Below are 43,632 nucleotides of genomic sequence, written 5' to 3' on the forward strand. Positions count from 1 at the left end.
AGGATCGTGTCACCGCCAACCGCAGGATCGTGTCACCGCCAACCGCGGCGGCGACCGCAGCATTCAGCTGCGCCTGATTGCTCACATTGAAGACTGTCATTGTAATCCCCCGCAACACTAAGAACCGATCACCCCACTCCCCATTGGCTGAACAGCGAGGTAAAAATTTTACAGGACAGCCCATTGGACAAGTTTGGTATGGATTTGTCAGTGATAAACTCAGTGCTATCCTTTCGGGTAGTGCTTTCCAAAAACTTACTTTCGATCCCGGTGCTATTAGCAAAACAGTCAGTGGTACTCTAGAACCTGGTGGTGGAAAAGTTTTTATTGCCGAACTTGCCAAAGAACAATCTTTAGAATTAAAACTACAAGCAAATTCTCAAGTTTTGTTATCAGTTTATTCACCTACTGGCAAAATTAAATTTTTAGAAGATTCTACCCGACGTACTTTATCAACTCAGTTACCAGAAAACGGTTTTTATGAGTTTGTCGTTGTTTCCACAGCATCGAAATCATTAGATTATCAACTCAGCATCACAGCGCAAACTCCTACTACACCTCCATCTCCCACACCAACACCCACGGAAACACCCACGCCAACTCCCACGCCGACGCTAAGTCCAACACCAACTCCGACACCAACTCCCACAGAAACTTCTACACCCGAACCTATACCTACACCTAGTCCTGAGGTGACACCGGAAAGTAATTAATACAAATTCTGTATTTAGATTTTTCTACTTTTTTAACAGACTTGAAAATAGATTGAGTTTTTAAAACTGAAGCTGCATATTCCGCGATAACTTTATGACCGGCAGTTGTAGGATGGATGCTGTCCCAGAACAAAAAATTATTTGGGTCAGTCTTACAGTTCAATGATGGATAAGAAGCAGGTATAGTGATTAAAACTGAATTTCCTAAGCAAGAGTCGATAGTATTTGTAAAACCGTATTGTTGGGGATTAGCTAAAAGCTGGTTAAATAAAGAATTAACATCTAAAAAAATAATATTTATCTGATTTAGTTCTTGGCTTAAAGAATCGAGACTGTTGATTAACTCAACATTATATTCAGCAACCCAATCGTTAAGGAATTTAGACTTGGGACTATTTCTTGTACCCGGTAAATTTCCTAAATTAAATAAATTAGCTACCAGGATATTTTTAGCGCCAACACTGGCAAGACTACGCACAGCCATTAATATATTGGTAACAGATTCATTGGGATTTCCAAGATTGTGAGAGTCAAGGAAATCATTAGTACCGCCCCACACGATATAAAGTGCATTTGGATCGACTGATTTATTAACTGCTGTAAACTTATTAATTTGAGACAAAACTCCTGTTAAATATAAACCATGCACAGGAGGTATATTAATGTTATATAAGCCAGACTTAGCACCACCAACAGCAAAATTATCAGTGGAAGAGGGGTTTAAGCCCATATCTTCTGCCAGATATTCTACCCAGACTCGTCCATTAGAAAAGCGCCCATCTTTATATGGGTGAGGAGGAATACCTACAACCAATTCATTTCTTGTAATATTGTAAAAATTACCATTATCAGAATAACTGTCACCAAACACATAAATACGATCAAAATCAGCAGCAGTAGCCTTGAGTGTAAACATGGATGAAAATAAAACAAATACTGCTGTCAAAATTGGATTTTGCATAATATTTATTATTTAAAAAAATCAATTAATGTTATTTATGTTATGACAAAACACATTCTTATTTTTTAATATCATTATGGAAATTTTTAAGTCAATAAAAATGCAACAAACATAGTAAATTGTCAGGGCAGTGAACTATGTAAGTGTAAGTCCTGGTTTAAAAAAAATACTAAATTGCAGTCAAAGATAGTAACTTGGGCTGCAAGCATTGGTGACAAAATTAAGATAAAATTAATTTTGTCAATAGAAATTACACTATAAATTAACTGCTTAATAAAGTAATAAATTAAGTTGTGTACTGAATTTTGACTAAAAAATCAATGATGTTTTTAAATTTAAGGCCTAAGTGTAGCCCGCAGTAGGTATCACTAGCTTAAAAATTGTGTTTTCTACCCCAATTTCTTGCACAATTATAAGTACTATTGCTTATTGACTGAAGCCCAGTTGCGGTGGGTTCGGGAGTCGGGAAAGAGATAGCCCAAACCTTGGAGTAGGTTTTAAGCCAATACAGTTCATATAAGTAGAACGGTGTAAATAATTAAAGGTTTGTAGTGTACCCCTCCGGGGAAGCAAGCTACGCGTAGCGTCTCGTAGTAAGTACTTTAGTTTTCTAATCAGGACTAAAGTCCTTACTACGAACTAAATACAAAATTTTTTGCATTACTTAACATAGTTTAGTTTTTTCAAGTCGTTCTACTTAAGCTTGTTTTTCTTTCCCCTAACCCTATTAAGAGTTCCCAGTCCTCACAAAGAGACTTTTTCAGCAAGCCCTACATAAAATCAATTGTTTATATTACTTTATATAACAGGTTTCAAATTTCTTCCCTAAAATTTGTTTTTCGTGCAATCATGGGAGATGAGAGTTAGTTCGGTTAACTGCATTTGTTTTTAGTATTGACAGAGTTTTTGTTTTTGGTATTTACAAACTTTTCTCCGAAATCTAAATCTCTACATATTTATAATTTCGGAGACAATCCATGTCAGTTTATGTAGGCAATCTTTCTTACGAAGTTACAGAAGAAAGTCTCAATGCTGTGTTTGCAGAATATGGTTCTGTTAAGCGAATTCAGCTACCTACTGACCGTGAAACAGGTCGTTTACGCGGTTTTGGTTTTGTAGAAATGGGTACAGATGCTGAAGAAACAGCTGCCATTGATGCGCTTAATGGTGCAGAGTGGATGGGACGTGACCTAAAAGTCAATAAAGCCAAGCCCAGGGAAGAAAGAAGTTCCTTTGGCGGTAATCGGGGAGGATATGGTGGTTCTCGTAACCGCTACTAACCTTACCTTGATAAATTTAGCTCTATTGAGCTGACCTCATTAATCTAGCAAATTAATTTTATTTTGTAGTGGCTCAGGCAAAAAAGCTTGAGCCTTTTTGATATTTTTACTCATAAGTTTTAGGGACTTCCAAGTAAAAAAATATTCCACGGAAAAGTGTTAACTGTTGACAGTTGACGGTTGACACTCAGCAGTCAACGACCCCAACCGGAATAATTTATTTTTTGGAGTTCCCTTAGCCATCAACCGAATCATTGTCGGCTAAATCACCTACGATCAAGAATTTGTAGTCATGACTTTATTCATCAAGCTAGGACTTTTTTCTTCAGTTTGATTAGCCCGAAATTAGATCGCAATTACTGATTGTGCTGAAGGCTACTTGTTAATCAAAATCTGTTGGTAAATCTGGTTGGCGATAATGTTGGAAAAGTCTGGCGATTTGTGTCGGCGTCACCCGTCCAATAGAAAGTTCTGGTAACGCATCTTCAGGAAAAAAATCTACTGCTTCGGTTTCGATACTTGATGAGGGAGAACCACCAATAAGTTCGCATTTAAAAAACAACTTATAGACATAAAAAGGAAACGGTGGATGTCCCTGTTTATCTCTGTCATAAACTGCTAATAATTTAGTAGCACGTGTCTGATATCCAGATTCTTCATATACTTCTTTGACAACCACCTCACTGGGAGACTCGCCTACATCAGCCCATCCACCAGGTAAAGTCCATAAACCATCGGCTCTTTCTTTAACTAACAAAATAGTATCATCTCTAAAAATTGCTCCCCGGACATCAACTTTGGGAGTTGCATATCCTACTTCGCCGCTAAATAAATCAAGCAGATAGCTGTGTTCGACATTTGAGTAAGTCGCCATAATTTCTGTGGCGACCGCTCGTAATTGTTTATAGCGTTCGATATCATAAACACCTTCAGAATAGGTAAGACCATTTTGGGCGATCGCTTGTAACTTTTGCGACCATTCCAGCCATTTTGGTTCCATATTTTAGGGATTGGGAATTGGGGATTGGGCATGGGGCATGGGGGATGGTGAGTGAGGAGTGAGGAGTTAAGAGTTAGGAGTGAGGAGTTATTATTCTTCCTCATCTTCCTTGTCTCCCACCCTGTGGGTTCGCGCTAGCGTCTCCCAAAGAGAAGCTAAAGCTACATCTCCTAGTCCCCAGTCCCCAGTCCCTAATTACGCATCATCTAAAGCGGTGATACCGGGTAATTCCTTACCTTCAAGTAACTCCAAGCTAGCGCCGCCGCCGGTGGAGATGTGGCTCATTTGCTCGGCTAAACCAACTTTTTCCACAGCTGCCACGGAGTCGCCGCCGCCGATAATGGTGGTTGTGCCAGTTTTGCCAATTTCAGCAAGAGTGCGGGCGATGGCTTCTGTACCTACCGCAAACTTATCAAACTCAAACACGCCCATCGGCCCGTTCCAAATCACTGTTTTGGTATCTGCAAGTGCTTCTTGGAAAACTTTTACTGAATCTGGGCCAATGTCCAAACCCATACCATCAGCAGGGATATTCTCAATGCTGACAGTTGTCGCATTGGCATCGGGAGCAAATTTATCTGCCGATACGATATCTGTGGGTAACAGGAAGGTAACACCACGTTCCTTTGCTTTGGCTTCCAAAGACTTCGCTAGTTCTAGTTTGTCTTCTTCCACCAAGGACTTACCAACATTCAAACCACGGGCTTTGTAGAAGGTAAAAATCATCCCACCACCGATGATTAGCTTGTCGCACTTCTCCAGCAACGTTTCAATCACACCAATTTTGCTGGAAACTTTGGAACCACCGATAATTGCAGCCAAAGGACGCTGGGGATTTTCAATGGCATTTTGGAGATATTCCAATTCCTTCTCAACCAAATATCCAGCCACAGAAGGACTGAGAAATTTAGTCACGCCTTCAGTAGAAGCATGGGCGCGGTGTGCGGTACCAAAAGCATCATTTACATAAAAATCAGCGTTTGCAGCCAATTTTTTTGCAAATTCTGGGTCATTTTTCTCTTCTTCTTTGTAGAAACGGACATTTTCCAGTAACAGCACTTGCCCATTTTCCAGCGCTGCCACTTTAGCTGCAACTTCATCGCCAATGGAGTCATCAGTCTTCACAACTTCTTGCCCCAACAACTCAGAGAGACGCGCAGCCACTGGTGTCAGGCGCAATTTATCATCCACACCTTTGGGACGCCCAAAGTGGCTGACGAGAATCACCTTAGCTCCTTTCTCGATCAAATCTTGGATGGTTGGCAGAGCAGCCCGAATGCGAGTATCGTCTGCGATCTTACCTTCATCGTTCACAGGTACGTTAAAATCAACCCGTACCAAAGCGCGTTTTCCAGATATATCAGCCGCAGATAAACTTGCTAAACTTTTTTTGGACACAGCAAACTCTCCTGATTGCCTTTTTGTTATTGTTTTGAAAGTAGAACCATCCAGATTTTACCGGAGTCAGGGGTGCCAGGTGATAGAGATGTTTAAGACAGTACTATTTCCAATCGATCAAAGCCGGGAAACACGGGAAGCTGCTGACGTAGTTACCAACATTGTCCAAAAGTACGGTAGTCGCTTAGTGCTGCTGTCTGTGGTAGAAGAACCACCCGCAGATGCAGCTAGTGGAGATCCAATGATGTCGCCAGAGGTAGTTGCTAAATTGCTCCAAACTGCCCAATCTTTATTTTCTGAGCAAGGAATTCAATCCGAAGTTCTGGAAAGGCAAGGTAAACCGGCTTTTACCATCTGTGATGTCGCTGATGAAATCGGCGCAGATTTAATCATCATGGGTTGTCGGGGGCTAGGCTTGACTGAAGAGGGAGCGACTGATAGTGTCACCACTCGCGTCATAAATCTTTCCCCTTGCCCAGTGTTGATTGTGCCGTAAAAGCCGGTAGCGTGCGTTAACACAGGGTAACGCACCGCCGAAAATTTCTGGAAAAATTCTTGTTCATGGGTAATGTGGTATGTATTGCCAAAACCAAAGAACCCATAGCAGAAGTTGAGAATTCTGAATTCTTCTTCCATCAAAACAACTCGCCTTTAGGAGATTGACTTTCATGACACATATCTCCTCCAAAACCCTCACTTTTGAAGATTTCCTTTCCCAATACCGAGACAATCCCCGCTATGAATTAGCGGACGGAGAACTAATTGACATGGAACCCACAGGCCCCCATGAAACCGTGAGTGGCAAACTAGCAACTCAAATAGGGATTTACCTGGTTGCACAAAAATTGCCCTGGTTTATTCTTCGCACTTGTTTAATTTACCCCTTTGCAGATACAGCTACAGCGCGTCGTCCTGATGTTGTAGTTCTTGATGAAACCGTTCTCCACCGCGAACCCCTATGGGAACGAGAACCCGTAATTACTGTTGGACGCTCAATTAAACTGGTGGTGGAAGTTGTTAGTAGCAATTGGGAAACTGACTATGCCAGGAAAGTTGAGGAATATGCGCTGTTAGGCATTCCTGAATATTGGATTGCAGATTATCGAGGATTGGGTGGTGTGGCATTTATTGGAAAACCCAAACAACCTACTTTCACTGTTTGTCAATTAGTTGAAGACAGTTATATTCAACAACAATATCGGCTAAACCAATCAATTAATTCGCCGCTTTTTCCTGGATTTCATATTAGTTTAAATGACATTTTGCCTCATTAAAAGCATATCAGAAGACCCAATTACTTGCTTGGCGATCGCCTAAAATGTTGCCTCTGCCAATAGCCGAAATTGCGTCTCACTTTCTAAAAGTGCTACTTCTACTTTTCTATATTTTTATTGCGTTTACTTTATTTACAGCAATTTTCAGGTAAACAGACCACGCTTTAGGGGCGCAAAGCCTTGCGCCCCTACAACAGATGTGGTTCAAATAGAAAACAAACTGCTGTAATGTTAACAAGGAGGGAACTAAAAAACTAGATTGTTAAAAGTTAGTTCAATAATCATGAATAAAACTCCCCGCATTCCTATTCCGCCGGAAGTCAAAAAATATGTTTGGCAACGTGACAAATATCAATGCCGGAGTTGCGGTAAAACTGCAACAGAAACTAACCTGACCATTGACCATATCATTCCCCTGGCTCGTGGCGGTCAAAATGATATTAGCAATCTACAAACCCTGTGCTTTACCTGCAATCAGCAAAAAACCGATAGGATTGATCCCCGGTTTAGACGCCATTTTGATTTATAGCAATATGCGGTAAGGGCGAACAGATGTCCGCCCCTACATATTATGGGAACTGATTCAAAATCATACTGACATCAACCGCTAGCTTTTTGCCCAACTTCAGCAACTGTCGGCACTGATGAATATCTTCTTCATTGCTCAGGGTGGTAAGACACAAAGGTATTATCTGACTGTGCAGACAACTGAAATATAGTTCTTGGGATCGATGTAGAGAAATATCAATATTTAATTGATCCCCGATATCAATTAACCGATCTAACTGTTGGATATCTGCATTAAAACTACCGTTGGCATCGTGTAACAATTGCCAAAGCGATCGCACAATTAACTGTTCTAGTATCTGCTTGCCGTCGGGAATATTCAGCCGACAATGCAGATGTTTTGCTTCTGTGGCGATGGCCTCTAATTCTACTATGTGAGTCCAACGCATTTGCGGTTCGGTAATATCTTGTTCGAGCGATCGCAATGTCATCATACAGCGATGTCCCAAAGCGATCTCCGCCGCTACTTGCAATTCCTGTGGTACTGGTATTTCATCTCGATGGAACGCCATCAACACACCATAATTATCACGGTACACTTGGGTATAAAGTTGCCCTAAGCGTGTCAGTGTTTCCTGACTCAATAACCGCATAATTCTATGGCGTTCTTCTGCAAATAGATTTTCCAAGCTGAAAGTCTCTTCGCCGAACAACTGTGTCATTGCCAAGATGGTATGAGCTGCACTTGCTTGTTGCAGTGCGCTAAAGAGCTTTTCTTTTAATTGGGTGTAGTCACGCCGTCCAGTAAATTGTTGAATACAGCAGTGGAAATCCCAACCTCCCAAATGCAGAACCGCAAATACTAAATGTTCGCTTTCCCAGGTAATTTCTGATACTAGCTTCAAATTTCCCACAGCCAGAGTTAGCGATCCCATGCGTTGGAGTTGATAATCTAACTCATTGACGGCGTAGCAATAAACTCGCTTGGTGTGAGTACCCAGGGTTGAGTGGCCAGTACCTAGTGTGGATCCCTGATTTATAAACAACGAACTAATGGCATAATGGGCTGCTACTTGTTTAAAACCAAGTTGGGCTGTGAGTACCAGTTGGCGATAAATTTCCCCACCATGTTTGAATTGATCGACATTACTGGGGGCTAAACCAAGATGTTTGACGAAGTCTTTTTCCAACTGCACCCCTGCTACTTCTCCCGCTAATTCCAAAGCACGGGCGGCGTAGCGGAGAATCTGCGTACCTTCTGGACGGGAAATTTCTTCAAAAAACCAGCCACAACTGGTGAACATCAACAAAGCATGACGTTGCATTTCCAACAAACGCAGGGCGTCTACTTGTTCGGCGGCCGTTAGTTTGTGGGTTTGATGGCGAGAGAGAAAACGGTTGACATTGGCAGAAGAGCGATCGCGTATCACTTGAATATATTCATCCCGTGCTAACCAGGGATCGCGAAATAACTGTCTGCCATATTCCTCATACACTTCAATTAGTTGATCCCGCAGCCAATTCAGGGCATCCCGCAATGGACGACGCCATTTTTGATGCCAAACACCACCTTCTCCACCGCAACCACAGTTATCTTGCCATCTGTCTACACCGTGGGCACAACTCCAGGCTGTGACTGGCTTTAATTCAACTTCCCAAGTCGGAGGATTTAAACTCAGGTAGTGGGCAAAGTTAGTCACTGTCCAACCTTGTTGTGGGAATTCCGTTGTAAAGGCGTAGGCTAAGGTTTTTTCAGTTCCTTTCTTGTGATGTCCGAAGGTTTCGCCATCTGTGGCCACAGATATCAACTGTGCAGGACGATGATCCCCACGCACCGCCGAACCGATACGTCCAGCAAAGCGATTGGAACTATAAACCACATCACTAAAACCCATGTCCCGCGATATCGGGCCATCGTAAAAGAAGATATCAATGTAGGGAGAATCGGCAGTGGAAACTGGGGAGTGGGAAGTACTACCATTCCCTACTCCCGACTCCCTAGTTCCCTCTTTGATCGCACTCAAAGGTGAAGATGAAGTGTCTAATGTAGGCTTCAAATAACAACGATAAGGACGGGTGGGATCGATTTGACTACCACCGACTTCGTACCATTCTGGATTGGGACGATCCTTAGTTGGGAAAGAACGACAGCGCTGTGCCTGAGACGGTGCAAGGATAACGAAGCGAATACCTTCAGCAACTAAAGCTTCTAGAGTGGGGTAGTCCACACCGGTTTCTGCTAACCACATACCTTCGGGATCGCGTCCAAACCGGGAACGAAAGTCTTCTTTACCCCAGCGAATTTGGGTATATTTGTCGCGTTCGTTCGCCAGAGGCATGATGATGTGATTGTATACTTGCGCGATCGCATTTCCGTGACCATGCAAACGTTGACTACTTTTGACATCAGCCTCCAAAATCCGCTGATAAACCTCCACATCGTGGCGTTCTAGCCACGACATCAGCGTTGGGCCAATATTAAAACTAAAATACTCATAATTATTGACGATCCCCATCACTTCGCCTCGGTCATTTAAGACTCTGGCAAAAGCATTTGGACGATAGCATTCCCAATGAATCCGCTCATTCCAGTCATGGAAAGGTGCAGCGCTCGGTTGGCGTTCAATCGCGTCCAGATAAGGATTTTCCCTCGGTGGCTGATAAAAATGACCATGCACCGTCACATAAACACCATGAGCCGTTCTCAGGGGATCGCTCTCGTGAATGTTCTTAGAATCTGAATGTGTTAACGTTGAGCCAGAGTTAGCTGGCATTTGTGCAGCAGAAGTCATGTATATATATCCAAAACAAAAAACTCGCAGTTGCACCGATAAATTTTGTGCATAAACCTTTCTTCAATGCTTTGAACACAAAATCCGGTATAAACAACAACTATGAAATACAACCAAATTTTTGAGAAAACGGTCTTATTGTAGTGGGAAATCTGCGTTATCGCACAGCCCTTTTCCCGAAGGCTTCCAGTAATTAGCCATTTAACAACGCCTCAGTTAGGGGTTTTCTCTTTGGCAGTGCCAATAAAAAACTTAATTGTCTTTTAATATATTAAACCCAATTTTTGGTGTAATGGTCTGAATCCATTTCATACTTTTGCAACGAAGGGTTACGAAAACTTCTTAAATGGCAACATTATTTTACATAACATGCACAGAAGTGAACTGAAAACAGTAAAATCTCTGAATTGGTCTATAGATGCTTGAGAGTATCCTATGGGAGTGATGAGTGGTAGATGGGAATTCCCCACTTATTGATTCTGAATTCTGAATTCTGAATTCTGAATTCTTGTTCAATCCAACACTCAAAATTTAAAATTTAGGACTACCCGCTGTGCATGATACCCTCGACTCAAAGCAACAAATGTCAACTAAAAACATTATTTTTCTCGTTTTATTACTGTTTATCCCGGTTTCTCTGGCGGCCCACTTTCTGGAGTGGGGAGAATTGATAGTTTTCATTACAGCTGGATTAGCCATTTTGCCTTTAGCGGCTTGGATGGGAACAGCCACAGAAGAAATTGCTGTGGTGGTGGGGCCATCATTAGGGGGGTTATTAAACGCCACCTTTGGTAATGCTACAGAACTCATCATCGCTTTGGTGGCGTTGAAGGCTGGTTTGATAGATGTAGTCAAAGCCAGTATTACGGGATCGATAATCGGTAACCTACTGCTGGTGATGGGTCTTTCTATGCTGTTGGGAGGACTGCGTTACAAAGAACAAACATTTCAGCCTATTGTAGCGCGAGTGAATGCTGCTTCGATGAATTTGGCTGTGATTGCCATTTTGTTGCCCACAGCCATGAACTACACCGCTACAGGAGTTCAGGAACAAACGCTGCAATATCTTTCTGTTGCTGTTGCGGTAGTATTAATCCTAGTTTACGCCTTAACGCTGCTGTTTTCTATGAAAACTCACACATATTTGTATGACGTAGGTGTAGCAGACGCAGAAGAAGAGGAAATTTCCCATAGTAAACCTAATGTTGCGTTGTGGGTCGGTGTGCTGCTAGTATGCACCTTGTTAGTAGCATTTGAATCAGAAATGCTGGTGGATTCTCTAGAAGTGGCTACATCCCAGCTGGGTTTGACATCATTGTTTACAGGGGTAATTTTAGTTCCCATCATTGGTAACGCTGCTGAACATGCCACAGCAGTCACCGTTGCAATGAAAGATAAAATGGATCTTTCCCTTTCTGTGGCTGTGGGATCGAGTATGCAGATTGCCCTATTTGTCGCGCCTGTGTTGGTGATTGCAGGATTGCTCTTTGGTCAGCCGATGGATTTGGATTTCAAACCTTTTGAATTAGTGGCTGTGGTTGTGTCAGTGTTGATTGCCAATACCATTAGTTCTGATGGTAGGTCTAATTGGCTGGAAGGCACTTTATTATTAGCTGCTTATACTGTGTTGGGGTTTGCCTTTTACTTCCACCCAGTTATCGATGGAATAGGGTAGTTAGAACTTACTTACAAGCGATCGCTCTTAATAATAGGTAATTAGTTAGTCTAATTACCTATTTTTATAGTTTTTTTGAGGAATTTGTATAGCCAATTACATTTTTGCTGGAAATTAATGCACTGTGGGATTCAAGGCTTAGTATAATCAACCACAGAGAAAACAAGAGTGAAAATTTGTTCCTAAATTTATAGAAGAGATGATTCAAATTCTGGATTCTACTTTGAGAGAAGGGGAACAAACTCCAGGAGTTTATTTTCCTCCTGAGATCAAGTTAGCGATCGCTCAGTTTTTAGACTGCATAGGAGTTGATATTATTGAAGCTGGCAATCCTGCGGTAGATCGGGAAATTGCCTTAGCCATCGGCCTGATTGCCAATGCTGGTTTAAAAGCCAAAATAGGCGCTCATTGTCTTTGTCGAAAAGATGATGTGAAAAAAGCCCTAGAGTGTGGCGTCAATTTTTTAGGTATCTTTTTTAGCGTTTCCGAACAACGATTGCAACAGGATTATGATATTGGTCTAGAAAAAGCTATAGAAAAAATTGTTGAAGTTATAGCTTTTGCCAGAGAGCAGCAAGAAAACTTAGTAATTCGTTATACTCCAGAAGATACAGTGCGATCGCCGATGGAAAACGTCATTGCCGCAGCGATGGCAGCAGTCCGAGCCGGAGCTAATATCATTAGCATAGCTGATACAACTGGATACACAACACCATTTGCTAGAAATCGCAGTATTTCTTATTATGTGAAAACTCTTAAAGAAGAATTCGCCAGAGAAAATTTATATCCCAAAATCGAAATTCATTGTCATAACGATCGCGGTTTAGCCTTAGCAAATGCTCTAGATGCTTACAAGGCAGGAGCAGATATTATTGATGTCACTGTTATGGGGCTAGGGGAACGTTCTGGCATTGTGGATTTAGCAGAATTACTGATAAATTTAACAGATATAATTGAAGAAAAACCTTCTTGGAATTTGAGCTATTTAAAGGAATTATATGATTTTGTCAGCGAACATTCCCACATATCTATTTCTCCTCATCATCCCTTAGTGGGAAAAAATGCTTTTACTCACTATGCGGGTGTTCATGTCAATGCCGTCGCCAAAGATGAAAGGCTTTATCAAAGTTTAAATCCAGAAATTTTCGGAATTAAAAGTAGTTTAGCATTGGGGATGCAATCAGGATATATTGCTGTTAAACTAGCTCTCAAACAAATTGGTAGAGAAGAACTGATTGAAAACCAAGACTTAGTGATTAAGATTTTCCAAAAAATAAAAGAAATTGCTAAAAGAGGAACTCCAATTGATATTGAAAAGGAATTACCAGCAATTGTGGAGTATTGCACTGCTAGCCAAATAACTGGTGAAATTTGTTCAGTTTCTGGTTAAGCTGATATAATTTTGAATTTTGGATTTGGGATTGATATTGTTTCATAAAACAACAATATTGGCATCATAACATTTCACCAAAATACTGAATCATCAATTCTGTTAGCCTAGCTGATTCTGAATTCTGAGTTCTGAATTCTGTATTCTGCTTCAATTAACTCTCTGTTTCATGGGAATTTCGATCCAGAATTCACAGCCCTTACCAGCCTCAGAAATACATTTGATATTACCACCATGTTTTTCCACAATAATTTGATAGCTAATGGATAGCCCCAAACCAGTACCCTGACCGGGTTGCTTAGTAGTGAAGAAAGGCTCAAAAATGCGCGATCGCACTATTTCTGGAATACCACAACCATTGTCTGCAATGCAAATGATAATAGTATTCGATTCTTGAACTTTTGTGCGAATCCATATTTTGGGCTTGTCAATTATTTGACCAAGATTTACTGCATGTTCTAGAGCATCGATGGCATTATTGAGAATATTCATAAATACTTGATTCATCTGCGCTGCATAGCAGACTACTGGAGGTAAACCACCATATTCTCTAATTATTTCAATGGCAAAAGAATTAGTTTTTTGTTGCAATCGGTGTTGTAAAATCAACAAAGTACTATCAATACCTTCATGCAAATCAACGGGTTTCATTTCGGCTTCATCAAGTCGAGAAAAACTCCGTAAAGATAATACCAACTGAGAAATTCGTTCTGCCCCCATTGTCATGGAAGTGAGAATTTTTGGTAAGTCATCGGCAATAAAATCTAAATCGATTTCTGCTGCTTGCTTTTGAATTTCTGCTGTTATTTGTGGATATTCTTTGTCATAAAGGTGGAGTAATTTTAATAAACTTCCTGCATGTTCGCTAACATAAGTGATATTGCCGTAAATAAAACTAATGGGATTGTTAATTTCATGGGCAATTCCAGCAACTAATTGCCCTAAACCTGCCATTTTTTCACTTTGAATCAACTGGCTTTGGGTTTGCTGCAATTCTTTCAAAGTCTGGGCGAGTTCTTCTTTTTGACGTTGAGTTTGTTCGAGTAATTCCGCTTGTTGAAGTCCGACTCCTAACTGAGTGCCAATTTGCATCAGTAAATCTACTTCATCTTCTTGCCAATCACGGGGCTTGGTATTTTGATATGCTGCTAGTAATCCCCAGAGTTTCTCACCCTGAAAAATCGGCACAATCATATATGCCCTAGCTTTAATTAGTTCGATTAAGGCAATATCAGACACAGAATAATTAGTCTTGTAAATATCCTTAATTACAAGTATTTGACCATTGGCAAAGTCTCCACCTTGGGTATTTTGCAAGTAATCGTCTGCGTAGACCGTTGTAGACATTACATTTACAAGTTCCTTCACTGATATCCAATCTTGGGCTAAAGACTCAGCAACAAATTCGCCACTCCAATCAGTCCGGAATCGATAGATTGTGACTCTATCGACTTCTAATAGTCGTCGGACTTCTGCTGTGCTGGTAGCAAAGATAGTGTCAATATCAAGAGATTGGCGAATTTTCTCCACCGTTGCAGCTAAGGCTTTCTCTCTTTCAGCAGCTTTAGCCAACTTTTGGGCTTGTACTTGCACTTGTTTTAAGGATTCAGCTTGCTGTAATGCTACCCCCAATTGCACCCCGACTTGCGCCAGTAAGTTAATTTCCTCGTCTTGCCAATAACGGGGTTGGGAGTTTTGATAAGCTACCAACAATCCCCAAAGCTTCTCCCCTTGAGAAATAGGAACAAAAACTTCATTACGTGCATACTTACCTGCTTGGGTTCCTTGCAGTAGAACGCCTTCCGTCACAGGCTGGGGCTTAACCATTGGCGTCCAGCCATCAACAATGGAATCAGCAACAAATTCACCACTCCAATCAGGATAAAAACGATAAATTGCCACTCGTTCTACTTCTAATAACCTTCGTACTTCTTGGGTAGTGGTTTTAAAAATAGCTTCTATTTCAAGTGACTGGCGAATTTTTTCTACTGTGTTTGCTAAAGCTCTTTGTCTTTCAGCAGCTTTACTGATTTGTGCTGCTTGGAGTTGCATTTGTTGTAAAAATTCGGCTTGCTGTAAAGCTACACCTAATTGGGTACTAACTTGGGTGAGCAAGTAAACTTCATCTTCTTGCCAATGGCGAGTTACCGAGTTTTGGTATACTGCTAGCAAGCCCCAAAGCTTTTGACCGTGGTAAATAGCAATAATCGCATAAGCTCTTGCTTGATAAGTTTCTAAAATTTTAATGTAGCATTTGCTAAAGCCTGCATTGTAAATATCATTACAAAGACGGTATACTTCACTTCTAGTAAATCGACCGCCTGCTGTTTCTTGTAAGTAAGTATCGGCAACTGGGGGTTTAGCTAAATCTTTAGCACTACATTCGCTGACATTTGCGCTCAATTCTGGCCGATGCAATTGCTCATCTATCAGCGAGATCCAACCTTCTGCCACTGATTCAAAGACAAATTTACCACTCCAATCTGGATTAAAGCGATAAATGGCGACGCGATCGGCATTTAGCAACTGTCTGAGTTCTGCGGTGCTGGTGCGGAAAATGCTTTCCAAGTCCAGGGACTGGCGAATTTTCTCAATAGTTATGGCTATAGTTCTCTGCCATTCTGCTGCTTTTTCTTTAGCTTTGGCTTGTGCTAGTTCTGCCGATTGTAGTTTGACTTGCTCTAGGTAATCTGCTTGTTGCAAAGCTACTCCCAGATGTTCGGCAATCAGTTGCACAAACTCAATTTCAGATGCTTCCCATTGTCGAGAACTATGACACTGATGAATACACAACAATCCCCATAAATCTTTTCCTTTCAACAAAGGAGCAACAATATTGGCGCGTACCTGAAATTTCTCCAAAATCTCGATATAGCAATGACTGGCGTCTACTTGATAAATATCATCTGTTGCTTTAATTCGACCTTGCTGATACAGCGGTGCAAAATCTTCAGCAAAGCAGTGATCCCGGACTTTGGCTGCTAGTGCTGAACTAAATTCACTTCCGACATCTTCGTAGATAAATTCTCCTTCCCATGCCAAATCAGGATAAAAACGAAATACACCGACTCGATCGCTTTTTAGAAGCTGGCGCACTTCAGTAACAGTAATTTTAAAAATGGCGTTTATATCTAAAGATTCACGAATTCGGGCAATAACTCCAGACAAAGCTTGTTGTTGCTCATTCTGGCGCAAGGAAAATCCCACATCACAATGAGATTGTTGCTGTTGTGAATTTGGTTGTATGGGTTGAATAATAGAGGAGTTTTCCATTCCCTGGGGAATTTTAAATATTCAAAGTTCTCAATATCATAGTTCCCTCAACCATCGCAAACGTAACAATTAAGTAAAACAGTGTAAATAAACTAAAGTATGTAACAAAAAGTAAAATTGACTCAAACTGCCTTTGCTTATGCCTTCTGTTCTCTGACTTCTGTCTTGTTGTAACGATAAATATTTCTGCTTACCTAGCTTCAAAATAGGGAGTAGGGCAAAGAACTATTTTCATGTTTAGTGGTAAGATTTTCTCGTGATTAGCTAGCTAGAAAATACTACTTCGACCAATATCAATGTAGATATCCCAATGCCCATTTTCATCTGTATTAATGTACACAATTGATGATGTCTACTTATTTGAGTAAAAGAGACTGGAAATTTCGGAAAAAAGAGAAAAATTATGAGATTTATTCTCAGTTTCTAGCAATTTTTATTACTCAGTAAGCGAGTAACTAAAAAAATCATCGCGGGAGATTCACGAAACGCAGCGAAAAAACTCCGAAAAAGAAGCAACTAGTCAACAGTAGCAATGGAATATTTTTTTACTTGCAAGTCCCTAAATAAAATAATGTAGGGACGCGATATTGTCATGTCCCTACAAAAAAGATTTTTTAACTACCAGGGGATCATCGCCGCTTGGGAGTAGTGCTGCGAGTGATACGTTTTTCTTCTTCTCGACGACGGCGATCGCGCCAATCTGTTACGGTCAAATAACCAATACCACCTGTTACTGCTACCAGCAGCACTACGGCAATTAAAGCCAAAATACTCAGGAATGGAGTTTCTACCATACCTCTACAGTCCGTTACGTCCCCAGACTACCATTGCAATTGACCAAGTGAACACGACTAGCAGTGATACCCAGCCCAGTGTCAAAATTTCCATAGTCCCGCTTTTCAAATCATTACAAAAGGTTTCTAATGTTTATCATACAGGGATTGGGCGGGCTGAGATTTTTTTATCGATGATGTTGTCAGTTTTGTGGGCGATGGCTTTCTCTCATAGCATCTCCAATGAGATACTGAGTAATTTTAAGTAATCATGAACACAACTGTAAAAAACTAGCGATCGCGCTGTTATATTCTTTGTCTTGGGAATATTAGGGTTACGTCCATATATTTGAAGTTTTGCAAACCCTAGTATCAATGCTGACTTTTCTTAGCTACGCTTTCAACTCCGACGGTTTTATTCCCCACGGACATTGCTATCTGTGGAAAACGGGATTAGTTTGGCTGCATATTATTTCTGATGCTACCATCGCTTTTGCTTATTATTCAATTCCATTTTTATTAATTTATTTTATTTTAAAACGCCAAGACGTGCCTTTTAATGGAGTCTTTGTATTATTCGGTGCTTTTATCATTGCCTGCGGTACCGGACATTTAATGGATATTTGGACGCTTTGGCATCCAGATTATTGGATTTCAGGCTCTCTAAAAGCTGTAACTGCGATTATTTCTATATACACGGCGTTTGCCTTAATTTCTCTGATGCCTCAAGCCCTGATGTTACCAAGTCCAGCCCAGTTAGAAGCTATCAATCGAGCGCTTTCCACTGAAATTGTAGAGCGTAAACGCATTGAGCAAGAACTACGCAAAGCTGAAGAAGTCGCTCAAAATTCCAGTCAGGCAAAAAGTGAATTTCTGGCGAATATGAGTCATGAACTACGTACACCCTTAAATGGCATCTTGGGTTATACACAAATCCTCCAACGCACAGAATCTTTGACTGAAAAAGGACGCAAAGGATTAGGTGTTATTTATCAATGTGGTTCTCATCTTTTAACGCTGATTAATGATGTCCTCGATCTTTCCAAAATCGAAGCTCGCAAACTCGAATTGCATCCTATTGATTTTTATTTGCCTGCCTTTATTGATAGCGTCACTGAAATTTGCCGCATCCGTGCAGAACAAAAGGTCATTGCCTTTGAAGTGCAACTCGATCCCGATTTGCCAACGGGTATTCATGGTGATGAAAAACGCTTACGCCAAGTACTAATTAATTTACTTAGTAATGCAATTAAATTTACCGAACAAGGCAGCGTCACTTTTAAAGTTCAGGTCACTGGTAGAGAATCGGATAATGGCAAAACTAACTACAAAATTTGCTTTCAGGTAATAGATACTGGCACTGGTATAAAACCGGAACAAGCCGAGAAAATCTTCCAGCCCTTTGAGCAAGTGGGAAATCAAAAACGACAATCTGAAGGCACGGGTTTGGGATTAGCAATTAGTCAAAAAATTGTTTTGTTGATGGGCGGTCAAATTCAGGTGCAAAGTACCTTAGGCAAAGGTAGCACTTTCTGGTTTGAAGCAAAATTCCCAGAATCTAAAGACTGGGCCAAAGTTTCCAGAATGATTGACCAAGGAACAATTATTGGTTATTTAGGACAAAGACGCACGATTTTGATTGCAGATGATAAATGGGAAAATCGCTCGGTAATTTTAAATTTACTAGAGCCAGTTGGGTTTACGGTTATTGAAGCTAGTCAAGGTGAGGAAGCATGGGAAAAGGTTCTAGCCCACAAACCAGACTTGATTATCACTGACTTAGTGATGCCGATATTAGATGGATTTGGCTTCATTAATCGTTTGCGTCAGTGGGAGCAATTTCAAAAAATTCCGATTATTGCTTCTTCTGCCAGTGTGTTTGCCATCGACCAGCACAAGAGTATTGACGTTGGTGCAGATGCATTTCTACCAAAGCCTGTGGAAGCTGAGGTTTTATTAGAAATGCTGCGAAAAATTTTTCAATTACAATGGATTTTTGACGAGAAAGTAAACGCAAGTAAAAACAATAATTCCACTGATTTTGAAAAATCTGGTGATACGATTATTCCAAACAAAGAGATTTTATTAGAATTGTTTGAATTAGTTCAGGATGGTGATATTCAAAATATTTTAGAGTTGTCAAATCAACTATCATTATCTGATGATAGACTTAAAGTTTTTACTCAACATATTGTCCAGCTTGCTAGTAATTTCCAACTCAAACGCTTGGCAAATTTTATCGAGCAATATATAAACTAATTGTATTTAAATTGTGATTTAAAATCTGCCATGAACAAAAAATCAAATACTGGATTTATTTTAATTGTGGATGATAATCCGACAAATTTATCTGTTTTATGTGAAGCCCTCAATAGTGAGGGATTTCGTTTCCGTGTTGCAGTGGATGGAGAAAGTGCGATCGCTCAAGTTGAACGCAATCAACCAGAGTTAATTTTACTGGATGTACAAATGCCTGGGATTGACGGATTTGAAACTTGTCGCCGCTTGAAAACTAATCCTGTTACTCAAAACATTCCGATTATTTTCACCACTGCCTTAGCAGATACCGACAGCAAAACTAAGGGATTTTCCCTTGGTGCGGTAGACTATATCCCGAAACCCTTTGCACAAGAGGAAGTTATTGCTAGAGTGCGCGTGCATTTACAACTCAAACAATTGAATGAATCTTTGGAACAACAAGTTAGCGATCGCACCAAGGCTTTACAACAAGCACAAGTACAACTAGTGCAACAAGAAAAATTATCAACACTGGGAGAGTTAGTTGCTGGTATCGGTCATGAAATCAATAACCCCGTTAACTTTATTTCCAGCAATATTCCACCTTTGCAAGAATACATTGAAGCAATCACCGAGTTACTCTTAGTGTATCAACAAGAGTATCCAAAACCAACAACTAAGATTACTAGTGTTATTGAAAACTTAGATTTAGATTTTATTCTCGAAGATATCAAAAAAATCTTGAATTCATTGGAAATCGGAAGCGAACGAATTCGTAACCTTTCTAATTCACTCCGCAACTTCTCTCGTTCGGATAGCGATGCCAAAATATCTGCTGATTTGCACCAAGGACTAGATAGCACACTCATGATTTTGCAACACCGTCTCAAGGCTAATAGCCAACGCCAACAGATTGCAGTTATTAAAAATTATGGAGTACTACCACAAGTAAACTGTTATTTAGGGCAGATGAATCAAGTATTTATGAATATTCTGGCAAACGCGGTTGATGCCCTAGATGAAGCTATAATTCAAGGCAAAATCAGCGATGTAACTCCTCAGATTAAAATTGCAACCAGCATAGAATCTGAACAATTCGCCGTAATTCGGATTGCTGACAATGGTATTGGTATTCCCGAACGGTTGAAAAAACGCTTATTTGAACCGTTATTTACTACAAAAAGTGTTGGTAAAGGTACTGGACTTGGTTTATCCATTGCCCATGAAATAGTTGTCCAAAAACACAAAGGTGTATTGGATGTCAACTCTCAATCAGGTATGGGAACTGAATTTATTATCAAAATTCCCATATAAAAATCTGATTCAGGGAACAGGGAAAAGGGAGTAGAAGTTTACTGATTTTTTCTTCAAACCAAATATGAGTTTTATATATAGTGATTCCCAGTTAAGTGAGGTACAGATAATATTTTGAAACGCATACCGCCAAAGGCGGAACCCACAGGGTAGAGACGCAGAGATTTGATTTGTACCTCAGCACACTAAGAAATGCTATGAGAGCGGCATTTAATTAGAAAATGGCGATTAGACGCAATCCCTAATTTCTATGAACGCAATTTCAAATCCTCAATTAATGGCAGAACGCCTAGAATCTCTCAAAGCTGCGGTAATTGGAGGTTTTTTCGTATTTTCTGGCTTGGCGATCGCTAGTTTATTAAATACTTTAGTACTGGCAAAGTATTTTCCAATACTTGTAACTTTACAAAGTCATGTTAATTGGCATTTGTGGCTGAGTGCCGGTGTTGCAACTTTTACTGGTTTCCTGTTTGGGGTCACTTATCGCTATATCATCCGTTCAGATAACAATCCTCAACTCAAATCCGGTGGCGTACTAGCTTTTGGCTTAGTGCGTGGATTAGCCCAAATAGAACTCGGATGGAATTCCAATAGCACAATTTGGCCTTTTTTAGTATTGGCAGCAGAAAGTGTATTGTCCTTTGCAATCGCAGCGATCGCCCTTGATATCGCTATGCAACTGAACTGGGTTAAACCTTTTTCATCAATCGAAGACAGAACTCAGAATTCAGAAGACAGAACTCAGAATTCAGAAGACAGAATTCAGAATTCAGAAGACAGAACTCAGAATTCAGAAGACAGAACTCAGAATTCAGAACTAAAATAAGCCTCTGTCCTTAAAAAATAGGATAGGACGGCCCACAGCTAACTTTGCTATTTTACACGAAATTCAGCTTCAAATAAATCAAAAAGCTATAACCAGCATTATTATGTAATATAATTATTACAATAAAATACATGAATATTATTCAACATTAAATTTATTCAAAATTCTGACTCCTGAATTCTGACTCCTGAATTCTGAATTCTGACTCCTGACTCCTGAATTCTGACTCCTGAATTCTGAATTCCCTATTCTGATTCAAGGTTCCCTGATTATGAAAATTCAAAATTCCCACTATTATTTAATAATTGATTTGGAAGCTACATGCTGTGACAAAGGGACTGTTCCTCGCCACGAAATGGAAATCATCGAAATTGGTGCGGTGATGCTTAATCGTGAAACCTGGGAAATTGATGCGGAGTTTCAGCAATTTATTCAGCCTGTGAGACATCCACAACTAACGCCTTTTTGTACAGAATTGACTACTATTCACCAGCAAGATGTTGATGAAGCACCAAAATTTATAGAAGCAATTTCTCGCCTCAAAGAATGGATTAATTTATATCCCAATCATATTTTTTGTTCTTGGGGCAATTATGACAAAAAGCAATTTATTCAAGATTGCTCGTTTCATAATTTTCCTTATCCTTTTAGTCCAGAACACATAAATATCAAAGAAGAATTTTCCAAATACCTTGGCGTTTCTCAAAAATTTGGTATGGCACAAGCTCTCAATAAATTAGGTTTGGAATTGCAAGGCACACACCATCGGGGCATTGATGATGCCCGTAACATTGCATCTATCTATAAATACATGAAAACCAAAAAATCAAGCTGAGGAATTGGGCATTGGGCATTGGGCAAGCAGGAAGTGTGGGAGGGGTGGGAGGTGTGGGAGGATGAGGAAGAAATCTTTCCCCCCACACTCCCCACACTCCCCACACTTCCCTATCCCCTCATCTCCCCACCTCCCCACCTCCTCTACTCCCCAGCCTCCCCAAATCCCCAGTCCGTCTTACAGACTGCTAATCGCTTCTACAACTAGCTTGGAAACAAAGGGCAAAATTTCCCGGTTCTTAGCTTGGGCTTTGCCTTCAGTAAATACTACTAAAAGGTAGGGGCGTTGGTTTGTTAACTCAATGTAGGCGGCATCATGGCGGACTTGACTTGTCCAACCCGCCTTTGACCAAATTTGAGCATCTTTAGGAAGTCCACCGCCTAAAAAACCTGTTATTTGGTCTTCTTCGACATCAGTGGGTAAGTTTTGGACATCGCGTTTGAGCAAAGCCATCATTCCTTGCGATCGCACACTTGAAACTGCTACTCCGCCGATAATACTATGCATTAATCTGGCGATGGCATTTGTGGTCAACATATTACGATTTTCCAGTAACTCTCCCACAAATGCCCGCTCTCGTCCATAGGGGCCATCACCCCAAGTTTTTTGACAGACGTTTATCGTCTCCATTTCTTCCCATCCCAAGGATTGGTAATAGCGGTTAACGATATTACGCTGATATTTCCAGGTTTCAAATGGTGCTACTGGTAGTTCGGGGCCTGAGGTGGTGCCAGTGAGAATATCTACAACCAAGCTGGTAGCATCATTGCTAGAGTCTACAATCATATCCCGCAAGGCTCGCTCTAATTCCTTAGAAGTTTGGCTCATGCCTTTTTCTAGCCATTCATTTATTGCCACCAGATAAAATAGTTTGACTACACTTGCAGGGTAAATCCGTTCCACACCGCGATAAGTAAAACCCCGCACTGGGTGGTTCCAAAAAGCGTCGGGAGTCAGGGCACCACCAGTATTTACCGGCACTGGTGGGTCGTAAACAACCAAAGTCAAGGCAATTTGGTTGCGGGCTAAGGTAGGAAATGCTGCCCAAGTTGCATCTAAAATGCCATTACCCAGATTTTCCAGTTGTTCGTCTTTATTAAAAAAAATCATTCTAGAATAATGTCCTTTAATCTAAAATCCCAAATCCAAAATCTCAAATCAGCGGAGTATCAGTGTTTAGCTGACCTGAACTTATACGATTCTCCTGAGTGTACGCGTCTAGCAACTCAAGCCGCATCTGGGCGACATTTATGGGTAACGTCGAATCATGATGATTCGGCGGTGGAGGTGTATTTGCGTGAAGATGACTATCCCGGATGGGTATCCTTTTCAGATTTGGGTTTATTACAACCTGCTACTGTACTTTATCAGGCTGCAAGATTTTCTGAATTTGAAATTAAAAAACTACTGGTAGAGGTGATAGATTTTACCCAAAAAGCGATGCAACAACCGAATTATTATCTTTGGGGTGGTACGGTAGGGCCAAATTATGATTGTTCTGGGTTAATGCAAGCGGCTTTTGCTTCTGTGGGTATTTGGTTACCGAGAGATGCTTATCAACAGGAAGGATTTACTCAACCAATTACCATTGCAGAATTAGCACCTGGGGATCTGGTATTTTTTGGAACTACTCAAAAAGCAACTCATGTAGGGCTTTATTTGGCGGATGGTTATTACATCCATAGTTCTGGGAAGGAACAGGGGCGTAATGGTATTGGGATTGATGTTCTTTCGGAACAGGGGGATGCTGTTAGTCAGTCCTATTATCAGCAGCTGCGGGGTGCTGGTAGAGTTGTTAAGAGTTACGAACCACAGAGATGCTGAGGACGCACAGGAAGATGGGGAGTGAGTTGGTTTGTGAAGGAGTAAATGGGGCGATTTCGACAATTGTCCCTGATGTTTCGGTGGTGGTGCCGATACACAATGAAGTGGAAAGTTTGCCACTTTTATTAGAAGCGATCGCATCTACATTATCTTCGAGTCAGATAAATTATGAAATTATTTGTGTTGATGATGGTTCTACGGATGGTTCCGGGGAATATCTCAAGCAAGAAGCACAAACACGTCCTGATTTAAAAGCGGTGATTTTGCGTCGTAATTACGGCCAAACTGCGGCTATGGCGGCTGGATTTCATTATGCACTAGGTAAAGCGATCGTTTCTTTAGATGCTGATTTGCAAAATGACCCGGCTGATATTCCGATGCTATTGGCAAAGCTTGATGAAGGTTACGATTTGGTAAGTGGCTGGCGACAAAAACGCCAAGATGGTGCCATAAATCGCTTACTTCCTTCTAAAATTGCCAATTGGTTAATTCGCCGCACCACTAGCGTGAATATTCATGACTATGGTTGTTCCCTCAAAGCCTATCGTGCAGAACTTCTGGCAGATATGAATCTTTATGGCGAATTACATCGATTTTTACCTGCTTTAGCATACATCGAAGGAGCAAGAATTACTGAAATGCCGGTGCGCCATCACGCCCGCCGTTTTGGTCGCAGTAAGTATGGGATTTGGCGGACGTTCCGGGTGTTGATGGATTTATTAACCATTTTGTTTATGAAAAAGTTCCTCACCCGCCCGATGCATGTTTTCGGCTTGTTGGGCTTGATTTCAATGGTTTCGGGGACGCTTATCGGCATTTATTTAACTTTTATCAAATTAGCTTTGGGTCAGATGATTGGCAATCGTCCTTTGCTGATTTTGGCAGTTTTGTTGCTTGTAACTGGAGTACAGTTGTTTTGCTTCGGTCTTTTAGCGGAATTACTCATGCGTACATATCATGAATCCCAAGGACGGCCTATTTATCGCGTGCGAGAGGTGGTAGCAAAAAACGTTAACTAGGGACTTCCAAGTACAAAATATTCCATTGGTATTGGTGAGTGTTCACTGTTGACCGTTGACTGTTGACTGTCAACAGCAGTCTCACAAAATATTGCCAGTTTTAAAGCAACTCAAACCGTGCTTGGAAGAAACGTAGATATTTTGGCTCGTAAATCATCTTCAGTCCCCGCAGGCGATCGCGATTATAATAAACTTCTTCCACTGCTTCAGCAGTTAAATCCATGTGAGCTTGGGTATACACTCGGCGGGGAATAGTTAAACGTACTAGTTCTAACTCTGGATGATAATTATCTCCTGTTTCTTTACTGCGTCCAGCAGAAACGATACCCCGTTCCATTGCCCGAATACCTGCTTCTACGTACAGTTCGGCTGCTAGGCGTTGTGCGGGAAATTCCTCTTGGGGAATTTGTGGTAAAAAGCGTTTGGCATCCAAATAAATCGCATGTCCACCAATGGGTACAACAATTGGAATGCCCCAATCTAACAGTTTTTGTCCTAGATATTCAACTTGTCCGACACGCGCCCGAATATGATCGTCTTTAACTGATTCTTCGATACCGCGTGCCATAGCTTCCATATCCCGGCCAGCCATACCGCCATAAGTATGTAAGCCTTCATAGATTACTATTAAATTACGTGCTTCTTCGTAGAGATTTTCGTCATTGAGAGCCAGCCAACCACCGATATTCACTAGTGCATCTTTTTTGCCACTCATGGTGCAGCCGTCGGTGTAGGAGCAAAATTCATGTAAGATGGTGGCGATCGCTTGATTCCTATAATCTTCTTCTCGCTGTTGGATAAAGTAAGCATTTTCCACAGCACGGGTAGCGTCAAGAATAATCCGGATACCATGAGTTTGGGCTAACCGATGTACCTCCCGCAGATTAGCCATTGATATCGGCTGTCCAGCAGCCATATTCACGGTTCCAGCAACACTGATATAGGGAATGCGTTCTGCCCCGACTCGCTCAATTAAGTCTGTGAGCTTTTGCAAATCTATATTACCCTTAAATGGATGCAATGATTGGGCATTGTGGGCTTCATCAATAATGACATCCACAAATGTACCGCCGGCTAATTCTTGATGTAGCCTGGTTGTGGTGAAATACATATTGCCAGGTATATAATCGCCTGGTTTAATCAGTATTTGAGAAAGAATGTTTTCCGCGCCACGTCCTTGGTGGGTGGGGACTATATAGCGATAGCCGTAATATTTCTGAATGTTTTCTTCTAAATTGTAAAAGTTCTTGCTACCAGCATAAGCTTCATCACCAAGCATCATACCTGCCCATTGATAATCGCTCATGGCTGCGGTGCCACTATCAGTCAACAAATCAATGTAAACATCTTCAGAGCGTAACAAAAAGGTATTGTAACCCGCTTGGGCGATCGCTTCTTCCCGTTCAGCGCGAGTAGTCATTTTTAATGGCTCAACCACCTTGATTTTATATGGCTCTGCCCAAGAGCGACGGCGGCGTGGGGAAGTATGCTTGGCGTCGGTCATAGTATTAATGGCTCCTTATACCGATTAGCTGAATGTTTGCACCATTGTGCTTACTAAAAGCTGCTGTTGCCAAGATCTCGGTCTCAAAAAAAGACAAATAAAAGTTTTGGGATTGCTATAATTCCAAACTCCAGGTTTCAACATAGACAAGGTTTAATACTATTTCGGGGCACACCACTGAGCTATTGTTTCAATTCGCGCTTGCTGCATCAATTCCCAAACTTGCGATTGATTACAACCATAGGTAGATGCTAATAATTTTTCGCCTTGATTTTTTGCCTCATCAGCAGATATACCAAAGCTCATGATTTCTTCGTCTTGGTTACCTGTAATTTTATCAACCGGAATGATACAGATATATTGAGGCTCGTTTTGTCTAATTTCTTGCACCATTACTGACTAACCTCACTAATAAAAGCTGTCTATTTTTAATATATTTCTAACTTTAGATAAACACTCATGAAAGAAAAGTAAAGTCAATATTTCCGTGCTTTAGATTTCAAAAAACTTTTTATACATACTTAACCTATTATTAAGAATTCTCTCAAAATACCGCTTCCAAGGAGTGTAAACAGATACTTGTGGGAGAATTAAGTTAAGCATCAATAAATATTTTTTTGTAAACTTTTGTTTGGTTTTTAGATTGTAATCAATTCTGAGTTTTAAATCACTCAGTAAAAACATCATAAAAATTGGAGATTAGAAAATGGCATTTCGCAATAACTCAGTCACTAATTTATGGCAGAAACTACAACAAGATTCTGTTGTTTGGGGATCGTTAGCTATTTGGATTACAGGATTAGTTGTAGTTTTACTAATGCTGGCAATTTTTTCTAACGCTTAATGCAGGCAAAATTAGAGAATTTCAAAAAAATCTTTTGAAATTGATGATTGATGACTGTTGACTGTTGACTGTCAATAGTGGGATATTCTTCGATTTAGAAGTCACTTAGTTAAGTTATAGTTCCTGGGCAGTAGTCTAGGAACTAAATACAAATTCAAAACTCAAAACTCAAAATTAAGAAAACCAGACATAATATCATGTCCACTTGATTATTTATTAAACCCTAAAAACCCCAAAGTGGTATAACATTAGGAACGGCTACCATTTATAGAAAAATTATGAATCGCAAAATTCTAGCTACAGCCATAGTGCTAGCCACTACTAGCTTTATAACTCCTGTGAAATCTCAAGAACCTGTAACTCAAACTCCAGCAACATCTAATGAAGTTGTGAATGCTTGCGTTCAAAATCAAGCCGAAACGTTACCAAATCCCTTTACAGATGTTCCATCAGACCATTGGGCTTTTAAAGCAGTTATGACCATGCACTATTGTGGTGCATTTCGCCAAGCCACACCACCAGCTTTATTTGAAAAATTCCAACCAAATAACCGCCAACAGCAACCACAGCCAGAACAGCGATTTGAAAAATAATAAATATGACATTTGCCTGTTCACAGTCAACAGTCAACAGTGAACAATAATACTGATTATTCATCAAAATCAAAATTAAACTCCGATTTAATATTCCATCGCTTACCGTCGTGTAGCAATAGGGTTAATTTTTCAGCAATAAATTCAAAATACAACTGACGTTTTTCAAATTCTGGCCAAGCAGCTTTAAAATTTTGTTTTGTTAAATCTCTAAATGCAACTGTCATGTGAGGCGCAAAAGGTCTGGTTTGAGAAACTTTGTCAACAATTTTTAACTTGTTTTCTACATAAGCCATTAAATTAGCTTGCAAAGTCAAAATTTGTGGACTTCTCACCACATCTATATATATAACGCGGGGTGGAAAGGCTGCAAAACCGCTAAGTGTAATTGGTATTGACTTTTGTTCCTTAGCAAATTCTCTCAAACATGTCTCTAACAATGAAAAGTTAGTGTCTACCCATTCAAAGGGTGGTTGCAAGGTAATATGAGGCGGAGAATTTTGTGCCCCACGACTGGCATAATTATCAGCAAAATACTGCCTGATTTGATTAGCGTAGTCTTGAATGTCTTGCGGTGGTAGAAGCGCAATGAAAAAACGACTCATTGAATTTAATCGCCTATGGTAATTAGGAACTTCCAAATAAAAAAATATTCCAGTTAATGTATTAACTGGAATATTTTATTTTTTGGAGTTCCCTTAATACTATACTTTTTCAAAAATTAAATAGGAATCTTATATAATTCTATAATTTCTAACTCTGGTGGTGATGGAAAGCCAAATTTTTCATGAAAATGAGGAAATCTCAGTAATAAAATACATAATGGTTGATTGCGATAAAAAGCTTTTAACTTAAACACACGAATTTCGTAATCTGCGTTTTCAATTTCTTGGGATGTAGAAAAACTGCCAGGAAAAATCTCATCAAACTGAATTTCCAGATTTCTGGCAGTTTCTAGAAAACCTTTACCAATTATTTTGGCAGCATTATCATATGCTGGATTAGGAACACTTTGTCTGTATTGACTTTCGTCAAATCCGGCTGTTAATAAAAAATCAAAGAAGTTACTTAATATTTTAAAATCTTCACTTTTTTTAAAACAGTGCCAACCTTCCAATAAACTATCTTGAAGCTTTTGACAAATGTGAAATATAAACTCACTCTCTTCTCTATACTTTAAATGAGGTTTTTCTAATTCCATTTTTATGCTTATAATAAATTTTGATAGACTTACACACAACTGAGGTTTTTAATTTTCCTCCAGCCTTACCTGGTAATGTTAGAGTTAGTTTCCTGAAGTTTTATTCACTTTTGGTTTGCTGGAGGAAGCATTGGAAAATTGCTATCTCAAAGATTGCGATCGCTCTGACAAAAACTAATTAAAAAATAAGTAAATCTTTTGATTTGGTGTTTGTGTTCAGCATCGCTACTTCAGATATAGTAGATTTTATGTTAATAGGGACTTTTTTCAGGATATAAGAGCTTAACCCGCTTCTCGCGTAGTGCTAATTCTTCTTTTTGTAGCTGCTCTAACTGCTCTACTACCTCTTCCGAGACGCCTATAATAGAAGCCATTTGCCGAATTTTTGCCTTTTCCTCTGGATGAAATTCTCCATCAGCAGCACAAGCCCTAATTGCTGTGAGGAGTAAATCTCTCTGTGCTATGGAAACCTGAGGAGAACGAGCAATTACTTCTTCTAAATCTTCATCTGCTTGATATGCTTTTAGCTCTTCAATCACCCAGTCTGGTACTCCCCAAGATGCACAGAATCCAATAGCCCAATCTTTTTCTTCTTGGGAAAGAATTCCATCTCCTTTTGCACAACATAAAACTGATTTCATATAAATGCAACAATCCTCATCTGTAGGAACCTGGGTAAAACCAAAGAACCAATTAAATATCCATGATTGACCAAGCTTTTTGATGTCAGACATAAATTTATTTTTCTTGTTTACAACAGTAGTATCATCTCATTGGTGTTACAAGAATACAAGGACAGTTAAGACAGTTAAGAGGACAGTTAAGACAGTTAAGACAATTATTATTAAAGGTCTTAAGTTTCCTTGCATGACCATTAAGGAATTATGAACGTAACGTTAAGCATTCCGATATCAAGAAAAACGGAAAAATCTTGATTTTTCATTGCTAGTCAAAAAAAGTAATAACTTGAGTAAAAGTCCTTTGCTATGAGAGCTAGTGAGAAGATGCCAATATTTGTCAAAATTGAACAAGGTAAAGTCGATAAATCTACCTTTGACCAATACGTACCCGCCCATAAAGCCTACGTTCAAGAGTTGATTGCAAAAGGACACAAAGCGCGAACAGGCTATTGGGCAGAAGCACGAGGGGGGATGTTGCTGTTTGAGGCAGCCTCAATGGCTGAGGCAGAAGCGATTGTAGCTAGCGATCCATTGGTACAACACGGTTGTGTCCACTACCAACTTTATGAATGGCGAATTGTTATGGAGTAAGACACATTTATTGAATTTTAATGTTATGCTTTTATAAGACCTGGATCTATGCGACTGCAACACCCAAACCTTGTCAGAACCGGAAGGTAGCAGCAACACGGGAGGCTTGTAGTAGGCGTAGTCTCCGGGTCGCCCTATTTTTAGGAGCGTTCAGCAGCAATGCCTGGTTTTGGAGATATTGTTCAAAAAGCTTTTTACCTTGGTGTAGGACTAGCTTCTTACGCTGGCGAAAAAGCAGGGGGGAAATTAGCCGAACTGCGATCGCAAGTCCAAAAACTGGCAGATGAAATGGTGGCCAAGGGCGAAATGACCACAGAAGAAGCACGGCGCTTTGTGGAAGATATGATGACGCAAGCCCAACAACCCCAAGCATCTGCTGAAAACCCACAAAAAACTCCTTCTTCAGAACCTCGCCGCATCGAAATTTTAGAGGAAGATGAAGAACCGACGGTGAAAGAAGCATCAACTGACAACGTAGATCAATTACGCGAACAAGTGCTAGAACTGCAAGAAGAGTTAAAACGATTGCAACGCGATTAGTAAGAAGTTTTACATACCTCTAAATTCAGTAATAACTAGCAGTTGGACACAGGAATATATATATAAAATTGGTATCATACATTGCCTGATTTGTACTTTCGTACATAAAATTAGACACTAAAAAACGTCCTGTTTATAGCCTCTAAAGGCATTAATTTTATGGAACAGTGGCAAAAAGATTTCATAGAAATAGTAGAAACAGTAGCAGATGAAGTAGAGCGTTTCTTCCTGGGAATGGGGGAAATGGTAGACGCCATTTTTGACTTAACGGAAGAAATTACTGAGCAAGTACACAGTAACATTATCACTGAGGTCGATAGGTGTTTACAAGATTTAGCCGAACCGATGATGGAAGCTTACTGCGACTTAGAAGAGGTTATGGCAGATATAGATCCGGGTTTTCCGTATTCAGTGGAACCAACAGCTGAAAAAAATCCCGCTTGTATGGGTTGTACTCACTACCACGGTCAAGTTTATGGCGGTAACTTATTAGTTTGTGCCATGCACCCCCACGGTTATGAAGATGAGATTTGTCCAGACTGGGAGAAGGAAGAGTGTTGAGGAGATGGGGAGGTGGGGGGATGAGGGAGACAAGGAAGCAGGACAAGAAATGACTAATGACCAATGACCAATGACTAATGACCAATGACTAATAACAATTTATCTGAAAGTGTATCTCAGCCAACCCAAGAAATGAAGTATGGCGAGCGTAATATAGCAGAAGGCGAATTAATTACCTTTCCGAATCCGCGTGTGGGAAGGCGATACGATGTTAGTATTAGCTTGCCGGAATTTACTTGCAAATGCCCATTTTCGGGGTATCCTGATTTTGCGACTATTTATATTACCTATGTGCCTGATGAACGAGTAGTAGAGTTGAAGGCACTCAAACTTTACATTAATAGTTATCGCGATCGCTATATTTCTCACGAAGAATCTGCTAATCAAATTTTGGATGATTTCGTCGCAGCTTGCGACCCATTAGAAGTCACAGTAAAAGCAGATTTCAGCCCTCGTGGCAATGTTCATACTGTAGTTGAAGTACGTCACCAAAAAAGTCATTAGACTTCTTGCATAAGTAGGGAAAAGGGGAAGGGGAAAGGGGGAAAGGTTTGGTATTTTCCCTTTCGCCAATAAAGATGCATCCCTTTTTCCACAAGGGTGCAAAAAGCACTTTAAGAAGTCTGATGACCAATGACTAATGACTAATGACTAAATAACTAATGACATTAACAGTCAAGATGTGTAAAGTAGTTGAAGATCAGTTAGCTAATCTTATCTTTAACACATCCATCTATGGATAGAAAAAATAGAAAAACCCGACGCCTTTTGCTGCTAGTTGTTTCCTGTAGTATCACTGGTGTAATTTTAGGAGGTACTGCTAGTTGGGCAGAAAGCAATCTGTGTTTGCAAGATAGCAAAGTTACAAGTGATTGCCTAACACAAGATCCAGTTGAAAAAACTATTCAAGGTATGAGTACGGGATTATTAGCCGGGGCTGGAGCAGCTTTTGGTGCAGCATGGCAGTTACGCCATGAAGATTAAGGGACTTCCAATTAAAAAAATATTCTACGGAAGAGTGTTAACTGTTGACGGTTGACAGTCAGCAGTCAACAGTCAACAGTCAACGACTGTAACCAGAATAATTTATTTTTTGGAGTTACATTACAGCACTTTTCATCTATTTGAACCACAATCCCTGGTGGGGGTAAACGGTTGTTTACCTCTGCAACGTGGTTTATTTACCTGAAAATTGCTGTAATAAATCATAAAGTAAACCCCAGCCAGTATCTTATGGCTGGAGTTTTCTGTTTGGGTTTATTATCAGCTTGTTTAACCGCATATTTAATTAAATATTTACACTCAGCAATTTTGAATTAAGCGATCGCACCGGATTCTAGTCAAGTTTTTTGAGTATTTTAGCTGATTGACAAAATTGGTTTTTCTTAGTTTCTCACAGCAGAAATATCCAATTCACGTAAGTTTAGAATTCGCAAAAATCAAAATAAAATTGCAACTATTAGCAAAACTTCAACTATTCAGTGTAAAAATTTATTAAGAATAATTCCCAACTCACAAGCTACGATTCAGGATGAATTGAAGTCCGAATGGGTGATAGCGGAGCGGTAGTGAGTCTTGCCTACGGCACGCTGCGCGAACGAGCGTCGCGTCTGAATATTGGTTTAAAACCTTGCCCTAGTGCGTAAAAGTAATATTAAAAATTTTTTTTGATTAAAACTTTATCCCTTTATAGGTAGAGTATTCTGAATTCTGAATTTGTGAATTCTGAATCTTGTTTTATTCTTTGTTGACACTCAGTTGTTAAAGTGACGATCGCAATGGTAGACTTTCAAACTAAATCTCATCTCTTTGGGCAGAAAAAAACACTCATAGATTTGCTACACCAACGAGTGAAAAACCAGCCGCATCAGGAAGCTTACATTTTTCTTCAAGATGGTGAAATAGAAACTCAACGTCTAAGTTACCAAGAGTTGGAAAATCGAGTAAAGGCGATGGCTGCTCATCTCCAATGTCTTTGCTCGCCAGGAGATAGAGCCTTACTACTTTACCCCCCTGGATTAGACTTTATTGCAGGCTTTTTTGCCTGTGTCTATGCTGGAATTATTGCTGTACCTGCCTATCCACCCAAACGCAACCAAAAACTATCAAGGTTGCAAGCGATTATTCGAGACGCTGAAGCTACGTTGTTACTAACCACCGCAGATATGTTCCAATTGATTGAGCAATATGGAACGAATGAACCAACATTTAAAAATTTGCATTGGGTTTTAACTGATAAAATAGTGACCTCCGCAGATGACTTTACACCTGTAGCGGTGGAATCCAATACCCTAGCATTGCTACAATACACCTCTGGTTCCACTGGAATTCCCAAGGGAGTAATGGTTTCTCACAGGAATTTGCTGCACAACTGCACAGCCATCCTGCAATTCTTAGAGAAAAGTCCTGATGTTCCCGATGTTGGATTTTCTTGGTTACCGCCATACCACGATATGGGATTAATCGGATGCATACTGCAACCCCTGTCCGGGGGATTTCCTTTAATCATCATGCCACCGATGGCATTTTTACAAAAGCCGATACGTTGGCTAAAAGCAATTTCAAAATATAAGGTCACTGTGAGTGCAGGGCCTAACTTTGCTTACGATCTCTGCGTGCAGAATATAAGGCCGAAGGAATTAGAAAATCTGGATTTAAGCAGTTGGGAACTTGCTCTCAATGGTGCTGAACCAATTCGCGCCGAAACTCTGGAGTCTTTTACTAGACAATTTTCGCCCTACGGATTTCGCCTTAGTAGTTTCCAACCTTGTTATGGAATGGCAGAGACAACGTTGTTAGTTACTGGAGTCAAGAAAGCTGAAGTCCCCAAGATTAAGGTTTGCGATGCCAAAGCTTTAGAGCAAAACCAAGTGATTAGCGACAACACCACCAAAAACGATAGAAAATTAGTTAGTTGCGGTCATCCTTGGTTTAATCAAACGGTGACCATTGTTAATCCAGTTTCCTTAACTGAGTGCAAACCAGGACAAGTGGGAGAAATTTGGGTTGCTGGTGAGAGTGTAGCGCAGGGATATTGGAATCGACCCAAGGAAACCGAGAAAACATTTCATGCTTATCTAGCCGATACGGGAGAGGGGCCGTTTTTGCGAACCGGAGATTTAGGGTTTTGGGACGATGAAGCAGGATTGTTTGTTACGGGTCGTCTGAAGGATTTATTAGTGATTCGAGGACGAAATTATTACCCCCAAGACATCGAACAAACAGTAGAAACTAGTCACCCAGCGTTAGCCGATCACAGTAGTGCAGCCTTTTGTGTTGAGATGGGTGCAGGCGATGTTTACCTTGAAAAGTTTGGCTCGGAGGAAACCTCGGCTCCACGCCAGTTGCTTTCCGACCCAGAGCGACAGGAACGCACTGGCTCAACTTTTCGCTATGACGGGCTAAGTCTACGCTTAATTGTTGTTTGTGAAGTGAAGCGGACTTTTTTGCGAAATTTGAATGCCCAGGAAGTTGTCAAAACCATTCGCCAATCTGTGTTGCAAGAACATGATTTACAAGTTTATCGAGTCTTGCTCATCAAACCCGGAACTCTTCCGAAAACCTCCAGTGGCAAAATTCAACGCTTAGCTTGCCGTGAAAATTTTTTGTCGGGTAATTTTTCAATTGTCAACTCAGAATCGACAGATATTCCCCAACCTATTCATTTAAAAGAATATGTCCAGGAATATAACATCGAATCGATTCAAAATTGGATATCTCAATGGTTAGCGGCGAAATTGAATATTCCCAGAGAATCCATTCACCAAAGGGAATCTTTTGAAACCTATGGTTTGGATTCTTTGCAAGTAGCAAAATTCATCCAAGACCTAGAGGTTTGGTCTGGCTATTTACTCAACATCTATACACTGCAAAACTTTGCAGACATCGCCACCTTAGCAGCATATTTAGCCAAAGAACTCAGCAACCAAAACCAACAACCTTTAACTCAAATTCCCACAGAATACTATCAATTTGAATCTTTTCCAGAATATACACAATTCCAGCAAAGATTAACCCAAATTCAAACTTTAGAAATTCCCAATCCTTATTTTCAAATGCAGGAATCTCTCACTAGAGATTGTACTCAAATTCAAGGACGTAGGCTGATTAATTTTTCAACTTACAATTATTTGGGTTTATCAGGAGATGCAATAGTTTCCGCAGCAGCTAAAGAAGCCATCGATCGCTATGGTACATCCGTTGGTGCCAGCCGTTTGGCATCCGGGGAACGTCTTCTACATCAAGAATTAGAACGAGAAATTGCAGATTTAATTGGTACAGAAGATTGCATCGTTTATGTCAGCGGTCATGCCACTAATGTTACTACTATTGGACATTTGTTTCATTCCCAAGATTTAATTTTTTACGATGCCCTCAGCCACAATAGTATTTTGCAAGGCTGCACTTTATCTGGTGCGAAAGCCATACCTTTTCCTCATAACGATTGGCAAGCTTTAGATGAAATGCTACAAGACCAGCGTCAATATTATCGCCGAGTTTTGATTGTGATTGAAGGCATTTATAGCATGGATGGCGATATCCCAGATTTACCCCGGTTTATTGAACTCAAGCAACGCCACAAAGCCTTGCTTATGGTAGACGAAGCCCATTCCATCGGCGTACTGGGGGAACACGGACGGGGTATTGCTGAGTTTTTTGGCGTACAGCCAACCGATGTAGACTTGTGGATGGGAACACTCAGTAAAGCTTTTGCCAGTTGTGGCGGCTATATTGCCGGGTCTGTTGCCTTGGTGAGTTATTTAAAATACACAGCTCCTGGTTTTGTTTACAGTGTGGGATTATCTCCCGCAAATACCGCCGCGGCTTTAGCAGCTTTGCGTTTACTCAAAACTGAACCCACAAAAGTCAAAACATTGCAACAGCGATCGCAGTACTTTTTAAACCTAGCTCAAACTCAGGGTTGGAATACAGGTACAAGCCAAAATTCTCCAATCATTCCCATTGTGGTGGGCAATTCCTTAACCTGCATTCAGCTTTCGCATTTTCTGTTTCAAGCAGGGATCAACGTTCAACCTATGATTTATCCAGCCGTGGCTAATCATGCTGCACGCCTGCGATTTTTTATTAGTTGTCTGCATACAGAAGAACAAATTAATATGGCGATCGCAGCCTTAGCGATCGCATTTACCCAAATACCCCACACAATAGAGAGTACTGAAGATATATGAATTTTGTTTAGCGATAAATCCATAAAGAGCTTCTGCCCTCTGCCTTTGTTTGATAATACATAAAAATATTCGTAATTATACTAACGATGAGTAATGTAAAGAGTATGCAAAGATATATTTTGCAAACAAATATATCTAAGTAAACACGGTAATATATCTGATGTTCTGCCCTCTCAAGGTACATATATAAAGATAATTACTTACAAGGAGAGTATAAAAATTTTTTTCCTGGCTCAATAGTTAACTCTTTCCTATTTTCCAGCTATCAGGACTTAGGCACTGGCAAAACCAAATATTAAGAGTGGTTTTTAGGCATTAAGGCTTGTTTTTTAATGTTTGTTCTTGATTTCTACCGAACAGATATGCTTAAAAAATCCAAAATGAGTCAATGTCTGCAATACAGACATTGATTAATTTGTATAGTGCTTAAGACTTAGATAATCTCACATTGTTGGACAAGTGAGGGGTAAAAGTCACCTGCAAGGTGAATATCCGATGAATGAATATTGTTTTGTATCAAAATTGGCGTACACAATATTCCGAAAACGTCAAATTTAAGCGAATTTTTGTGTCCGAAAGCACAAACAGCAACTTGAAAACTGAAGTTCCTGAAACAACCCATTAAGGTAGGTAAAAGTTATGGCAAACATCATTGGAAACATCATTGGAACTATAAGTGATGATACGTTAGTAGGTACCCTGAGCAGTGACACGATTAATGGTCTAGAAGGGAACGATATCATCACAGGCCAAGAAGATAGCGACATTTTAACTGGTGGTGGTGGCCAAGATATATTTGTTTTCAACCAAATTGATAACAACGATGGCTTCAGAATTTACCAAAGAGATACCATAACTGATTTTGGTGGAGTCGGTAAAGGCACAAATCCTTCAGCAGATGTGGTTGCCGAAGCCGATATCATCAAATTCGTTGGTGATGAGTTGACTGCCCAAAATATGCTCCTGACTCAGAATGGCACAAATTTGGAAATCAAGTTTGAAAGCAACTCTTTCATCACAACCATCACTCTGAATAACTTTGCCTTGGAAAACCTAGATAACCTCACTAAATCTACTGGAGCCACTGTAGACTCAGGCAATATCCTCTTTGATGGGCAAACTAAGATTACTGACAGCTTTGATGTCTTCGATGCCAACTCTACCCGAACCACCGTCTTCAAAAAGAATACGGTCACGTTCCTTAATGACCTAAACAACAATGTCAACGGCTTTGACAACTCAAATGATGTCATCAATGGTCAAGGGGGTAATGACATCATCGATGGCAAGAGTGGCAACGACCTTTTGAGGGGTGCTGAGGGGAATGATACTCTCATTGGTGGTGCAGGAAATGACACCCTCATTGGTAACTATATTTTTGACATTTTCAACAGTTCCTATATTAAAGACAATAATTTACTCTTTGGGGGTGATGGCAATGATACTCTCTTTGGTGATACTGGGGACACCTTAAACGGTGGCAATGGGAATGACACGTTCTATAGTTATTTTGCTGCTCCCTATTCTCAAGAGAATACCTTCATAACTGGTGGCGGCGGCAAGGATAAATTTGTTGTAAACTTTAATTTCGATCGCACTGGTGTCATTACCATCACTGATTTTGGTGGCATTGGTAAAGGCTCAAACCCTTCAACTGCAACCCTCGCCTCTTTGGATACCTTGCAATTTGAAACTGGTTACAGTATTTTCACTCCGAGAAACCTGCTATTAACTCAAAATGGTAACAACTTAGAAATAACTTTTGAAAGGACGTTTGTTTCCAAAGTTATCCTGCAAAACTTTGCCCTAGAAAACCTAGATAATCTCGCTCAGGTCGGCAATATCCTGTTTGACGGACAAACTAGCATCACAGACAGCTTTGATGTCTTCGATGCCAACTCCACCCAAAGCACGGTCTTCAAAAAAAACACAGTCACCTTCCTCAATGACCTGAACAACAATGTCAACGGTTTTGACAACTCAGATGATGTCATTAATGGTCAAGGAGGTAATGACATCATTAATGGCAAGAGTGGCAACGACCTTTTAAGGGGCAATGCGGGAAATAATACCCTGATTGGTGGAAGCGGTAACGATACCTTGGATGCTGTCTATCCAACGGGCGATAACCTACTCTATGGGGACAGTGGCAATGATTCTCTTAGCGCCTCTGGCCGATTCAGCGGATACGATTTAGCTGGCTATGGGTCTGGCAATAATACTCTCAACGGTGGTACTGGTGAGGATTCCTTATATGCTGATTATTCAACAGGCAATAATCTACTCAATGGTGGCGATGGCAATGATTTTCTGAGTGCCTCTGGCTCCTTTGGAATTGAATACCCTTCCTTTGCCGTTTCTGGCAATAATACCCTCAACGGTGGCGCTGGTAACGATTACTTACGTGCTAACTATTCGTTAGGCGATAATCTACTCAATGGTGGCGATGGCAATGATTCCCTTAGTGCCTCCTCTAGCGAATACATCTACTATTACGGAGGCATTTATTCCTCAGGAAATAACACCCTCAATGGTGGCGCTGGCGACGACATCATAAGTGTAGACTATGGATTAGGCGATAATCTACTCAATGGTGGCGATGGCAATGATTCCCTTAGTGCCTCCTCTAGCGAATCATTCTTCTTCTCCGGAGGCATTTATTCCTCAGGAAATAACACCCTCAATGGTGGCGCTGGCGATGACATCATAGATGTAGACTATGGATTAGGCGATAATCTACTCAATGGTGGCGATGGCAATGATTCTCTTAGTGCCTCCTTTGAAGAATTCTTGTTAGACGACGCAGGCATTACTGCTTCGGGAAATAACACCCTCAATGGTGGGTCTGGCGACGACATCATAGATGTAGACTATTCATCAGGCGATAATCTACTTGATGGTGGCGATGGTAATGATACTCTTAGTGCCTTTGTTGCCTCAGGAAATAACACCCTCAAAGGTGGTAATGGCGATGACATTCTCACAGGTGGGAGCGGTAATGATACCCTTTATGGAGGGAATGGGAAAGATACCTTTGTTTTCAATACTTTCAATAATGGTGTTGATACTATTTATGACTTCAACACAACTAATGATGTGATTCAGGTATCGGCTGCTGGTTTTGGTGGCGGGTTGTCAATATCTTCGCTCCAAGCAAATCAGTTTACCATTGGAGCATCTGCAACTACTACCACTGCACGATTTATTTACAACAACATTACAGGTGAATTGTTCTTCGATCGAGACGGTAGTGCATCTGGGTTTACTCAGATAAAACTTGCTTCAGTTACTGCTCGATTGTCATTAACCAACAATAATTTTGTGGTTGTTTAATTGGAGTTTCATGAAAATACATTACCTCTTACAGCAATTTTCAGGTAAATAGACCACGCGGTAGGAGTGCAAAGCCTTGCGCCCCTACAACAGATATGGCTCAAATAGATGAAAATTGGTGTAAGCTTTTGTTAACGAATTAGCTCTCAATAACTAGGACTTACGCAATGCCGATATTGTCATTGGTACTATAACGTAGTCTAGAAAAGCAATTCCAGAGTTTTTAGCGATTACTTCTCTAAGAGAAACCCTGCTACCGTTTGCTTCTTTGTAGGAGTAGATTCGTAATCACCTAAAATCGTAACTATTCCGTAAGTCCTGTAACAGTACGATTTAACTATTCCCAACACCTAGCAAAAAATCGCTCCTAAGTGCTACCAATACGTGGGATGCTGGTTGATCGATTAGGGAGTATTTGCAGATGTCTGTTGTTTCTAGTGTCACTGTTACCGTCCCCGCCACAACTGCTAATTTGGGGCCCGGTTTTGATTGTATCGGTGCGGCTTTAAAGCTGTACAATCATTTTAAATTTACTCGTGTGGAAGAGGGCGGATTCAGCATCGCTGTCACGGGTGAAGAAGCTCAACGAGTACAAACCGATGAAAGCAATCTTCTGTACCAAGCATTTCTCAGATTCTATCAACACATAGAGCAGACACCGCCAGGGGTGAAAATTGAAATTCAGCTGGGTGTACCGCTGGCGAGGGGTTTGGGTAGTTCAGCAACAGCAATTGTTGGTGGGTTGGTTGCGGCGAACCAGCTTGAAGGTGCGCCCATGAGTCAGTCGCAGGTGATGGAATTAGCGATCGCAATGGAAGGACATCCTGATAATGTAGTTCCAGCTTTGTTGGGTGCATGTCGGCTGGCTGCTTCTGGTGGTGCAGGTTGGGAAATTTGTGATGTACCTTGGCATCAAGACATCATACCAGTTGTAGCTATTCCCGATTTTGAACTTTCCACTTCCGAAGCACGGCGGGTTTTACCAACCCAAGTCACTCGTGCAGATGCCATTTTTAATACTGCACATTTGGGTTTATTATTGCGTGGCTTGGAAACCGGTAAACCAGAATGGATAAAAACCGCTTTGCAAGATAAATTGCATCAGCCCTATCGCAAAGCTTTAATTCCTGGTTACGATGCTGTCAATCTAGCAGCTGTGACAGCTGGTGCTTATGGCATGGTCATTAGTGGTGCAGGGCCGACACTGTTAGCTTTGACGGATGAGTTACACTCAGAGGCTGTGGCAGCAGCGATGTCTACCGCTTGGGAACAAGAAGGAATTATAGCCAATGTGCGATCGCTTTCTCTAGATATCCAAGGCGCAAAAACTTAAAAGATTGGATATGGGGCATTGGAAGTGTTAACTGATGACTGTTGACTGATGACTGATGACTGATGACTGGTGACTGGTGACTGGGGAGTTATTATTTTCCCCTGCCTAGTACTCTACCAACCCAAAAATGCGCTTCTTTCGGGCTGGGGAAACGAAAAGAGGTAAAGGGTAAAGGATTTAAAACCTTTCCCCTTTACCCTTTCCCCTTTCCCCTTTCCCCTTTCCCCTTTCCCCTTTACCCTTTCCCCTTTCCCCTTTACCCTTTCCCCTTTACCCTTTCCCCTTTCCCCTGCTAAGTCACGAAAGCGAACTACTAGACACTGATTGGTTATTTTTTTATTAGTCCCTTGTTACAGAATGGTGTAGTTCACAATACATTATGTGCCACTTTTAAAGCCGGAATGCGGCTTTCATGCATGAAATTAAATATAATGCTACAATCCCCTATGAGTAAATTTAACGATTAAATTCCCATTTAAATTTAGTGACAAAAAATTCATCACTAGTATGGTGAAAAAGTTAAATTCAGCTAATAGTTAACACTAGTAGCTAATAACTGGATATTGGAGGGACTTTATCCCAGCAGCAAAAATAAAAAATTGATAATTAATAACTGTTAGAATTGCTAAATTTACTGAGAAAATTTCCAAACAGTTGGCAATAGAGTTGTGATTTAAAAAAATCATAACCTGTTCACAACCTAAATTAAATAATACAAAATAGCAGTCCATACTCAAAGCAATCAATTGCTGCTCTTTGGCTGTTTTCACCAACCTCACAAATAGCTCATGCACATTCTGATCTATTCCTATAACTATCATCCAGAGCCGATTGGAATTGCTCCCTTAATGACTGAATTGGCAGAAGGACTAGTAAAGCGAGGTCATGAAGTGCGAGTAATCACTGCAATGCCCAATTATCCCCAGCGACGGATTTACGATGAGTATCAGGGTAAATGGTACGTAACAGAACGCAAAAATGGTGTGACAATCCAACGAAGTTACGTGCGAATCAAGTCCAAACCAAACCTTGTAGATCGGTTGTTATTGGAGTTGAGCTTTATTTTTACAAGTTTACCGCTAGCCTTTAAAGGCCATCGCCCAGATGCAATAATATTAACAGTTCCGCCTTTACTAGGTATCTTACCAGCAACAATATTTAGCTACTTATACAACTGTCCATTAATTTTGAATGTGCAAGATATATTACCAGAAGCAGCTGTGCGTGTTGGGCTGCTGAAAAACAAGTGGATGATCCGTACTCTTGCAGCTTTAGAAAAATTAGCATATCAAACTGCACACAAAATTAGCGTCATTGCTGATGGGTTTAGTGAGAATTTAGTGAATAAAGGAGTACCTGTAAACAAAATTGTTTGTATTCCCAATTGGGTGAATATAAATTTCATTCGTCCTTTACCGAAACACGAAAACTCCTGGAGAGCTACACATCAATTAGATGGCAAATTTGTAGTCCTTTATTCTGGAAACATTGCCCTTACACAAGGTTTAGAAACAGTAATAGAAGCAGCGATTTGCTTGCGTCACCTCAAGGATATTGTCTTTGTGATTGTTGGTGAATCAAGAGCATTGCAGAGGTTACAACAATATTGTTTATTGAAGGGAGCAGATAATGTTTTGCTGCTACCATTGCAGCCACGAGAAAAACTACCAGAAATGCTAGCAGCATCAGACGTAGGGCTGATTGTGCAAAAACACAATGTAATTTCATTTAATATGCCTTCAAAAATACCACTCCTTTTGGCCAGCGGTCGCCCCATTGTGGGTTCAGTTCCCGCTAGCGGTACTGCGGCCAGAGCGATCGCACTCAGTGGTGGTGGCATAATTGTGGAACCAGAATCACCCCATGCTTTAGCAGATGCAGTGCAGAATTTATATACCAACCCGACTTTAGCAGCCAAGCTAGGTCAACTAGGCAGACAGTTCGCCGAAGCAAACTATTCATTAGAGCAAGCACTCGATCGCTATGAGTGGCTATTTTCTCAGGTTGTGGTCAATCAAAAATCAATGGAAACCATATTACCAGAATTAGATTCTAAAAAATCTGTTGTGGATGGGTGAAAGGTGTTGTGAGTGGTGAGTTAGGAGTTAGGAGTTAGGAGTTTGGAGTTATTCTCCTTGTCTCCCCATCTCCCCACCTCCCCACCTCCCCAC

At 40.6% G+C, this 43,632-nt stretch carries 35 protein-coding genes, 1 other RNA gene and 2 pseudogenes; 25 read left to right on the top strand and 13 right to left on the bottom strand.

All coding sequences use genetic code 11. From position 1 onward, the window contains the following. Window positions 1–149: 149 nt before the first annotated feature. A pseudogene (locus tag VF06_RS22835) lies at window positions 150–713 on the top strand (serine/threonine protein kinase); the annotation flags it as partial. Here the strand turns inward: VF06_RS22835 and VF06_RS22840 are convergent. Next, complete coding sequence (locus tag VF06_RS22840; RefSeq protein ID WP_180267467.1) at window positions 682–1,674, bottom strand: SGNH/GDSL hydrolase family protein; 993 nt, start codon at window positions 1,672–1,674, stop codon at window positions 682–684. The pseudogene VF06_RS22835 and the gene VF06_RS22840 sit on opposite strands and share 32 nt — an antisense overlap. A gap of 977 nt (window positions 1,675–2,651) precedes the next feature. Between VF06_RS22840 and rbp the strand changes: the two genes are divergently transcribed. Next, window positions 2,652–2,954, top strand: a complete 303-nt coding sequence (gene rbp, locus VF06_RS22845) for an RNA-binding regulator (RefSeq protein WP_099070300.1) — start codon at window positions 2,652–2,654, stop codon at window positions 2,952–2,954. A 382-nt stretch (window positions 2,955–3,336) separates the two neighbouring features. Here rbp and VF06_RS22850 read toward each other — a convergent pair whose 3' ends face one another. After that, window positions 3,337–3,954, bottom strand: coding sequence for an NUDIX hydrolase (locus VF06_RS22850; RefSeq protein WP_099070299.1), 618 nt, complete (start codon window positions 3,952–3,954; stop codon window positions 3,337–3,339). Window positions 3,955–4,149: 195 nt separating this feature from the next. After that, window positions 4,150–5,352 (bottom strand): phosphoglycerate kinase, encoded by a 1,203-nt coding sequence (locus VF06_RS22855; protein ID WP_099070298.1) that lies wholly within the window; start codon window positions 5,350–5,352, stop codon window positions 4,150–4,152. 88 nt (window positions 5,353–5,440) lie between these two features. Here VF06_RS22855 and VF06_RS22860 point away from each other — a divergent pair, with 88 nt between their 5' ends. The 3 genes from VF06_RS22860 to VF06_RS22870 all read left to right on the top strand — a co-directional run bounded on the left by VF06_RS22860 (window position 5,441) and on the right by VF06_RS22870 (window position 7,155). Further along, the gene (locus tag VF06_RS22860) at window positions 5,441–5,848 is read left to right on the top strand and encodes a universal stress protein (RefSeq protein ID WP_099070297.1); all 408 of its coding nucleotides are present in this window, start codon (window positions 5,441–5,443) and stop codon (window positions 5,846–5,848) included. A 172-nt stretch (window positions 5,849–6,020) separates the two neighbouring features. Beyond that, entirely contained in the window at window positions 6,021–6,626 is a 606-nt protein-coding gene (locus VF06_RS22865; RefSeq protein WP_099070296.1) for a Uma2 family endonuclease, read from the top strand. A 283-nt stretch (window positions 6,627–6,909) separates the two neighbouring features. After that, window positions 6,910–7,155 carry an HNH endonuclease gene (locus VF06_RS22870; protein ID WP_099070295.1) on the top strand — a complete coding sequence of 82 codons (246 nt, stop codon included), beginning with the start codon at window positions 6,910–6,912 and terminating at the stop codon, window positions 7,153–7,155. A 40-nt stretch (window positions 7,156–7,195) separates the two neighbouring features. Here VF06_RS22870 and VF06_RS22875 read toward each other — a convergent pair whose 3' ends face one another. Beyond that, complete coding sequence (locus VF06_RS22875; protein ID WP_099070294.1) at window positions 7,196–9,925, bottom strand: DUF3536 domain-containing protein; 2,730 nt, start codon at window positions 9,923–9,925, stop codon at window positions 7,196–7,198. 583 nt (window positions 9,926–10,508) lie between these two features. On the opposite strand from VF06_RS22875, the gene cax reads away from it, so the two are divergent. Both cax and VF06_RS22885 read left to right on the top strand, forming a co-directional pair. Further along, window positions 10,509–11,600: a calcium/proton exchanger gene (cax, locus tag VF06_RS22880; protein WP_099070293.1), complete on the top strand. Its 1,092-nt coding sequence runs from the start codon at window positions 10,509–10,511 to the stop codon at window positions 11,598–11,600. Window positions 11,601–11,799: 199 nt separating this feature from the next. Then, window positions 11,800–12,990 (top strand): LeuA family protein, encoded by a 1,191-nt coding sequence (locus tag VF06_RS22885; protein ID WP_099070292.1) that lies wholly within the window; start codon window positions 11,800–11,802, stop codon window positions 12,988–12,990. Window positions 12,991–13,140: 150 nt separating this feature from the next. On the opposite strand, the gene VF06_RS22890 is transcribed toward VF06_RS22885, so the two are convergent. From VF06_RS22890 to petN, 3 genes are all read right to left on the bottom strand, one after another. Next, a complete protein-coding gene (locus VF06_RS22890) occupies window positions 13,141–16,263 on the bottom strand; it encodes a GAF domain-containing sensor histidine kinase (RefSeq protein ID WP_099070291.1) in 3,123 nt (1,040 codons plus the stop codon). 629 nt (window positions 16,264–16,892) lie between these two features. Then, window positions 16,893–17,057 carry a hypothetical protein gene (locus VF06_RS41110; RefSeq protein ID WP_099070290.1) on the bottom strand — a complete coding sequence of 55 codons (165 nt, stop codon included), beginning with the start codon at window positions 17,055–17,057 and terminating at the stop codon, window positions 16,893–16,895. Window positions 17,058–17,061: 4 nt separating this feature from the next. After that, window positions 17,062–17,151, bottom strand: a complete 90-nt coding sequence (gene petN / locus VF06_RS22900) for a cytochrome b6-f complex subunit PetN (protein ID WP_012408302.1) — start codon at window positions 17,149–17,151, stop codon at window positions 17,062–17,064. A 260-nt stretch (window positions 17,152–17,411) separates the two neighbouring features. Here petN and VF06_RS22905 point away from each other — a divergent pair, with 260 nt between their 5' ends. The 4 genes from VF06_RS22905 to VF06_RS22920 all read left to right on the top strand — a co-directional run bounded on the left by VF06_RS22905 (window position 17,412) and on the right by VF06_RS22920 (window position 22,249). Beyond that, window positions 17,412–19,295, top strand: coding sequence for an ATP-binding protein (locus tag VF06_RS22905; RefSeq protein ID WP_099070289.1), 1,884 nt, complete (start codon window positions 17,412–17,414; stop codon window positions 19,293–19,295). A 30-nt stretch (window positions 19,296–19,325) separates the two neighbouring features. Then, window positions 19,326–20,588: a hybrid sensor histidine kinase/response regulator gene (locus VF06_RS22910; RefSeq protein WP_099070302.1), complete on the top strand. Its 1,263-nt coding sequence runs from the start codon at window positions 19,326–19,328 to the stop codon at window positions 20,586–20,588. A 250-nt stretch (window positions 20,589–20,838) separates the two neighbouring features. Further along, complete coding sequence (locus VF06_RS22915; RefSeq protein WP_306419408.1) at window positions 20,839–21,414, top strand: hypothetical protein; 576 nt, start codon at window positions 20,839–20,841, stop codon at window positions 21,412–21,414. Between the two features lie 271 nt (window positions 21,415–21,685). Beyond that, window positions 21,686–22,249 (top strand): 3'-5' exonuclease, encoded by a 564-nt coding sequence (locus VF06_RS22920; protein ID WP_099070288.1) that lies wholly within the window; start codon window positions 21,686–21,688, stop codon window positions 22,247–22,249. Between the two features lie 177 nt (window positions 22,250–22,426). On the opposite strand, the gene VF06_RS22925 is transcribed toward VF06_RS22920, so the two are convergent. Next, entirely contained in the window at window positions 22,427–23,359 is a 933-nt protein-coding gene (locus VF06_RS22925) for a serine hydrolase (protein ID WP_099070287.1), read from the bottom strand. 9 nt (window positions 23,360–23,368) lie between these two features. On the opposite strand from VF06_RS22925, the gene VF06_RS22930 reads away from it, so the two are divergent. Both VF06_RS22930 and VF06_RS22935 read left to right on the top strand, forming a co-directional pair. Further along, window positions 23,369–24,073, top strand: coding sequence for a C40 family peptidase (locus VF06_RS22930; RefSeq protein ID WP_099070286.1), 705 nt, complete (start codon window positions 23,369–23,371; stop codon window positions 24,071–24,073). Between the two features lie 14 nt (window positions 24,074–24,087). Next, a complete protein-coding gene (locus tag VF06_RS22935) occupies window positions 24,088–25,092 on the top strand; it encodes a glycosyltransferase family 2 protein (RefSeq protein ID WP_099070285.1) in 1,005 nt (334 codons plus the stop codon). Window positions 25,093–25,192: 100 nt separating this feature from the next. Here the strand turns inward: VF06_RS22935 and VF06_RS22940 are convergent, their stop codons facing one another. Together VF06_RS22940 and VF06_RS22945 are read right to left on the bottom strand one after the other, a co-directional pair. Continuing rightward, the gene (locus VF06_RS22940) at window positions 25,193–26,596 is read right to left on the bottom strand and encodes a tyrosine phenol-lyase (protein ID WP_099070284.1); all 1,404 of its coding nucleotides are present in this window, start codon (window positions 26,594–26,596) and stop codon (window positions 25,193–25,195) included. 159 nt (window positions 26,597–26,755) lie between these two features. Further along, on the bottom strand, window positions 26,756–26,989 hold the full coding sequence (locus VF06_RS22945) for a hypothetical protein (protein ID WP_099070283.1): 234 nt from the start codon (window positions 26,987–26,989) through the stop codon (window positions 26,756–26,758). 313 nt (window positions 26,990–27,302) lie between these two features. Here VF06_RS22945 and VF06_RS41120 point away from each other — a divergent pair, with 313 nt between their 5' ends. Next, window positions 27,303–27,440 carry a hypothetical protein gene (locus VF06_RS41120; RefSeq protein ID WP_180267468.1) on the top strand — a complete coding sequence of 46 codons (138 nt, stop codon included), beginning with the start codon at window positions 27,303–27,305 and terminating at the stop codon, window positions 27,438–27,440. Window positions 27,441–27,718: 278 nt separating this feature from the next. Next, on the top strand, window positions 27,719–28,033 hold the full coding sequence (locus tag VF06_RS22955; RefSeq protein ID WP_099070281.1) for an S-layer protein: 315 nt from the start codon (window positions 27,719–27,721) through the stop codon (window positions 28,031–28,033). A gap of 56 nt (window positions 28,034–28,089) precedes the next feature. Here the strand turns inward: VF06_RS22955 and VF06_RS22960 are convergent, their stop codons facing one another. The 3 genes from VF06_RS22960 to VF06_RS22970 all read right to left on the bottom strand — a co-directional run bounded on the left by VF06_RS22960 (window position 28,090) and on the right by VF06_RS22970 (window position 29,968). After that, the gene (locus VF06_RS22960) at window positions 28,090–28,638 is read right to left on the bottom strand and encodes a 2'-5' RNA ligase family protein (protein ID WP_099070280.1); all 549 of its coding nucleotides are present in this window, start codon (window positions 28,636–28,638) and stop codon (window positions 28,090–28,092) included. A gap of 116 nt (window positions 28,639–28,754) precedes the next feature. After that, window positions 28,755–29,234: a hypothetical protein gene (locus tag VF06_RS22965; RefSeq protein WP_099070279.1), complete on the bottom strand. Its 480-nt coding sequence runs from the start codon at window positions 29,232–29,234 to the stop codon at window positions 28,755–28,757. 251 nt (window positions 29,235–29,485) lie between these two features. Continuing rightward, the gene (locus VF06_RS22970; protein ID WP_099070278.1) at window positions 29,486–29,968 is read right to left on the bottom strand and encodes a TerB family tellurite resistance protein; all 483 of its coding nucleotides are present in this window, start codon (window positions 29,966–29,968) and stop codon (window positions 29,486–29,488) included. Between the two features lie 270 nt (window positions 29,969–30,238). Here VF06_RS22970 and VF06_RS22975 point away from each other — a divergent pair, with 270 nt between their 5' ends. The 10 genes and pseudogenes from VF06_RS22975 to VF06_RS23025 all read left to right on the top strand — a co-directional run bounded on the left by VF06_RS22975 (window position 30,239) and on the right by VF06_RS23025 (window position 43,539). Further along, window positions 30,239–30,505 (top strand): YciI family protein, encoded by a 267-nt coding sequence (locus VF06_RS22975; RefSeq protein WP_099070277.1) that lies wholly within the window; start codon window positions 30,239–30,241, stop codon window positions 30,503–30,505. A gap of 37 nt (window positions 30,506–30,542) precedes the next feature. Then, window positions 30,543–30,639, top strand: an RNA gene (gene ffs, locus VF06_RS22980) — signal recognition particle sRNA small type. A 25-nt stretch (window positions 30,640–30,664) separates the two neighbouring features. Next, window positions 30,665–31,045, top strand: a complete 381-nt coding sequence (locus VF06_RS22985; protein WP_099070276.1) for a phasin family protein — start codon at window positions 30,665–30,667, stop codon at window positions 31,043–31,045. 159 nt (window positions 31,046–31,204) lie between these two features. Beyond that, window positions 31,205–31,606, top strand: coding sequence for a hypothetical protein (locus VF06_RS22990; protein ID WP_099070275.1), 402 nt, complete (start codon window positions 31,205–31,207; stop codon window positions 31,604–31,606). Between the two features lie 84 nt (window positions 31,607–31,690). Beyond that, entirely contained in the window at window positions 31,691–32,110 is a 420-nt protein-coding gene (gene queF / locus VF06_RS22995; protein ID WP_099070274.1) for a preQ(1) synthase, read from the top strand. 231 nt (window positions 32,111–32,341) lie between these two features. After that, window positions 32,342–32,590, top strand: coding sequence for a hypothetical protein (locus tag VF06_RS23000; protein ID WP_099070273.1), 249 nt, complete (start codon window positions 32,342–32,344; stop codon window positions 32,588–32,590). A gap of 794 nt (window positions 32,591–33,384) precedes the next feature. Beyond that, complete coding sequence (locus tag VF06_RS23005) at window positions 33,385–36,795, top strand: aminotransferase class I/II-fold pyridoxal phosphate-dependent enzyme (RefSeq protein WP_099070272.1); 3,411 nt, start codon at window positions 33,385–33,387, stop codon at window positions 36,793–36,795. Between the two features lie 651 nt (window positions 36,796–37,446). Beyond that, a pseudogene (locus VF06_RS23010) lies at window positions 37,447–40,128 on the top strand (beta strand repeat-containing protein); the annotation flags it as partial. Window positions 40,129–40,549: 421 nt separating this feature from the next. Then, entirely contained in the window at window positions 40,550–41,461 is a 912-nt protein-coding gene (gene thrB / locus VF06_RS23015; protein ID WP_099070270.1) for a homoserine kinase, read from the top strand. Window positions 41,462–42,249: 788 nt separating this feature from the next. Continuing rightward, on the top strand, window positions 42,250–43,539 hold the full coding sequence (locus tag VF06_RS23025; protein WP_099070268.1) for a glycosyltransferase family 4 protein: 1,290 nt from the start codon (window positions 42,250–42,252) through the stop codon (window positions 43,537–43,539). Window positions 43,540–43,632: the final 93 nt, after the last annotated feature.

The organism is Nostoc linckia z4 (assembly GCF_002608075.1).
GTDB lineage: Bacteria > Cyanobacteriota > Cyanobacteriia > Cyanobacteriales > Nostocaceae > Nostoc > Nostoc linckia.

Excerpts from the sequence above, each read along its gene's own strand:
- VF06_RS22840 (WP_180267467.1), bottom strand. The coding sequence starts at position 1,674 with ATGCAAAATCCAATTTTGACAGCAGTATTTGTTTTATTTTCATCCATG.
- rbp (WP_099070300.1), top strand. The coding sequence starts at position 2,652 with ATGTCAGTTTATGTAGGCAATCTTTCTTACGAAGTTACAGAAGAAAGT.
- VF06_RS22850 (WP_099070299.1), bottom strand. The coding sequence starts at position 3,954 with ATGGAACCAAAATGGCTGGAATGGTCGCAAAAGTTACAAGCGATCGCC.
- VF06_RS22860 (WP_099070297.1), top strand. The coding sequence starts at position 5,441 with ATGTTTAAGACAGTACTATTTCCAATCGATCAAAGCCGGGAAACACGG.
- VF06_RS22865 (WP_099070296.1), top strand. The coding sequence starts at position 6,021 with ATGACACATATCTCCTCCAAAACCCTCACTTTTGAAGATTTCCTTTCC.
- VF06_RS22870 (WP_099070295.1), top strand. The coding sequence starts at position 6,910 with ATGAATAAAACTCCCCGCATTCCTATTCCGCCGGAAGTCAAAAAATAT.
- VF06_RS22875 (WP_099070294.1), bottom strand. The coding sequence starts at position 9,925 with ATGACTTCTGCTGCACAAATGCCAGCTAACTCTGGCTCAACGTTAACA.
- cax (WP_099070293.1), top strand. The coding sequence starts at position 10,509 with ATGTCAACTAAAAACATTATTTTTCTCGTTTTATTACTGTTTATCCCG.
- VF06_RS22885 (WP_099070292.1), top strand. The coding sequence starts at position 11,800 with ATGATTCAAATTCTGGATTCTACTTTGAGAGAAGGGGAACAAACTCCA.
- VF06_RS22890 (WP_099070291.1), bottom strand. The coding sequence starts at position 16,263 with ATGGAAAACTCCTCTATTATTCAACCCATACAACCAAATTCACAACAG.
- VF06_RS41110 (WP_099070290.1), bottom strand. The coding sequence starts at position 17,057 with ATGGTAGAAACTCCATTCCTGAGTATTTTGGCTTTAATTGCCGTAGTG.
- petN (WP_012408302.1), bottom strand. The coding sequence starts at position 17,151 with ATGGAAATTTTGACACTGGGCTGGGTATCACTGCTAGTCGTGTTCACT.
- VF06_RS22905 (WP_099070289.1), top strand. The coding sequence starts at position 17,412 with ATGCTGACTTTTCTTAGCTACGCTTTCAACTCCGACGGTTTTATTCCC.
- VF06_RS22910 (WP_099070302.1), top strand. The coding sequence starts at position 19,326 with ATGAACAAAAAATCAAATACTGGATTTATTTTAATTGTGGATGATAAT.
- VF06_RS22915 (WP_306419408.1), top strand. The coding sequence starts at position 20,839 with ATGAACGCAATTTCAAATCCTCAATTAATGGCAGAACGCCTAGAATCT.
- VF06_RS22920 (WP_099070288.1), top strand. The coding sequence starts at position 21,686 with ATGAAAATTCAAAATTCCCACTATTATTTAATAATTGATTTGGAAGCT.
- VF06_RS22925 (WP_099070287.1), bottom strand. The coding sequence starts at position 23,359 with ATGATTTTTTTTAATAAAGACGAACAACTGGAAAATCTGGGTAATGGC.
- VF06_RS22930 (WP_099070286.1), top strand. The coding sequence starts at position 23,369 with ATGTCCTTTAATCTAAAATCCCAAATCCAAAATCTCAAATCAGCGGAG.
- VF06_RS22935 (WP_099070285.1), top strand. The coding sequence starts at position 24,088 with ATGGGGAGTGAGTTGGTTTGTGAAGGAGTAAATGGGGCGATTTCGACA.
- VF06_RS22940 (WP_099070284.1), bottom strand. The coding sequence starts at position 26,596 with ATGACCGACGCCAAGCATACTTCCCCACGCCGCCGTCGCTCTTGGGCA.
- VF06_RS22945 (WP_099070283.1), bottom strand. The coding sequence starts at position 26,989 with ATGGTGCAAGAAATTAGACAAAACGAGCCTCAATATATCTGTATCATT.
- VF06_RS41120 (WP_180267468.1), top strand. The coding sequence starts at position 27,303 with ATGGCATTTCGCAATAACTCAGTCACTAATTTATGGCAGAAACTACAA.
- VF06_RS22955 (WP_099070281.1), top strand. The coding sequence starts at position 27,719 with ATGAATCGCAAAATTCTAGCTACAGCCATAGTGCTAGCCACTACTAGC.
- VF06_RS22960 (WP_099070280.1), bottom strand. The coding sequence starts at position 28,638 with ATGAGTCGTTTTTTCATTGCGCTTCTACCACCGCAAGACATTCAAGAC.
- VF06_RS22965 (WP_099070279.1), bottom strand. The coding sequence starts at position 29,234 with ATGGAATTAGAAAAACCTCATTTAAAGTATAGAGAAGAGAGTGAGTTT.
- VF06_RS22970 (WP_099070278.1), bottom strand. The coding sequence starts at position 29,968 with ATGTCTGACATCAAAAAGCTTGGTCAATCATGGATATTTAATTGGTTC.
- VF06_RS22975 (WP_099070277.1), top strand. The coding sequence starts at position 30,239 with ATGCCAATATTTGTCAAAATTGAACAAGGTAAAGTCGATAAATCTACC.
- VF06_RS22985 (WP_099070276.1), top strand. The coding sequence starts at position 30,665 with ATGCCTGGTTTTGGAGATATTGTTCAAAAAGCTTTTTACCTTGGTGTA.
- VF06_RS22990 (WP_099070275.1), top strand. The coding sequence starts at position 31,205 with ATGGAACAGTGGCAAAAAGATTTCATAGAAATAGTAGAAACAGTAGCA.
- queF (WP_099070274.1), top strand. The coding sequence starts at position 31,691 with ATGACTAATAACAATTTATCTGAAAGTGTATCTCAGCCAACCCAAGAA.
- VF06_RS23000 (WP_099070273.1), top strand. The coding sequence starts at position 32,342 with ATGGATAGAAAAAATAGAAAAACCCGACGCCTTTTGCTGCTAGTTGTT.
- VF06_RS23005 (WP_099070272.1), top strand. The coding sequence starts at position 33,385 with ATGGTAGACTTTCAAACTAAATCTCATCTCTTTGGGCAGAAAAAAACA.
- thrB (WP_099070270.1), top strand. The coding sequence starts at position 40,550 with ATGTCTGTTGTTTCTAGTGTCACTGTTACCGTCCCCGCCACAACTGCT.
- VF06_RS23025 (WP_099070268.1), top strand. The coding sequence starts at position 42,250 with ATGCACATTCTGATCTATTCCTATAACTATCATCCAGAGCCGATTGGA.